Consider the following 57541-nt stretch of genomic DNA (forward strand, 5'->3'; position numbering starts at 1 on the left):
TTTCCAGTCGGCACCGCAAGGCGACCATCTGTTGCCCGTATACGCAATCCCCTATAATCAAGGAATTGATGGATTATTCATCGAACGGTGCCTTACGTTTGCTGCATAAGGTCGTAAGCCACGCTTCTCTCCTGATCCAGGCCGCCGTTTTTATCGTGGTGGTGGCCTGCGCCATCGTTTTTCTTGCTACCTGGCAAATCTGGAATGCCCATCAGCGCGATCTGCTCAATGCTGAACAAGATTCCGCAAATCTCTCGCGCTCGCTGTCACAGCACGCGGAAGACACTTTTATGCAGGTGGATATTACGCTGCTCGACCTGATGGAACGTCTGCAAACGGACGGCCTGTCGCAGGCGAGGTTGCCGCGTCTGCAAAAAGTCATGAATGAGCAAATTAAACTGCTGCCGCAGCTGCATGGCGAGTTTATCTATGATGCCCAGGGTAATTGGCTGGTCACGGCCGCGGGTATAATACCGCCCAATGCCAATAATGCGGACCGCGAATATTTTCAATATCATAAGACCCATGATGACGATCGTTTGTATATCGGCAAGGTTATCCGCAGCCGCTCGACCGGGGATCTGGTTATTCCCGTGTCGCACCGGATAACCAACCAGGACGGCAGTTTCGGCGGCGTAGCGCTGGCGACGGTCTATGTCAGCTCTTTCCAGCAGTATTACAATCATTTTTCCATTGGGAAAGATACCGCCCTGGTTTTAATGCTGGCGGATGGCACGATTTTATATCGCCGGCCATTTGAAGAAGGCGCCATTGGCCGCAGCATGGCGAAAAGCCAGCTGTTTACCGAGGTGTTGCCACGGGCCAGGTCCGGCAACGCGACGCTGGTTTCTTATTACGATAAGGTGGAACGCGTTTTTGGCTATGCCATGCTGGAACAGTATCCACTGGTGATTGCGGCGGGGTTGTCCAAACGGGAAGTGTTGCGCGGCTGGCGTACCGACAGCATGGTTTTCGCCGCCGGCGGGGTGGGCGTGCTGGCTATTTTAACCCTGCTGGCCTGGGCGCTGCTGCGGCAAATCAGTTTCAGCCTGCGCTCGGAAAAAGACTTGCTGGCGGCGCGGGATTTATTGACCGTATTAAATCAAAAGCTGGCGGTCCAGGCGCTGCATGACGGCCTGACCGGGCTGGCGAACCGGCGGCAGTTTGACATCGTGCTGCAAAACGAAATGCAACGATCCTATCGTGACGCCATGCCGCTGGGGTTAATCCTGCTGGATATCGATTTTTTCAAGAAATATAACGATGTTTACGGTCATGTTTCCGGGGATGAATGTTTACAACGGGTAGGGCAAGCGCTGCTGGCGCTGCCGCATCGGGCAAACGATTTATTGGCGCGCTATGGCGGCGAGGAGTTCGCCGTTATCCTGCCGGGGACGGACCGCCTGGGAGCGCTGGCATTTGCCCGGATGGTCGTCGACAGGGTGCGCGCATTACATATCCCTCATGAAGCCAACCCCTTGGGCGTGGTGACGATCAGCGCGGGGGTCCATGCCGCGGTGCCGCGGATGCCGGAGGAGACCGCCGCCGCGTTTATCCGCAGCGCCGATGCCGCCCTGTACGAGGCCAAAAGCCAGGGCAAAAACCGCGTATGCGGCTTTGGCGCGCAGGCATAGCGGGGGACGCCGGCATCATCTGCCGCGGCCGCTGTTTTTTATTCTTCTTTATATCTTCCCGTTTGACGCTAGACTTGACGGCAGGTTGTGTCGAAAAAGGAAAAAATGTTGGAAGTCATAGATCGCGAAGCCTTGCATATCAATGGGGTAGTCTATGCCGGACAGTTGGACGGCCAGGGCGGCATCACCCCGATCGAAGCCTCTGATATTGCCCAGTGCATCCATCCCTGCTGGCTGCATCTGGATACCGAGCATCAGGCCAGCATGGAGTGGCTGGCCACGTCGCCGCTGATCCCCGATCCGGTGCGCGAATCGCTGGCCGGCATAAGCACGCGGCCGCGGGTTAACCGTATCCCCGAAGGGGCGCTGATCATTTTGCGCAGCATTAACTTTAATACCGAGGAATATCCGGAAGAGTTGATAGTCCTGCGTATCTATATCACGGAAAAACTGATCGTCACCACCCGTAACCAGCCGATTCAGGCGGTCGAGGAGATGCTGGATGAATTGCAGAAAAAGCAGGGTCCGGTGGACAGCGGTAACTGGCTGGTGGACATGTGCGATACCCTGACCGATCACACCAGCGAATTTATTGAAGACATGCACGACCGGATAATCGTACTGGAAAACGATCTGCTGGATCAGCAGATCCCGCCGCGCGGCCAGCTGTCGAAACTGCGTAAGCAGCTTATCGTCCTGCGGCGCTATATGGCCCCCCAGCGGGATGTCTTTGCCCGCCTGGCCAGCGAGCATTTGCCGTGGATGGGAGACGACGACCGCCGGCGCATGCAGGATATCGCCGATCGCTTGGGACGCGGCATCGATGATATCGACGGCGGCATTGCCCGCACGGCGGTGATTGCCGATGAAATCAACTGGCTGACCGCCGAGTCGATTAACCGTCGGGGTTATACCATGTCGCTGATGGCGATGATTTTCTTGCCGACCACGTTCCTGACCGGCCTGTTTGGCGTTAACCTGGGCGGGATCCCGGGCGGGAATATGCGTTACGGCTTCAGTATTTTTTGCCTGGCGTTAATTGTGTTGGTTACCGGTGTTGCCATTTGGTTAAAACGGCGTAAGTGGTTATAGCGTCGCCTGTTCATTCAGGCGCAGCCATCTCACAGATTGCCGAATTATCGTAAAAAAGCCGCGTTAAATTGAGCAATATCAAAAAGCAGGGGGGTGGGATGGGGCATTATCGATCCCGCAGGTGAATGCAACGTCAAGCGATGGGCGTTGCGCTCCATATTGTCTTACTTCCTTTTTTTGAATTATTGCATAGCATATTTAATTCATATAATGCCAGGTTATTGAACCTGGCATTTTTTTTTGCCTTTGTCCGTCAGGACATCAGCCGTGGACAGGGCGGGGATTTGTCCTTAGCACGATTGCCCACTATCCTTAACATGAGTCGGCAGCACATCTGCTGCTTCGCCAAGACCCATTAATGAGGTGGCCAGTATGGATATGACGATGACACCCCCGGGGCGCCTCGCGCCGATGCCGTATAGAATGAGCATACCCGGCGATCCGATACCGAATGAACCCATTCCCACCGATCCCCCGCCAATCCCCAATCCGCTGCCGGATCCGCCGCTGGAGCCGCCCTACAATCCGGACCCGAAGCCTATCCAGGATCCGCCGCCGCATATGTGGTAGCCGCGCTATTTAATCTCCATCACATCGAGTCGCGCGCTGACCGGCGGCAACGCAACGCCATCCTCCGCCAGCCAGCCCGCGGGCTGGTCAGGCAACTGCTGCGGGTCAAACGCCAGGTCGCCGCCGTCAACGACGTCGTCGCCCATCTGTAAGTGCCGGAAATCAAACAGCCCGCCGTCGGCCAAATGAGACGGCACCACATTTTGCATGGCGCGGAACATGGTTTCCAGGCGCCCCGGGTAGAGCTTGTCCCAGTCCCGCAGCATATTGCCTATTACCTGCCGCTGCAGGTTGGGCTGCGATCCGCACAGATTGCAGGGGATAATGGGAAACGCGCGCGCCTGGGCGAAGCGCTCGATATCTTTTTCACGGCAATAGGCCAGCGGGCGTATCACGATGTGCTTGCCGTCGTCGCTCATCAGCTTGGGCGGCATGGCCTTCAGTTTGCCGCCGTAAAACATATTGAGGAACAACGTTTGCAGGATATCGTCGCGATGATGGCCGAGGGCGATCTTGTTGGCGCCAAGCTCGGTGGCGGTGCGGTATAAAATGCCGCGCCGCAGGCGTGAGCAGAGGGAGCAGGTGGTTTTCCCCTCCGGGATCTTATCCTTGACGATGGCGTAGGTATTTTCCGTGACAATTTTATACTCGGCGCCCAATGACTCGAGATAAGCCGGCAGGATATGGGCGGGAAATCCCGGCTGCTTTTGATCGAGGTTGACCGCCACCAGCGAAAAGCTGACCGGCGCGCTTTGCTGGAGATTGCGCAGGATTTCCAGCATGGTGTAGCTGTCCTTGCCGCCGGACAGGCATACCATGATGCGATCGCCGTCCTCAATCATATTAAAATCGGCAATCGCCTGGCCGACGTTGCGGCGCAGGCGCTTTTGTAATTTATTCAGGTTGTACTGTTCTTTTTGGTCGACCACGGTGGTTATGCCTTAAACGTTAACCGGCGCGCCGCCTAGCCCGCGGCGGCGCAGTGTTGGGACTGATGTCGGGGATTGTACGCGATTATGGCGATGACGTTGAACACTTTAAGTCGGGGCTATCCTGCATCAGCCTGAGGTTGATGACCGCCACCGCCTGGTTGCCGCGCTTGATATGGGCTACCAGGATCTCATCGGATTGAGTGAAACGATGGCTGACCCGGACGCGGTAAGACTTGGTCAGCCAGCTGAAAAACCCGCTGTCGTACGCGGCGTCGGCGATATCGCGCCAATTGACGCCGTCGGTGCCTTTGTTCCACGGCAACAGGCCGCGAAACACCCAAACGCCATCATCGTCATAATAAAGCACAAAACGTCTGCGCCAGGCAAAATCGTATATCACCTTGATGATGGCCGCAAACAGGATGCCGTAGCCCACCAGGATAAAATTGGCGTCCCGTGCGGACTGCGACACGATAAGCCCGATGGCGCCCATCGCCATGAACAGTACCACCGGGCGGATATAGGCTACCCATGAGAGATAAAAAATGTCCTGCGCCGGCTGCCGCACTGCCTCGGGATACAGGCTATTCATCCGCGTCGGTTTTACCCGCCATGCGGGCCAGGAAGTCATACTTTACCTTCAGGTCTTTTTCCGCCGCCTGATAAAGGGCGGCGGCCACCTCCGGCTGCTGGGTATTCAGCCGCCGGAAGCGCTGTTCGTTAAGCAGGGTGGCGCTCAAATCGCTGGCGGGCGGACGCGAGTCCAGCGCCAGCGGCAGCTTGCCTTCGTCGACGCGCCGGGGATCAAAACGGTACAGCGGCCAGAAACCGGTGGCGGTCAGCTGGCGCATCTGGTCATGGCTTAACGCCAGGTCATAACCGTGTTCCTCGCACGGGCTATAGGCGATAACCAGCGACGGGCCGGGGTAGGCCTCCGCTTCCTGTATCGCTTTCACCGTCTGGTTCAGCTGCGCGCCCAGTGAAATTTGCGCCACATAGACATGGCCGTACATCATCATGCTGACGCCCAGATCCTTGCGGCTCTTGCGTTTGCCCTGTTCGCCGAATTTGGTCACCGCCCCGAGCGGGGTGGCCTTCGACTGCTGGCCGCCGGTATTGGAATAACATTGGGTATCGAGCACCAGGATATTCACGTTTTCCGTCAGGCTCATCACGTGGTCCAGCCCGCCGAAACCGATATCGTACGCCCAGCCGTCGCCGCCGATAAGCCAGATGGATTTATCCACCAGATAGTCGGCATCCTGCGCCAGCTGGCGCAGGCCGGGGTCGACCTTTTCCCCGCGCAGCAGCGGGCGCAGTTCGTCGCGCAGCCGCGTTATCTGCCCGCGCCGCGCCTCCACCGCCGCGCCGTCGGCGCGCAGCTCCGCCACCAGGGCCGCCGGCAGCAGGGCCGCGTGTTCATCAAGCAAACGCAGCACCCGCCGGCGGTGGTGATCCACCGTCAGGCGAAACCCCAGGCCGAATTCGGCGTTATCCTCGAATAACGAATTGGCCCACGCCGGACCGCGGCCCTCCGCATTGGTGGTATAGGGGGTCGAGGGCAGGTTGCCGCCGTAAATGGACGAACAGCCGGTGGCGTTGGCGATAAGCAACCGATCGCCATACAGCTGGGTGAGCAGCTTGATATAGGGCGTTTCGCCGCAGCCTGAACAGGCGCCGGAGTATTCAAACAGCGGGGTGATCAACTGCGAGGTGCGGATATCGATGCGTTCAAGCTGCGATACGGCCATCTCGGGCAGGTCCAGGAAAAAGTCATAATGGATTTTTTCTTCTTCCACATGCTCGAGACGCGAGGCCATGTTAATGGCCTTGATCGAGGGATCCTGGCGGTCCTTCGCCGGGCAGACTTCGACGCAGAGATTACAGCCGGTACAGTCTTCCGGGGCGACCTGCAGCACATATTTCTGGCCGCGCATATCGCGCGACTTCACGTCCAGCGACGCCAGGCCGGCGGGCGCGGCGTCCATGGCGTCGGGCGCCACGACCTTGGCGCGGATGGCGGCGTGGGGACAGGCGGCGACGCAATGATTGCATTGGGTACATAACGCCGGTTTCCACAGCGGAATCTGTTCGGCGATATTACGCTTTTCCCAGCGGGTGGTGCCGACCGGCCAGGTACCGTCCGGCGGCAGGGCGGATACCGGCAGCGCGTCGCCCAAACCCGCCAGCATGGCGGCGGTCACGGTTTTGACAAAATCCGGCGCGGCGTCGGACACCACCGGCGGGCGCATCGGACTGCGATCGTTGACCTCTTCCAGCGGCACGGCAAACAAGGCCTCGCGCGTGGCGGCCAGCGCCTGCCAGTTGCGCTGGACCAGTTCCTGGCCTTTGCTGCTGTAGCTGCGGGCAATGGCCGACTGCAGCTGCGCCAGGGCGCTGTCCGCGGGCAAAATCGCCGCCAGCTGGAAAAACGCCATTTGCATCACGGTATTGATGCGCGCGCCAAGCTGGCATTCGCGGGCAATCTGCGCCGCGTTAATGATATAGAACCGCGCCTGGCGCGCGTTAAGCAGCGCCTGCACTTCCTGCGGCAGACGCGCCCAAATTTCCGCGACGCCGTAGGGCGTGTTCAGCAAAAAGATGCCGCCGGGACGCAGCCGTTCAACCATTTGGTATTTATCGATAAACTGCGACTGGTGGCAGCCGATAAAATCGGCGTGGCTGATGAGGTAGGCGGAATTAATCGGTTTTTCGCTGACCCGCAGATGGGAAACCGTCAGGCCGCCCGCTTTTTTAGAGTCGTAGACAAAGTAGCCCTGGGCGAACAGCGGCGTGCCGTTGCCGATAATTTTTATATTGTTTTTCGTGGCGGATACCGTACCGTCGCTGCCAAGTCCGTAAAACAAGGCTTCAAGCTTGGCCAGGCGCGGCAAATCCGCCCGCGGCAGCGGCAGGGACAGGTTGGTGACATCGTCGTAGATGCCAACGGTAAAGCGCGGCCTGGGCCTGGGGAGGGACAACTCGTTGAAAATCGCCAGTACGCAGGCCGGATCGAATTCCTTGGACGACAGTCCGTAGCGTCCGCCGATGGTGCGCGGCAGGCTATCCCGTTGTCCCAGGCCGTAGGCTTCCGCCAGCGCGGTCATCACATCCAGGTAAAGCGGTTCGGCCAGCGCACCCGGTTCCTTGGTGCGATCGAGCACCGCGACGGACTTGACGCTCAAGGGGATTTCAGCCAGCAGATGTTCGGCGCGAAACGGCCGGTAAAGACGCACCTTGACGATACCGACCTTTTCGCCCCGGGTCAGCAGGCTGTCAATCACCTCCTCACAGGTGCCGATGGCCGATCCCATCAGGATAATCACGCGCTCGGCCCGGGGATGGCCGTAATACTCAAAGGGGCGATATTGGCGGCCGGTGGCGCCGGCAAAGGCGTCCATGGCCTGCCGCACATGTTCATACGCCTGGTCGTACCAGGGATTGGTGGCCTCGCGCGACTGGAAATAGGTATCCGGATTGGCCGACGTGCCGCGGATAACCGGCCGATCCGGCGTCAGCGCGCGGGCGCGATGGGCGTCAATGGCCGCCTGGGGCAGCAGGCTTTTCAACGTATCGTCGGACAGCGGCGCGATTTTATTGATTTCGTGCGAGGTGCGGAACCCATCAAAAAAATGGATAAACGGCAGCCGGCTGTTGAGACTGGCAATTTGCGCAATCAGCGCGAAATCGCCGGCCTCCTGCACATTGCTGGCGCACAGCATGGCGCAACCGGTCTGGCGCACCGCCATAACGTCCGAATGATCGCCGAAAATGGACAGGGCATGGGTAGCCACGGTACGCGCCGCCACGTGCAGGACAAAGGGGGTGAGCTGTCCCGCCAGTTTGTACAGGGTCGGGATCATCAGCAGCAGACCCTGCGACGACGTAAATGACGTAGACAATGCGCCGGTTTGCAACGCGCCGTGCACCGTGGCGATGGCGCCGCCCTCGGACTGCATTTCCACAACGCGGGGAACATCGCCCCAAATATTGCGGGTACCCACCTCGGACCAGGCGTCCGCCTGTTCGGCCATGGTGGAGCTGGGCGTAATCGGATAAATGGCGATAACTTCATTGATGCGGTAGGCCACCGAAGCGACTGCGTTATTCCCGTCTGTGGTGATCATGCTGTACCTTTTCTGTTTCACGGTTGATAACCCATAAATCATCGGGTTACCCCTAATGGCCGCCAGTATACCAGCAGCAACCATAGGGGATTTTTGCTTTTGTGCGATGATCCGCGCGGATAATTGTAAAACATGGCTTGCCAGGCTCGACGCCGGGACGCGCCGCGACTAGAATGCAAGCTTCAGACTATTCCTAGTAAAATAATTACGGAGCTGATAAATGACGTTTTCACCGTGGTTGATGGCGACATCCGCGCTATTTTTAGTCGCCTGCGCCGGTTCGAACAACGAAGAGCCTGAGCAGATTGCCCAGCAGGCTAACACCGCCAGCCTGCCGCAACGGGTGGAGGTGCCCAATACTCCCCGCTGCATGAACGCGGGCGGCACCATGACCCTGGCGCGCCAGCTCGACGGCACCACGGTGGGCATGTGTCAACTGGCCAACGGCAAGCGTTTTTAACCCGAGGGATAAATGACGGGCATCCCGGCCCGGATAACCCGGTGTCTTGTCGCGCGGCTTATGTCCCCATGGGCAAGAGGTTATTTCCTTAACGATCGGCCAATACCTTCCCGATAGCATTACCGCGCGCGTCTTGATGGCATAACATCACCCTCCTGCTGGCTTCCGCCGTTGACCGGGGGGCTGGGTCTTTGTCTGTCCACCAAGGATGTAACGCTATCATGAACCCTTTTAAAAATTCCTTACCCGCCTGCGCCGGGTATCCTCACGCGCAGCCCGACTTTGCACCACAGGTTACACCCCAAGCGCAAAACCCGCCGACCAGCCGCTGTGCGCCGCGGGTTTTAAGCCGCGCGCCGTACAACGCCAGCCAGCTGTCCATGAAACGAAAAGCCGACACGGCCGGGGAGAACGGCGGCCATGGCGTACCGTCAAAAATCAGGGGCGTTGAAATGCCCGGCGCGCCTATTCCCGCCGCCGACGCCTCACGCGGATCACTCCCCCGCGGCGCTCTGGATGAGCACTTTATTCCGTTTTGCGAAACGATTACGGCGTTGCGCCGGGACGTCGACGCCTTGCAGCGGGAAATGCGGGATGTGGGTTTGGCGGAAATGGCGGCGGCGCAGTTGAATACCCTGCCGCATTTCGACCGGCTGATGGACGTTTTGCACCGGTATATTGAATGGATGCGGAAATGTAATGCGGTATCCCAATCCCTCTCGGCGCAGCAGATTGATAATCTTTATGAAAACCTGTCCACGCTGGGCCTGGATATCAATGCGATGATTCAGGTAATAACTCGAATCGACGCGATCTATACCGGCAATATTAAACCATGATTTTGCCCTGACCCCGGCCGTTCCGGCCCCGAAGCCTGGCCGGAGCCGGAACATCAGCCGATCAGGCGGTCACCAGATTCGGGCAATGCCCGCCCTCGCTCAACAGGCGCAGGTTTTCAAGCGTAACCTCGCCGATGCTGGTCAGCGCTTCCTCGGTCAGGAACGCCTGGTGGCCGGTAAACAGCACGTTGTGACAGGCGGAAAGACGGCGGAACACGTCATCCTGGATCACGTCGTTGGAATTGTCCTCAAAAAACAGGTCGCGCTCATTTTCATACACGTCCATGCCCAGCGCGCCGATTTTTTGTTGTTTCAGCGCCTCGATGGCCGCCTGAGAATCAATCAGGCCGCCGCGACTGGTGTTGATAATCATCACGCCGTCCCTCATCTGCGCGAAGGCTTCCCGGTCGAGCAGATGGTGATTTTCCGGCGTCAGCGGACAGTGCAGGGTAATGACGTCCGCTTGGGCAAACAGGGTTTTCAAATCCACATATTCGGCGCCAAGCTCCAGGGCCTGGGCGCTGGGATAGGGATCAAACGCCAACAGGCGCATACCGAAACCCTTCAGGATGCGCATGGTGGCCACGCCGATTTTCCCGGTGCCAATCACGCCCGCGGTGCGGTTGTGCATATTAAAGCCGATTAATCCTTCAAGTGAGAAATTGGCGTCGCGGGTACGCTGGTACGCGCGGTGAATGCGCCGGTTCAGGCACATCATCAGGCCGATGGCATGTTCCGCCACCGCCTCGGGCGAATAGGCGGGCACGCGCACCACCTGAATGCCAAGCTCCCTGGCCGCCGCCAGATCAACATTGTCAAAGCCGGCGCAGCGCAGCGCCAGCAGTTTTACGCCCAACCCCGCCAAGGCTTCCAGCACGTCGCGGCCGCCGTCGTCATTGACAAAGATACATACCGCATCGCAACCCTCGGCGGTTTTCGCGGTACGCGGGGTCAGTTGAAATTCGAAATACTCCATTTCAAAGCCAAAGTGTTCATTTACTTGGGATAAATATTTATGATCGTAATTTTTAGTACTATAGACAGCTAATTTCATCAGTCCTTCCCCATAAGATCGGTCCACGGCAGCAGGCGGCTGGTTATTACTCAATGTATCCCTTACCCAAGGATAAAAGTACGCGATTGTGCCGTATCGCCTAAAATGATGCCTGGATTATAAGTATGGTATCTTGCAGGCTCCGGGACAATAAAGGAATGTCATGACCGATAAATCTGGCGCAAACAGGCGCAAAGGCCGTTTTTTACGCCGTTCCGGCCTGGTTGCCCTGTTCCTGCCGGCGCTTATAGTGCTGCCGCTGGTCGCCGGGTGGTATTTTGTACCGCTCTGGCTGCCGGTGGCGGCACGGATGATCCTGCCCGCCGACGTGAGCATCAGCCTCGGAGGCCGTCCCGGCTGGCATCAGGGCGCGGTTTTCCTGCCCGGCTTCGTTTTGCAACGTCCGTCCTGCGCGTGGATAACCGGCCAGGATATCAGCGTACGACGCCAGGGCGGGGCATGGCGCATCCTCGCCGGACAGATCGGGGTGGACAGCGCCTGCGGCGCGGCCCGCGCGCGGGAGGAGGAACGCGGCGAACCGCTGACCTGGGCAACCATCGAACAGGCCCTGCCGCGCTTTACGCTGGATATCGGCCGCCTGGTGGTGGCGCCCTGGCAGGCCTATGCCGGCGGACTGGAACTGGAGCATCTTGCCGGCGGCACCCGGGCATATTATCACAATGAACATCTGCGCCTGTCCTTGTCGTTGCGCGACCGCCAACTGTCGATAAACGAATTAACGTTTACCGGCGCGGACGCACCGGCAGCATCGACCTTGCCGGCGCTGCCGGTCTTTAACGCTCCCTTCGGCTTACAGAACCCCGCCCCGGCGGCGTTAACCACCGCGCCGCCCCATACCGCCGCCGGCGCCATGCCCGGCGAGGACCGGGGTCACAGCGGCCGGGACGCCGGGGCCGCAACCGGCGCTCAGGCGCCGGCGGCCATCGTCCCCGCGCAGCCCGCGTTATTCTCGGGGGCGCTACGCATCGGGTTAACCGGCGGCATGACGCTGTCGCCCCAGGTGATGATGCCGCCGGAACAGGGTGAACTGACCGCCGGCCTGGTGTTGCCCGACGGCACGCCGCTGAGCGCCGCCATCAGTTGGCGGCAGCGGCAGGGGATATTATTGCTGACGGATGGACGAACCGATATCAGGCTGGCGCGGTTGCCCTGGCGGATAGCCGGCGACGACCTGCTGATTACCGAGGGGGAATGGCGCTGGCCCTATGCCACCCAGCCGTTGTCGGGCAATATCGCCATCACCCTGGCGCATTGGCTTGACGGTCCCGATGCGCTGGGATTAACGGCGCGCATGAATATGCTGACCCAGGGGCTGCGCGGCAAAGCCAATGCCGTGCTGACCGTCGGGCCAGGCCCGCTGCGCCTGATGAATAATGCGCTGGATTTTCGTTTTACCGGCACGGCGAACCTGGGTGGGCTGTCGATAAGCGCGTCGATTCCAGGCCAGATGCGGGAAACACTGGCCGACCCAACGCTTGCGATGCTGCCCGGGGCGTTATTGCGGGTCACGGGACCGATTTCCCAGGTATTGAGCATTAACAGCGCCCGTTTGCCGCTGGCCGGGGTGCGGGTCTCGTCGCGGGGCCTGAGCGGGCGCTTGCAGGCCATTTTACAGGCCGATGCGCCCGGCTACGGGCGATTCACCCTGCATATGGACGGACGCGCATTGGATTTTCTGCCCGATACCGGCGAATGGCGCTGGCGTTATTGGGGCGGCGGCAACCTGACGCCGTTCGGGGCGCGGTGGGATATCAAGGGGCGTGGTTCCTGGCTGGCGGATACGATTGAATTGACGGAATTATCCAGCGGTCTCAATCATATCAGCTACGGCCTGGCGGAGGTCGCCGTTCCGCGCCTTACGCTTACCGCGCCGCTGCGCTGGCGCCGCAATGAGCATAATCCGGCGTTTAGCGGCGCGCTGCGGATCAATGCCCGCCGGATAGACATCGCGCATGGCGGCTATTTGCCCCAACCGGATCTGACGCTGAATTTATCCGGCGCCACGCCGCAGGATTTTCTGTGGCGGGGCCAGCTCCAGGCCGGCGCTATCGGGCCGGTGCGCCTGAACGGCCGCTGGGACGGCAATCGTCTGCGCGGCCAGGCCTGGTGGCCGAAACAACCCCTGCGGGTGTTTCAAACTCTCTTGGCGCCGGATTTGCGCATTACCCTGCGCGACGGGCAGTTCAACGCGCAAAGCGCGTTTTCCGCCGCTATCGGACAAGGCTTCCTTGCCGGCGGGCATGCCACCGTCAGCCAGGGGGAGGCATGGTCCGGTGAAAATCATCTGCTGGGGGTGGCGCTCGGCCTCTCTTATCGTTTACAGGACAACCGCTGGCAGTTGGGGGTAAAACAGCCCGTCAGCCTGCGTATTGACTCAATTATCACGCCTGTGGTGCTGAAGAACCTGGCGATAGGGCTGCAGGGATATTACCCTTATGACAAGCGCCGTCCGCTGACGCTCACCGGCGTGGACGTGGACGCGCTGGGCGGCAGGATACATCTTACGCCGCTCAGCCTGCCGCAGCGCGACGCCGCGGTGCTCAGCGTCAAATCCATCGAGATGAGCGAGCTGATTACCGCGCTTAAGCCTAAGCAGTTTGCCGTTTCCGGCCGGGTCAGCGGCGAACTGCCGCTGCATTTTAACGATCCGGCGGGGTACGTCCGCCGCGGTTGGGTCGCGGGCGACGGCACGATGGCGTTAAGGCTGGATAAACAATTCGCCGATGCCATCGGCAGCCGCAACCTGGCGACCGGCGCGGCCATCAATTGGCTGCGTTACATGGAAATCAGCCGCTTGCGGGCGGATGTCAACGTTAGCCGTGACGGCGAACTGGATTTACTGGCGCATTTTATCGGCACCAATCCGCAAATCAATGCCCGACGCGAGGTCAGGCTGAATTATCACCATCAGGAAAATATTTTTATGCTGTGGCGCAGCCTGCGCTTTGGTCCCAATGTGGAACAGGCCCTGGAAAAACAGGCCACCGCCGCACCCGCCGGAACAGCAAGGAGAGAAAAATGAAAACAGGATACAGGCTGGCCGGACTCCTGCTGGCGCTCGGCACCGGCGCCTGCGTGCCGCGCATCGAGCTGGCGATGCCCAGCGAGCCGATTACCATTAATATGAACGTGAAAATCGAACACGCCATTACCATCGAGGCGGATAAGCAAAGCGTGGCGCTGCTGCAACCGACGCTGTGCCAGGCAGGGCGGCAGTGCCCGCCGGCGAAATAAAAAAACGCCGCCGGCGCAACCTTCTGTGCGGCGACACCAAGCCTGCCGCCGGTGAAACCCTTGCCGAGGCGACATTAAGCCTGCCGCCGGCAAGCGCCCTCTCAGGCGGCGATAAACTGGCTGATGGCGATTTTGGCCTCTTCCTGCGCCTTGCCGGCCACTTCCGGACCGTAGGCCACGCCTTCGGCAAACACGAATTGCACGTCGGTGATACCCAGGAAACCCAGCATCAGGCGCAGGTAAGACGTCACCAGATCGCTCGGGGTGTCTTTATGGATGCCGCCGCGGGTGGTCAGGATCACCGCTTTTTTGTTTTTCACCAGACCTTCAGGGCCTTGCTCGCTATAGCGGAAGGTTACGCCGGCGCGGGCGATAAGGTCGATATAGTTCTTCAACTGGGTAGAGATGTTAAAGTTATACATCGGCGCGGCAATCACGATCACATCGTTGGCCTGCAGTTCATTAATCAATTCATCGGATAAATCCAGCGCTTCCTGCTGACGCGGCGTCAGGGTCGCGTCAGCCGGGCGCAAGGCTCCGACCAGTTCGCCGTCCAGTACCGGCACCGGCTGGGCGGCCAGATCGCGCAGCGTAATCTGGTCGCCGCCATGGGTTTCACGCCACTGTTCGATAAAAAAATCGGCCAATTGATTGGATTGGGAAAACGTGGCCAGAATACTTGATTTAAGAATTAACACTTTGCTCATTAGATGTTCCTTATAATTCAACAGGTCGATAACCCTCAGGCGTTGAGAAACACTGTATTGATTAACCCCGCTCAGTGATAGCGCAATAATTCGAGTTGTTTGTTCGAATTTCCTGAACGATGGGAAAGGCGGCTAAACCGGCGGCGCGGATATGGTAAACTAATGCCATAAGCACATTCCCTTCGGGCCGGAACAGCGCCAGTATCCGGCCGTGGTATAAGGCGCAGTATAAGGAAAGGTATCGTGAAGTCATCGCTGGCGGCACTGTCCGCTTCGCTGGAATCGGTTATGATCCGCGATAAAACAGTTTTACAAAGACGCCTGCAGGGGGCGCGGAAAGAGGCCCGTCCGGAGGCGCAAACCGCCATCGCCGAGCAAATCGCCGCCGATATCCGGGCGTCGGCGCAACGGGCCGCGAACCGCCTGGCCGCCCGTCCGGCCATTACGTATCCGGAAAACCTGCCGGTCAGCCAGAAACGTCAGGATATTCTCCAGGCGATCCGCGATAACCAGGTGGTGATCGTCGCCGGCGAAACCGGCTCCGGCAAGACCACCCAGATACCGAAAATCTGCCTGGAGCTGGGGCGCGGCATTACCGGTCTTATCGGCCATACCCAGCCCCGGCGCCTGGCGGCGCGCAGCGTGGCCGATCGTATCGCGCAGGAACTGGCGGTGCCTTTGGGCGGGGCGGTGGGCTATAAGGTCCGTTTTAACGATCAGATAAGCGACAATACCCTGGTCAAGCTGATGACCGACGGTATCCTGCTGGCGGAAATCCAGCAGGATCGGCAATTATTGCAGTATGACACCCTGATTATCGACGAAGCGCACGAACGCAGCCTGAATATTGATTTTATCCTCGGTTACCTGCATCAGTTATTGCCGCGCCGCCCGGATTTAAAAGTGATTATCACTTCGGCGACCATCGATCCGCAGCGTTTTTCCCGCCATTTCAATAACGCGCCGATTATCGAAGTCTCCGGGCGCACCTATCCGGTTGAGGTACGCTATCGGCCGGTGGTGGAAACGGAAGACGACGGCGATCGCGATGTATCCCAGGCCATTTTTGACGCGGTGGACGAGTTAAGCCGCGAGAAGCCGGGGGATATCCTGATCTTTATGAGCGGCGAGCGGGAAATACGCGACACCGCCGACGGCCTGAACAAGCTGAACCTGCCCCATACCGAGGTGCTTCCGCTTTACGCCCGCTTATCCAATAGCGAACAGAACCGGGTGTTCCAGTCGCACAGCGGCCGGCGTATCGTGCTGGCGACCAACGTGGCGGAAACCTCGTTAACCGTGCCGGGCATAAAATATGTCATCGATCCCGGCACCGCGCGCATCAGCCGCTACAGTTTCCGCACCAAAGTGCAGCGGCTGCCCATCGAGGCGATATCCCAGGCGTCCGCCAATCAACGCAAAGGGCGCTGCGGCCGTACCTCCGACGGTATATGCATTCGGCTGTATTCCGAGCAGGACTTTCTGTCGCGGCCGGAATTCACCGATCCCGAAATTCTGCGCACCCATCTGGCCTCGGTCATTTTGCAGATGACCGCGCTTGGCCTGGGAGATATCGCCGCCTTCCCGTTTGTGGAGGCGCCGGACAAACGGCAGATCCAGGACGGCGTGCGCTTACTGGAGGAACTGGGCGCGCTGGCGGAGGGATCCGAGCGCGGCTATCGCCTCAGTCCGTTGGGCCGCCAACTGGCGCAACTGCCGCTTGACCCGAGGCTGGCCAGAATGGTGCTCGAGGCGCGAAACAACGCCTGCGTGCGCGAAGTGATGGTTATCGCCGCGGCGCTGTCCATCCAGGATCCGCGCGAGCGGCCGATGGATAAAAAGCAAGCCTCCGACGAAAAACATCGCCGCTTTGCCGATAAGGAATCGGATTTCATCGCCTTCGTCAATCTGTGGGATTATATGCAGGAGCAGCAGAAGACGCTGACCTCCAGCCAGTTCCGCCGCCAGTGCCGGGTTGATTTTCTCAGCTACCTGCGGGTACGCGAATGGCAGGACGTCTACACCCAGCTGCGCCAGACGGTAAAAACCCTTGGCCTGCCGGTCAATACCCAGCCCGCGGACTATCGCGGCCTGCACTGCGCCCTGTTATCGGGACTGCTTTCCCATATCGGGCAAAAAGATGCTGAAAAGCAGGAGTACACCGGCGCGCGCAACGCCCGGTTCGCTATCTATCCCGGTTCGGGCCTGTTTAAAAAACCGCCAAAATGGACCATGGTGGCCGAACTGGTGGAAACCACCCGTCTGTGGGGACGGATTGCCGCGCGCATCGACCCGGAATGGATTGAGCCGCTGGCCCCGCACCTGGTCAAAAGCAGCTACAGCGAGCCGCATTGGGAAAAGGCGGCCGGCGCGGTCATGGCGGTGGAAAAAGTCACCTTGCTGGGGCTGCCCATCGTGGCGGGCCGCAAGGTCAATTACAGCGCCATTGACCCGGCGCTGTGCCGCGAGCTGTTTATCCGCTTTGCGCTGGTGGAAGGCGAGTGGCAGACCCGCCATGCGTTTTTCCATGCCAACCGCAAGCTGCTGACGGAAGTGGAGGAACTGGAGCATAAATCACGCCGCCGCGATATCCTGGTGGATGACGAGACGCTGTTTGCCTTTTACGACCGGCGCATCGGCGCGGACGTGGTGTCGGCCCGGCATTTTGACACCTGGTGGCGCGACGCGGCCAAACAGGACCCCGATCGGCTTAACTTTGAAAAAAGCATGCTGATTAATCCGGGCGCGGATGCGATAAGCGCCCTGGATTATCCTAACGTCTGGCACCAGGGCAATTTGAAATTAAAGCTTAGCTACCAGTTCGAACCGGGCGCCGACGCCGACGGCGTCACGGTACATATTCCGCTGCCGGTGCTTAACCAGGTGACCGCCGCCGGGTTTGACTGGCAGATCCCGGGCGTACGCCGGGAGCTGATCATTGCGCTGATTAAATCACTACCGAAACCGTTACGCCGTAACTTTGTCCCGGCGCCCAATTATGCCGACGCCTTCCTCGGCCGGGTCACGCCCGCCGACGGCCCGCTGCTGGATACGCTGGAACGCGAGTTCAAGCGCATGGCCGGCGTGGCCATCGATCGCGACGCCTGGCAATGGGACCAGGTGCCCGATCACCTGAAGGTCTCGTTCCGGGTGGTGGATGATAAACGCAAGACGCTGGGGGAAAGCCGCGATCTCGACGCGCTTAAGCTACAGCTCAAGGATAATGTGCAGCAAACTTTATCCGCCGTGGCCGACGACGGCCTTGAGCAGCGTGATTTGCACCTGTGGAGCTTCGGCGATTTGCCCGAACGCTATGAGCAAAAAAGAGGCGGTTATTCGCTCAAGGCCTATCCGGCGCTGGTGGATGAAAAAGACAGCGTGGCTATCCGCCTGTTTGAAACCGAGCACGACCAGCGCCGGGCGATGTGGCAGGGCATCCGGCGCCTGCTGCTGATCAACATCCCCTCGCCGATAAAATATCTGCATGAAAAATTACCGAACAAAGCCAAGCTGGGGCTATATTTCAACCCGTTCGGCAAAGTGATGGAACTGATTGACGACTGCATCATCTGCGGCGTCGACAAGCTCATCGAGCAGCGCGGAGGATTGATATGGCGGGAAGAGGAGTATGCCGGACTGCAGGAATACGTTCGCGCCAACCTGAACCCGACGGTGGTGGAAATTGCCGGGCAGGTGGAGCAGATCCTGACGGCGGTGTTCGCCATTAACAAGCGGCTTAAAGGACGGGTGGATATCAGCCTGGCCCTGGCGTTGTCGGATATCAAGGCGCAGCTGGGCGGCCTGGTGTATCGCGGTTTCGTCAGCGGCAACGGCTGGAAACGGTTGCCGGACACACTGCGTTATCTGCAGGCGCTGGAAAGGCGGCTGGAAAAACTGGCCAACGACGTGCATCGCGATCGCGCCCAGATGTTAAAGGTCGAACAGGTGCAGCAAACCTGGCGGCAGTGGCTGGATAAGCTGCCGCCGCTGCGGCGCGAGGATGAGGATGTCCGGGAAATCCGCTGGATGATAGAGGAGCTGCGGGTCAGCTATTTTGCCCAGCAGCTCGGCACGCCTTATCCCGTATCGGAAAAACGCATTCTGCAGGCCATGGAGCAAATACAGCCCTAATGCGCGAACCGGGCGTCTTGCGGTCCATGGCCCGGGACCGCTTGTGCGGCCGGGGTGGTCGCGCCGCCATCGCGTTTGCCGCGACGGGTCGATTCGGCAAGCGCCGACAGTTTGTCCTGGATGGCGGTAACCGCCAGCGCGCGGTTATCCGCCCGATAACGGTCCTTGCCCTGCGGGGCGGAACTCTGAATGGCGATCAAGCGCCAGCCGGTAAGGGTATACAGCATTAACGGCGAACCGCTGTCGCCCGGCAGGGTATTGCAGCGATGGGATAAAACCTCCGCCTGCGCCCAGCCTGTCACCTGGCAATCCTGATGGCGATATAGCGTATCCAGGTGATCCTCGGGATACCCGGCCTGGGTTACCTGGCGATTGACCTGCTTGAGCTGTAGGGTCAGTTCCTGGTGGTCGCCCTGCCATAGAGGCATCGGTTTGATTTTCTTGAAGGTTTTAGCCAGACGAATCAGGGCGAAATCGTACGCGGCCGCGTCCGGCGGCACTATCCAGCCGTCGCCGGACGGTTTCAGGCGTTGCCCCAGTTGTTTATCCACCAGGGTTTCAATGGCGCTGGTCTGATAACGCCAGAGCTGGTTTTCCGCCACGAAACGCAGCATCACCGCTTTATCGATAACGCCGCCCGCGGTCAGCACGCAATGACCGGCGGTCAACGCCAAATGCGGGGAAATCAGGGTGGCGGTGCACAGGTTGCCGCTGGCGGTCTCCACCTGGCCGATAGCCTGCCATGGCCACTCGTCCGGTTGGCTCACCTCTTGGCGATGATCGTGACCGAAAAACAGCGCTTTTTGCTCTTTGCTTAGCGCGGCCGACGCGGCGTTCAGGGTAGAAAGGGGCAACAGGCACCACAGCAACAGCGGAACAATACGCATAAACAAGCTTGCCTTATGATAAGTGCTGATATCATCCATGAAAAATATTCTCTCAATATAGCTTAAAACCCGGGATATATAGAGAAAAATCGTTGTGTTTCAGCACGCTAAAACGAATCGCCGTAGATGGGAAAAGTACGGTGACGACCGGCAAGGGAGGGGGATTAAATAAAAAAGAAGGCGCTGACCACCGCGCAAATAATCAGGCAACCAAGAATGATTTCATACATATAGCGGCGCAGCATAGACGAAACCTTAAGAAACCGACACCCGGCGAACCGGGTGTCGGTGAGTCAATAACAATGCGCTAAAATGACTATTTCATCAGCTCTGACAGCCGGCTTTCCAACTCCGGCCTGAATGGCGATACCGCCGGTTCAGGCGCGGCGCATCTTAAGATGCTGGAGTGGTGGTGGCAGCGGCAGCGGCCGGAGCGGCTTTCTTATGCTGCACTTTTTTCACGTGTTTTTTAGCGGCTTGGGCAGTCTGCGCCGGGGCGGCTTTCTTGACTTTCTTCACGTGTTTTTTAGCGGCCTGGGCAGTTTGCGCAGGGGCGGCTTTCTTCACTTTCTTCACGTGTTTCTTGTGAGTAGTCGTGGTGGTTTTAGCCGGTGCGGCGGTGGTGGTGGTAGTGGTGGTCGCTGCAGGAGCGGTAGTGGTGGACGTCGTGTCAGCGGCAAACGCAGCGGTGGACAATCCCATGGCGGCAGCAATAACCAGTGCAAGTACTTTTTTCATTGTCAAATCCTCAGAATTGCGGTTTCTATTTACAACCCCGATTCGGGGCCGGTGAAGCTACAATAGGGATTAACCGCCGCGTTGTCCGTGAGTGTTTGGTTTCGGCGTGTAACCTAATGTACGGCGGAGCGGAACGCCGGTGTACCAGGGTGATCTCGCTATTTTAGTTACAACATCCAATACGGGTGGTTATCACGCCCACATCGGCAACCGAGACCGCCTGTCATCACGCAGGCCGGGCAGGCTACAATGGGCTTTTAAGCGCCGGCGGGCCGGATGTGCCCAGCTTTATCGGCCAGCGGTATAAAAAGCTGGCTCCGCCTAATGGACTTTCGTTCACCGTGACCTGGCCTTCGTGCGCCAGGGCGATGGAGCGCACGATCGCCAGCCCCAGCCCACAGCCGCCGGTGGTGCGGTCCCTGCTGGGATCGAGCCGGACAAAAGGCTCGAAAACCCGCTGGCGCTCTTCCTCGGGGATACCCGGGCCATCGTCGTCAACCTGCAGGAAACCAAAGCCCTTTTCGATGCCGAGCCTGACTATCACCGCCTCACGGCAATAACGCAGGGCGTTGTTCACCAGGTTATCCAGGACCCGTTCCATTAAACGCGCATCGACCTGGCCGAAATTGCCGGGGGCGGCGATCTCCTGGCCGATTATTCGTTCAGGGTGCAATAACCTGATATCCTTGAGTTTTTCCGTCAGCCAGCCCGGCAAGTCCATCGGGGCCAGGTTCAGCGTGACCTGCGGCCGGTCCAGCCGGGCGAAGGTTAACAATTCGTCTATCAAGCCTTCCAACTGGCTGACGTCATGATTAAGACGTTCCTGCTCCGAGGTGGACAGGCCTTCACTCATGGCCAGCCGATAGCGGAGCCGCACCAAGGGCGTGCGCAGTTCATGGGCGATATTATCGATAAGCAGTTTTTTACTGGCAATCAAGGTATTCACATTGTCCGCCATCTGGTTAAACGCCACCCCGAGACGCAGCAGGCTCGATGCGCTGTCAAAATGAATGCGCTCATCCAGGAACCCCGCCCCCAGCCGCTGGGCCGCCGTTTCCAGCCTCAGCATGTCTTGCCAGTGCGGCCGCATCCAGATAAATACCGGAAACGCCAGTGACAGCCCGATAAAGACCAGCAGCGCCAGATCCAATAACCGCATTTCATGGATAAAAAACAAATAGGGAATAGGGCCGACGGCCAGCACATAATTGCTGCGCGGTATGCGCTGGATAAAGGTGTATTCATCGTCCAGGGCGACAATTTCGCCGCGTTTGAGGCGCAGATCGTCATGCGCATTCAACTGGTATTTTTTCAGCGGTTCAATGTGCAGTTTGAACGACAGGTTCAGGTCCAGCTTGTTGATGGTTTTATTCCAATCGCGCGGCGGGGTGGCCCGCAGTTCGTTGCGCATCAAATAAATCGAGCTTTTCATCAGGTCGTCCATCGACTTCCTGCCGGCGCGTTCGGCCGTCACCTTATATACCAGTCCGACCAGTAAGGTCATGACCAGGAAGCAGACGAACAGCAGCAGGTAGAATTGAATGAACAGTTTCCTCATGACCCGGTCTTCTCCCAGGCATTCGGCGCGAACAGGTAGCCTTTGTTGCGCACGGTTTTGATGCGGAACGGTTCCAGCGCGTTATCATAAAGTTTTTTACGCAAACGGGAAATGGCCACGTCGATACTGCGGTCCAGTCCATCATAACTTACGCCGCGCAGCGTCTTCAGCAGAGCCTCGCGATCCATAATATGGCCGGCATGGGTGGCAAGTTCCCATAACAGCTCAAAATCCGAGGTCGACAGCAGGATGGTCTCCGCGCCCAAAATGACCTCGCGATTAATCAGGTCGATGCTCAGCAGGCCGAAGTGCAAAACGCTGCCGGACGCGGCCGGCGTCTGGGCGGCGGGGCGCGGGATCAGTGGGTTCTGTCGCAGGTGCAGGCGCAGGCGCGCCAACAGAACCGCCGGCGGCGTCGTTTTTAGAATATAGTCGTTCGCCCCCATCTCCAGGGCCAGGATATGATTCATATCGCTGTCCAGGGAGGTCAACAGCACGATCGGACCGTTGTATACCGGGCGTAGATCGCGGCAAATGGTCATGCCGTCCTTGCCGGGCAAAAGGATATCCAGCAGCACCAGATCGGGATTAAGGCGGGTTATCACCTCCTGCGCCCGGTCGCCGCGGGGTTCTATGGTCACCTCGAAGTCGTGTTTACTTAACCACGCTGCTATCAGGTTGCCGACCTCGGTATCATCTTCAACAAAAACGATCGTGTTCATAACGCCAATAATCTGCTTGAAAAAAGGGAAGGGTCATCGGTTGCCGCCATGAGCATACCGCCTGTATCGATGTTGCGCTATCGGATAAGCGTTAATGGTTTTTACCGGCGCTCATTCGCCTATTATTGATCCCGATATGCTATAGTTATCGCCACTTTTTCGATCATGGGCATCCAACTTCGGTTGGTCACGAGAGGAACAGGCTAGATGGCTAATCATCTGCTTGCCACTGCCGGTCAAGGCGAAAAACTCTGCTTTGATTATACGAATTACCTGTCGGCAAGTTGCAAAAAACGCTGGAGTTTCATCGACGCGATTTATGGCGTAATGCCTATTTTCGGCATCGTCACCAAAACCCCGCAGCGGTCTGTCAATACGCGGCAGGAGTTGCTGAAAGCCCTGGCGCTGCAGGTACTCTCCACCCAGGTCAATGATGAAACCAATGTCATCAGGCTGATTGCCCTGGCGCAACAGCAGGGTATCGGGCAGTTTGATATCACCTTGCCGTATTCGCTCGATAGCGCGCAGCTCGGCGTAATCCAGCGGGAGTTCGGCGAGCGGCTGCTGCTCAATCAGCATGACGAGCGCCTGTCCGTGGAGCTGCCGCTGTCAAGTGAAAACCCCGCCGCCTATTGCCCTCAATAAAAATGGGCAAGTTTCCTTGCCCACCTTGTCGCGCTTCATTTTCCCCGCCCATCGCCCCGCCCAACGTCTGCGATCGGATGAGCCGGTGTGCTATTTGAACAAATCGGCGCTGACGGTCAGGTTGCCGCCGCTCTGGTTCTGTTCCCATTGGCGGGTGATGTGATAGTACTTGGCGCCTTTTTTCGCGCCGAGGCGGGCGACTTCATGCGCCACGTCGGTGGAGCTGTTGTAGTGCCCGGTGAAGGTCACCGAGTCGAAAGGCACCATTTGCGCGGCGGTGATCTTGTTGACTTCCTGCACCTTGGTGCCGTCGGGCAGCGTTACGGTGTAACGGCCGCCGGTGGTGGACTGGGTTTCATAGAAACGGCCTACGGTACGGCTTGGCGACTCGGAAGAGGCCACCCCCGGGATTTCCACCTTGGCGGCGGCGGCGCCGCCGGCGGCCAGGGCGGCTTTACCCGCCTGCGAATCGGCCGGGATGGCGTCCGGGCTTTGCACTACGCGTTTGGCGGCGTCGGCTTTATAGACATAGGCGGTAACATACTGATTGCCGCCTTCGTTGGCGTCGATCTGGCGAACGATATAAAAGGATGCCGCTCCCTTGGCCTGGGCGGCTTTGGAAATTGCATCGTTGATATCGGGCTGGCTATGGAAAAAACCTTTGACGCTGACCGTATCATAAGGCTCCAGCAGGTTGGCCTCCTGGCGCGGCAGCTCTTTCACCCCATTGAAATAACGGTATTTTGTTTCCTGCGAGGCGGCAGGGGCGTCCTTATGGTACAGGTCCGCGGTGACGCGCCAGTTGCCGCTGTTATTGGCGTCGTTAATGCCCTGGATATAATAGGCATAGGCACCCTTGGCGTCGGCGCGGCGTGAAATTTCGTCGGCGGCGTCGCCGATGGCGTTAAACCGTCCGGTAATGGTAATCCTGTCAAACGGCTGCAGACTGGCGGCTTTTTCCGGCGTCAGCTCTTGGGCTGCCTGCGCGGATAAGGCGGTCAATGTGAGTAATGCAGAGACCAAAAATGTGTTCTTCAGCTTCATAAACAATCCTTTCGACAAACGCTTTCAGGCTAAACATGCTGAACTGTTGATGTATAACAGATTAGCTGGCGATTATGGCATGTAATAATGGTGAGTGTCTCAGCAATTTATGTCACTGTGCATAACAATTACTTGAGCAGGGGCAAACAGTACGTCATTTTTATGCGAAAATGCTGTTTGCCAGCACAAAATATAGACCAGTGAAACTATTTTAAGTAGGTTGTTGTGTGGCTATTGTAGGGTGATCCCAGGGTCTACCGTATGACAGATTTGACTTTTGGGTCAGGATGACGGTTATCTTTAAAAAAACAGTTTAAAAAGGGAAAGCTATGCGTATTGGTGTACCAAAAGAACGCCTGGCCAATGAGGCCCGCGTTGCCGCAACGCCTAAAACGGTTGAGCAACTGCTCAAGCTGGGTTTTACCGTGGCGATTGAAAGCGGCGCCGGCAAACTGGCCAGTTTCGAAGACGCGGCCTTTCTGGCGGTCGGCGCCTCTGTTACGGATACCGCCGATGTCTGGCAGTCCGATATCATCCTCAAGGTAAATGCGCCGTTGGATGACGAAATCCCGTTGATCAAACAGGGCGGTACGCTGGTCAGTTTTATCTGGCCGGCACAGAACCCGACGCTGCTGGAAAAACTCAGCAGCCGCAATATCACCGCGATGGCGATGGATTCGGTGCCGCGTATTTCGCGTGCGCAGTCTCTTGATGCCCTGAGCTCCATGGCCAATATCGCCGGCTATCGCGCGATAGTGGAGGCCGCGCATGAATTTGGCCGCTTCTTCACCGGCCAGATTACGGCGGCGGGTAAGGTACCCCCGGCCAAGGTGATGATTATCGGCGCGGGCGTCGCCGGGCTTGCCGCCATCGGCGCGGCGGGCAGCATGGGCGCCATCGTGCGCGCCTTCGATACCCGGCCCGAAGTCAAGGAGCAGGTCCAGAGCATGGGCGCGGAATTCCTTGAACTGGATTTTGAGGAAGTGGCGGGCAGCGGCGATGGTTATGCCAAGGTGATGTCCGAGGCGTTTATCAAAGCCGAAATGGCGCTGTTCGCCGCCCAGGCGCAGGATGTTGATATTATCGTCACTACCGCGCTGATCCCCGGCCGGCCGGCGCCGAAGCTTATCACCAGGGAGATGGTGGCTTCGATGAAGCCGGGCAGCGTGATTGTCGATCTGGCCGCGCAAACCGGCGGCAACTGCGAACTGACCGTGGCTGATACCATCACCGTCACCGACAACGGCGTGCGGATAATCGGTTATACCGATCTGCCGAGCCGTTTGCCGACCCAGTCCTCCCAGCTCTACGGCACTAACCTTGTCAACCTGCTGAAACTGTTGTGTAAAGAAAAAAACGGCGAGATCCTGGTGGACTTCGACGATACGGTGATTCGTGGCGTGACGGTCGTCAAGGACGGCGAACTGACCTGGCCGGCTCCGCCTATTCAGGTGTCCGCCCAGCCGCAGCAGGCCGCCGCCGCGCCGCTGCCGAAACCGGCCGCCAAACCCGGTTCGCCGGCCCTGAAATACGCACTGATCGCGCTGGCGATTATTTTGTTCGGCTGGCTGGCCAATGTGGCGCCGCGTGATTTCCTGTCGCATTTCACCGTGTTTGCCCTGGCCTGTATTGTGGGTTATTACGTCGTCTGGAACGTGAGTCACGCGTTGCATACCCCGCTGATGTCGGTAACCAACGCCATCTCGGGGATTATCGTTGTTGGTGCGCTGCTGCAAATCGGCCATGGCGGATGGGTTTCTTTTCTTTCCTTTATTGCCGTGCTGATTGCCAGTATCAATATTTTCGGTGGTTTCACCGTGACTCAGCGCATGCTGAAAATGTTCCGTAAAAATTAAGGGGTAAACCCATGTCTGAAGGATTAGTGACGGCGGCGTATATAGTTGCCGCTATTTTATTTATTTTCAGCCTGGCGGGGTTGTCCAAACACGAAAGCTCAAGGCAGGGCAATCTGTTTGGGGTATGCGGAATGGCGATTGCGCTTATCGCCACCATTTTTGGCCCCCATGCCGGCAATATCGGCTGGATCATCGTCGCCATGGTGATAGGCGGCAGCATCGGCGTTTATCTGGCGCGCAAGGTCGAAATGACCGAAATGCCCGAACTGGTGGCAATCCTGCACAGCTTCGTCGGCCTGGCCGCGGTGCTGGTGGGTTTTAACAGCTATCTCGACCATGGCGACATCATCAACCCGGTAATGGAAAATATCCATTTGACCGAAGTGTTTTTAGGCGTCTTTATCGGTGCCGTGACCTTTACCGGTTCAATCGTGGCGTTTGGTAAACTGCGCGGCAAAATTTCCTCGCGTCCGCTGATGTTGCCGTATCGTCATCATATGAACCTGGCCGCCCTGGTGGTGTCGTTTCTGTTGCTGGTGATGTTCGTCAAGACCGGCAGCGTCGCCCTGCAATCCATCGCGCTGCTGTTGATGGTCATTATCGCACTGGTGTTCGGCTGGCACCTGGTGTCTTCCATCGGCGGCGCCGATATGCCGGTGGTGGTGTCGATGCTCAATTCCTACTCGGGATGGGCGGCGGCGGCGGCGGGTTTTATGCTCAGCAACGATTTGCTGATCGTGACCGGCGCGCTGGTGGGCTCCTCGGGGGCGATTCTGTCTTATATCATGTGTAAAGCCATGAACCGTTCATTCCTCAGCGTGATTGCCGGCGGTTTCGGCACCGACGGCGCAGGCTCCGGCGAAGAAACCGAGATGGGGGAATATCGCGAGACCACGGCGGAAGACGTGGCCGAACTGTTAAAGAATTCCAGTACCGTTATCATCACCCCTGGCTACGGCATGGCGGTGGCTCAGGCGCAGTATCCGGTGGAAGACATTACGGCCAAACTGATTGCCCGCGGCGTCAAGGTGCGTTTCGGCATTCATCCGGTGGCGGGACGTTTGCCCGGTCATATGAATGTGCTGCTGGCCGAGGCCAAGGTGCCTTACGACGTGGTGCTGGAAATGGATGAGATCAACGATGATTTCGCCAGCACCGACACCGTGCTGGTCATCGGCGCCAACGATACCGTTAACCCGGCGGCGCAGGAAGATCCGCACAGTCCGATTGCCGGCATGCCGGTGCTGGAAGTGTGGAAAGCGCAGAACGTTATCGTGTTCAAACGGTCCATGAACACCGGCTACGCCGGCGTGCAAAACCCGCTTTTCTTCAAGGAAAACACCCAGATGCTGTTTGGCGACGCCAAAGCCAGCGTCGAGGCGATTTTGCGCGCGTTATAAGGTGATTGGTCACGTGCGGTGAGTTCAGAAGGGGCGCATGTGCGCCCCTTCTGGCCGCTTGCCGGCACCCGGCGCTACCTACAACCACCGAACGCACGGCAAACGAAAACCACGCCGAGCCGGCATAAGCCGACAAGGCCTCTATTATTCGTACTTATCGCCGCCCTCAAGCGTCACCGGCGAGACATAATCATCCGGTTTAATCGCCAGCAAATCGCATTTCAGATGGTCGATCACCAATTCGGTGGTATTGCCGATAAACGCGGCGGAAAACCCGGTGCGGCCGATGCTGCCCAGCACCACCACTCCGGCGTCCAGATGCTCGGCCAAATCGGGGATAACTTCCTCCGGCAGGCCTTTTTCCACATGGGTGAATTTTTCATCCAGCTGGAATTTCTGGCGCAGGCTTTTCATTGCGATCAGATGTTGGCCGCGAATGGCGTCGTTATAAACGCTGGGATCAAAATCCGGCAGTTCTATGGCGATATTGATGGGCGTAACCGGGTAGGCGCCCACCAAATGGACCTCGGTCTGGTTAACCTGCTTCGCCAGCGCCAGGGTCTCGGTGACCAGCTTGATATTCAATGGGTCGTGATAGGGTTCTTCGCCGGAAAGATTGACCGCCACCAGCGCTTTGCCGCCTTCCGGCCAGGGTTGATCCTTGACCATCCACACCGGGCAGGGACATTTGCGCAGCAGATGCCAGTCGGTGGGGGTAAATATCACGGATTCAAAACGATCGTGCTGGTGGGCCATTTTCAGCACCAGGTCGTGTTTGTGGGCGATGACTTCCTGGATGATGGCTTCAAACGGACGGTTATGCCACACCACCTTGATATCGATGGGCACGCCGCTGCTCAGGTAATGCTGGCACTGTTCCTCTATCCAGGCGGTACGCTGGCTGATAACGCCCTGGCGCATTGCGGTGCGCTCGTCAGGCGAGAGCAGGGTGGTCATTTCGTAGGAAAAATCGTAGATGGGCAGGAAGGCTTTAATGGACCCCCCCAACTGATGCACCAGATACACGGCCCGGCGAAGGGCGGGCTGATCATCCTGGTTAGGATCGATTGCGACTAACAGGTTGCGATACTTGGCCATTTGAAGACTCCTCTTTTCTGCAATGCCACAGAATAGGAGAAGAGTAACTCATTGCAACAAACACGGACAGAAGAGAAGTGAAGCCGGATCGATAAAATGAGAATTATGTCCCCGGCCGGGGGTTATCCGTCTTGTATCAACTCACTTTTTGCGGCGTGCCGGCCAGCTCCGACAAGGCTTCGCCGTCTTCGATGGTTATGTATTTGCCTTTTACCGCCAGCATGCCGCTTTTCTGGAAACGGCCCAACAGTCGGCTGATGGTCTCGACGGTCAGTCCAAGATAGTTGCCGATGTCGCCCCGGGTCATGGTCAGGCGAAACTCACGGGGTGAAAAACCGCGCTGGGCAAAACGGCGCGACAGATTGTAGACAAAAGCCGCCAGGCGTTCCTCGGCGTTCTTTTTGGACAGCAGCAGGATCATGTCCTGATCGCCCTTAATCTCACCGCTCATCAGGCGCATCATCTGCTGGCGCAGGTTGGGCATTTTGCCGGATAAATCGTCAAGGGTTTCGAAGGGGATTTCACACACCATGGAGGTTTCAAGCGCCTGGGCAAAGCTTGGATGCTGGCCGGCGCCGATGGCGTCAAAGCCCACCAGGTCGCCCGCCAGGTGGAAGCCGGTAATCTGCTCGTCGCCCTGTTCGGTGATGGTATAGCTTTTGATGGTACCGGAGCGGATGGCGTAAAGCGACTTCAATTCATCGCCGGCCTTGAACAGCGCCTGGCCTTTCTGGATGGGTTTCTTGCGCTCAATGATATTGTCCAACTGGTCAAGCTCGTGTTCATTGAGCGTAAAAGGAATACATAATTGGCTGATACTACAATCCTGACAGTGGATCGCACAACCGCCAGACTGGATTCGTCTGATAATACGCTTTTCCTGAATGATCATATCTCGCCGCTCATGCATTACTTGATTTGGGTCAATTTTACCACCAATTGGTGTCGATGATAAAGTGTCCAGCGACACTGGTGCACATTTAGCTAAAATATCTCTTGGGCACGGGGCATTTTGCCGGTGGGTTTTGCATTTTAAAAGGTGTAAGGTAAAAAAATATGCGGGTGAAACACCTTTAACATCAGGGGATAACAGTATGGGACGGACGGTGGGCATTATCGGCGCGGGCCATGTGGGCGCCGATACGGCATTTTCCCTGGTGACCCAGGGGCTGTGCGACGAAATTGTGTTAATCGACAATAATGAGGCCAAGGCGCGCAGCCAGGGCCTGGAACTGCGTGATATGGCGTCACTGGTGCCCTCCAGGGTAAATATCCTCGTTAATGATTATGCCGCGCTGCGGCGGGCGCGGATAGTGGTGATGGCGATCGGGCCGACGACGCTGCTGCGCGAGGATCGGATGGAGGAACTGCTTGAAACCAGCGCCACGGTCAAGCAGGTGGTGCCGCTGATTATGGCGAGCGGGTTTAACGGGGTCATCATCAGCATCACCAACCCCTGCGATGTCATCGCCGCCGTCATCCAGCGGGAAAGCGGCCTGCCGGCGTCCAGGGTGTTCGGCACCGGCACGTCGCTCGACACCGCGCGCATGAAACGGGTGGTCGGCGAGTTTTTCGGGGTGGACCCCAAAAGCGTCAGCGGCTACGTGATGGGCGAACACGGTGAATCCCAATTTGTCGCCTGGAGCACCGTGCGTATCGGCGGACGGCTGGTCAGCGAATGGGACGGCGATAAACAACCCGATCTGCCGGCAATGAAAGACCAGGTGCGCGCGGGCGGCTGGGACATACTGCTGGGCAAGGGCTGGACCAGTTTCGGCATCGGCACCGCCACGGCGCGGCTGGTCGACGCGGTATTGTCCGGCGCCGACACCGTCTTCCCGGTGTCGGCGTGGGATGAACGGGAAGGGGTGTATATCGGTCAACCCGCCATCGTCGGCGTCGGGGGCATCGGGCGCGCGTTGCCGGTGGCGCTGACCCAGGATGAGCAACGGGCGTACGCCGCGTCGGCCAGGGTGATCGGCCGCGCCTTCGCGGCCCTCTGATCCATGGCTGGTTAACACAAGGGCGATAGCGGCATCGCCCCGACAAGCGCGAGTGACAACAATGACCTGTAATGATGAAGAGTTGTTTAAAGAGGCCATGGACGATGTCAAACCGCTAAAGGATCCGGCCGGGGTGGTTTTTTTGCGGCATAAGCCCGCGGCGACGAACCGTCGGCCCGACGAGGACGTCGCCGAAAATTTTCTCATCACCGCCCTGCATGAGGTGATCCCCCTCGATTTTCCCCTGAGTTACAAGCGGGACGGCATACAGCAAGGCGTGCTGGATAAGCTGAGCGCCGGCCATTACGCCATCGAGGCCAGCCTGAACCTGACGCGCTCGCCGGTGGAAAGCTGCCGCAGGGAACTGTTTGACTTTATACTGCGCATGCGCCGCCAGGGTGCGCGCACGCTGTTGATTATTCACGGGAAAGGGCGCAATAACCACAGCCACGCCAATATTGTGCGCAGCTTCGTGGCGCGTTGGCTGGCGCAGTTCGATCAGGTGCAGGCGTTTTGCTGCGCGCAGGCTTATCACGGCGGCACGGGCGCCTGCTACGTGGCGCTGAAAAAATCCGACATTGCCCGCGGCGAGAATCGCGAGCGCTTTGCCCGCCGGGGGCGTTAATTAAAGAGGACAAAGACATGCCAGATTGGAATCCCACGCTTTACCGCCAATTTGAAGCGGAACGCACCCGCCCGGCGCTGGAGCTGCTGTCACGTATTCCGCTGACGGCGCCTGCGCGCATCACGGATCTCGGCTGCGGCCCGGGCAATTCCACCCAGGGGCTGCATGAGCGCTTCGCGCAGGCGGCGGTAACCGGTATCGACAGCTCGGCCGCCATGCTCGACGACGCGCGGGCGCGCCTGCCGCACTGCCGGTTCAGCCAGGAGGATATCACCGCCTGGCGGCCGGCCGCGGCCCAGGATATTATTTATGCCAACGCGTCGCTGCAATGGGTTGCGGATCATGAAACCCTGTTTCCCCGGCTGTTTTCCCTCACGGCGCCGGGCGGCTGCCTGGCGGTGCAGATGCCGGATAACCGCGACGAGCCGAGCCACGGCGAAATGCGGCGCATCGCCCAGGAAATGCCCTGGCGCCAGTATATCGGCGAGGCGGCGGGCATAAGAGTGAGGATATTACGCGCGCAGCAGTATTATGATTTACTGGCGCCCGAAGCCGTGGCCGTGGATATCTGGCGCACCACCTATTTTCATGTCATGCCGTCGGTGGGGGCAATTGTGGAATGGCTGCGCGCCACCGGCCTGCGTCCCTTCCTTGAACGGCTGGACGCCACGCTGCAGTCCTCGTTTATCGAGCGCTATCGCCAGGCGCTGGTTAGCGCTTATCCGGCGCGCGCCGATGGCACGGTATTGCTGGCGTTCCCGCGCCTGTTTATCGTCGCCACCCGGCCAGGTTAAGTCCCCAATAGCGGGTGTGCGGTATATATCGCGCCACCAGCGGCGTCACTCAAGGCCGCTGTTTTTGCGCGCGTAAATACCGCTACGCCTTTATCACCTTTTCACTGACTCTACCGGAGCTTATTTGCCGCCGGGAGTTCGCCATGCCGGCGCTGAAGGCAAAATTTAACTAAAGAGTGAGACACTGATCAATTTTTTTCATTAGCCCATTAAAATCTAAACGTCGATAATTACCCGCACAAACGCTAATGCGGTCAATATAATTTTTCCTTGCAGGAATAATATAGTCGACTAATAATAATATTTAACATGGGGAGGTTTATGAAATTTGCAGAAGAAAAGTATCCTTGTTATACCAACACTGCTGAAAATATATCCGATTCATTCGCCATCAAGTTTTGCTTATCCAAAAATTCGATATTACGACGTAATTTTCAAAACGCCAGGAACAGCGGTGAAAAATTATCATTACGGTACGCATCGGTTCCCGACGCCCTTAATACCCTAGACGACAGAAAGGAAACAGCGCCAGCCCTGTCGACATTCATGCTGCGCCGCACTCAAGCGTTATCCGATGTAGGCGATGAGCCTGAAATCGTGCAAATAAAAAGCAAACTGGACTATCATCTTGTCGGCGCGGATTATGCGTTTAATGCCTCTGAGTATGTTTATAGCGGTTCACTGCGCGATGGTTTTTTTTTGCAGCAGGGCATAACCCTTGATCGGGAAGACCGGTTGTTGCTGGTAAAGGGAAAACAAAAAGACTTTATCAAGAGCTACTGGCAGAAGGTTCAGGGCACAAAAAAATTTTATATTGCCAGGATCGATTTCGGTGAGTACGGCGATCTTCGATTTGATCGATTAACCATCAATGATAAAGGTCACCTGATTGCGAAAAAAAAAGACAAAGATGATTATTATAAAATAAGATTGGGCACGGACGGAACGGCGACCACGCTGGACGGCGATACGGGTTGCGACACTGCTTTTAGCATAACCGTTTCATTGGTGAAACTGCCGCAACAGTCGTGGATGCCGGAGGACCTGCGTTTTAACATCCATGAGCAGGCTACGGTTGAATTGGCATTTAAACAAGGCACGCTTTATCTTGTGACATCCACCGGGCCGGGTGAGGGTCAGGAACCGGAAAAGCATGAAACAAAACTCAGTTTACCCTTATCCCGTTCGGCAAAAATCTTATCCGTTGCAAAAATACTCAATATGGCCAAGCTCACCGTCGAACACAACGGCCTGATAAATATTTATTATGTGAATCCCAAGCATGTGGATACCGTAAATGCCCGTATCAGGCATTTAAGCCAGAAACCGCCGCAAAATTTTTATTCAGGTTCGGGAACCGATTCTTATGAACGAGTTTATTCAGGCCAGCCTTTTGCCGGCAGGCGCTGGGACAAATTCAGCAGCCGATGGATCCCATTACTGTCAAAAACCATTGATAATTACAGGGTAAATATACAGCGCGCCCGAACATTCCAATACCTCGGAGATAGGCGCCGTGCCGTCATTGCGGCGGTGCAAGCGGTCGATCCCTGTATACAGATCCTGGCGCGCCCGATCGCCAGAAAACTAAAGCCTACCCAGCGCACGGAAGCGCCACAAACACCGCCTCATGAATTGACCGGGGAGTTTGGCGAAATAAGTAGATTTGTAAACAATGACAGAATGAATCAATTATATGCTTCAGCCTCAGCTTACCTTAACCTCAAGCCCCAGATCATCGCCAAGATAAAACACACGTTATCACTGCTGGAAGAAAACGATTCCATATCACTGAATAAATCGTTTGATGCTTCGTTTTTTATAGGGTTAGCCGTGGCCGGCCCGCCCTTTATGCCAGGTTTTTTTGCCGGCTTTATGGCCCGCTTCAGTCGGGGAAAAGCCTTAACGCTGACTAAAAACGCCCAAGGAAACATAAGATTCAATTATAATAAAATTAATTATAAGACATTTATTTCAATTTTTGGTACAGGTCAAGGCCTGGAGGATAATTGTAAACTGATACGTTACAATAACATTGATTTTGCAACATTTCTGCCCTTCGAGGCCAATGCCATTCTGGTAACCAATAAAGACACCGAAATAAATGTCAGCGTCGATGTTCCTTGGCAGTATATGGACGTGATGCTCGACGCCTTATTCAATCCAGGAAACGCAGGTGAGGATATCGGTATATTAACCCGGCAGGCGGTAAAAAAATCCGGCGCCAGCATGGGGGCCACCTTGTTGTTGGAAGCCAAAAGCGAGCTGCGTGCCCAGGTAGGCTTCATGGCCAATCCCGAGACCTTTCTGGTGTTGCCGCGCACCGGTTCCGGAATAGGCGGCTCGGTGAATTTTTTTGATATCAATAAGCAAACTGATGAGGTAGTCACTTATTCATCCACTACCCCCGACCATAACAGGCAGGTTAACCTGCAGCAAAATTATTTTTCCCTCTCCCTGTATTGCTACCAGGAGAGTAAAATCATGCCTATTGCCATGGTCAGCACCCCGAACAATACTCTGCTGTGTTTTCCGTTACCCTTAACCGAGGAGTTAAAGCAAACGCTGCCCGCCACCCGCAATGTCCTGGCGAGATATTTCCGCTTGGACGGCACCACGTTGAAAATCGAGTCAGACCCGCTGGTGTCATTGCAGACAGGCGAGGTTGCAAAGGGAGGGCAGCAGGAAACGGAACCGGCATTTAACCTGATAGCCAACGAGCTGAAATACGTGATTTCCGGGTTTTCGAAAATGTTGCCCCAACCTGTTGGCGAAAAAATAGAGGCGCTCAGCAAAGACATCAAAAATGCCGTAGATCGCTTCCACGGTTACCAGACGGTGAAGCAGGGAAAACAAATCAGTACCTTTATTTTATCCCAGGGAGATTACCAGCGGAATTTGCGGCTATTAAAACAACAAAAAAACGCCAAAATCGCTCTTTTTCCCCAACCGGTCAAGCCCCAGAGGCGGGGGTTGAAACAATCACTCCGGTTCTGGACCAGAAATACCACCCTCGGCGAATATTACAAAAAAAAATCGATTGCCACGTCTGGCGCTGATCGGGGACAGCGCTATCATACCGTCGATTTTATCCGCGCCGTGGAGAATTATTCAGGCCGGAGCAGTAGGGATAGCATGGGCAAGCGCTCCGAGGTGCTGGCTATCGCCACCTATAAAATCCAGAAACAGGTGATAAGACAAATATACGACGAATTTATCGCCATGCTTAACATGATTATGTTGGCGCTCGCGGCCGGTAAAAATTATGATGCGGCCATCAAACGGCTGGAATATCTTTCCACAATCTGCAGTCTGAAGTACGCGGGGACAAGCCCGGTGTTCCAGCTCGATCATATCCGGCTGGTGAGACAAAATACCCTGGCATCGCATATCAGCACGGTGCCCTGCACCATTTTGAATGTGGCCTCGAAGAACGAAATAACCTATACCGCCTCGCTCGGCACCCTCAGGTTTATGTACCGCAATAAAGAGGTGTTCCCTTATGACCTGACCTCATCGCTGAAGATCATGCCCGATCTGTTTTTTTAAACCGCCCAATTGTCTTTAAGTAGACTAATTGTATTAATTAGTCCATACTGATACCAAGATGATAACGGAGGACACCGCCATGTCTTTGCCGCAAAAACTACCGCTTCACGAAGACAAAAGACACGCCGCCGCCGTCGGGCTTAAAACGGTCATGGCCATTCTTGATAAATGGGGAGCCAGCCCTGAACAGGCGCAGTCCATTTTGCAGATATCAAAAGCGTCCTATTATAAATTCAGGAAGGATCCGGCCGCCGCACTGCTGACCAACGATCAGTTGGAACGGCTGAGCTACCTGCTGAATATCCATGCCTCGCTGCGCACGCTATTTGAGAACCCCGAAAATGTGTATGGTTTTATGTCGCTGAACAACCATAATCCTTACTTTAACGGGCGCAGACCGCTGGATATGTTAAGCACCGGCCACTTCGGCACCTTATACGAAGTCCATAAACAGCTGGACGCGCTGCGGGGGGGTCAATGGTAATCATGGACACGCCCGGCTTGCCCGCCTTGGAGATCGCGCAACAGCGCGGCTACCGGCTGATCAATTCCAAATATCCGCCGATTGCGTTATTTGAGGACGTGGCCGACGAGTCAGAATTCGACATCCTTTATACGCTGCAGGCATTAACCAACCCCAGGCTGAAAAATGAAACCGGCGACCTGGCGTATTTGGCCGCGGGGGAAATCCCTTTCGGCATTGCGGGATGTTCCTACGCGGTAGCGCCGTTTACCCATGTCAATCCGCAGGGCAGCCGTTTTTCCGACGGCACGTTCGGCATGATGTATCTTGCCGATGAGATGGCCACCGCCCTGGCTGAGGTGACCTATCACCAGGAACGCTACTGGCAGTTTATCGAAGGACTTAAATATGATCGCCTGGTGATGCGCAGCCTGGTGTTTATCTTCGACCCCGCGCCCGCCCTTGACGCATTGGCCTTGCCGTTTTCCGACCCGGTTTACGATCCGCTCAGCTATAGCGCTGCCCGGGGGTTGGGCCGATCTATAAAGGCCACTGGCTGTAGCGCGCTGCGCTATCGTTCGGTTCGCCGGCCGGGCGCGGTCTGCTGGGGTCTTTTTACCCCGAAAGGGGTGAAAAGCGTGCAACAGAGCGCGCATTATGAATTTATCTGGGACGGCGAAAGGATTGCAAAAATAGATCGCATCATGTCCACCCAGGCACTGAGGTAATGGCCACCCAGCCTTGGCCTGACAATCAGGAAATCTTATCCTCGGCGGGTGCGTCGGGCGGCCATGAATAAACTTCTTCTGGTGTGATACAGTTTATAGGTTCCGACGCCAGGCTGTATATTTCATCGAAGCCTACCGCGAAAATATAAAAATCATGGCGGCTATTCGGCGATAACGATTTGATAGACATAAACGTCTCGTTACCGCGTGACGCCGCGACCCAGCCACCGGGTAAACCCGTGTGCAATGCGCGATAATAGGCAACAGGTGCGCCGCCCGGTCCGGCGTTCCAGGTTATAACGGCGGTGGTAGCGGTGAGAATGGCTAAATTAAGGTTTTCGGGTGCAGCCGGCCGGGCCAAAACGGGGGAAGTGTCGCAAGCAGAAATGGGATTTGTCATTATGAAACCCTCTAATTTTACTATTTGAAATTCTGGTCGTCATTATAGTCAATGCCAAAAAGTCGGATTGTAGCATGTGTATAGCGAATGCTTGTTAAAAAATATTGCCATCATTCCGGACGGTCGTCGCTATAGACTTGATGAAGCCGGACGATTGTTGAATGGAGAGAAAATTCGCGCCTTATTGTGACAGGTTTGCTGCCCGTTAAACAGGCAGCAGAAAGTGACATGGTTATCGGCGAGTTAATACTTGGGGCGCTCGTCATACGGCCGCGGTGGATAATAGGGTGGACGCGGCGGCTCGCAATGCTGATGCGGCGGATAATACGGCGGACGCGGTGGGTAATAGGGCGGACGCGGCGGCTCGCAGTGCTGATGCGGCGGATAATGCGGCGGACGCGGTGGGTAATAGGGCGGACGCGGCGGCTCGCACTGCTGATGCGGCGGATAATACGGCGGACGCGGTGGGTAATAGGGTGGACGCGGCGGCTCGCAGTGCTGATGCGGTGGATAATACGGCGGACGCGGTGGGTAATAGGGCGGACGCGGCGGCTCGCAGTGCTGATGCGGCGGATAATACGGCGGACGCGGTGGATAATAGGGTGGGCGCGGCGGCTCACAATGCTGATGCGGCGGATAATACGGCGGACGCGGCGGCTCGCAGTGCTGATGCGGTGGATAATACGGCGGGGGCGGGTAATTTCCCGAACACGACGAATTGTTTACAAATGAATTGGTCATTTTAAATTCCTCGTAATAATTATATATACAGTTTTACGCAAGCGGAAATATAGGCTAAAGTAATATGTCAATCGTTACTAACAAGTAAATTAATAATCAAGCAATAAGAAAAAATAAATTTTACGTTGAATAAAAACAGAAATATGATTAATTTTTATAAGCGCCACGTTCAAAGATGATCCAAAGGTGTGAAATGACCTCGTTACCATTAAACAATGCCAATGATATTATCATCCTGTATTTAAAACCATCTAACTCTTTAAAGTTCCCGAATATTGACTGTATTTTTCTGTTTTCAGATCACTGTATTTTTAATTTATACCATAATGAATGGAAGCCCGATCCGTTGCTAATAAAATATTCAATTAATAAGGTTAACCAAATAATATATCAAGACACTAAATAAATGTACTATTTAATCTGGTAATGTCAATTGCATAATATGACATGGGGTTTTTTGCATTGCCAGCAATGCCTTGCTATGTCTAACAGACTGAGGGCATGAGCAAAGAGTAAATTTTTTTGCAAAAAATAGAGTAGACAATTTTTTCAAGAAAAAATTGAAGTTGGCTACCGAGTAATAGTAAGTATATTACCAGCCTCAGCGTAGTCAATTGCTTAATAGGGCATATTGTTTTTTGCCATGACTATCGCACGCCGCCCGCTACCACGCGCGTAATATGCTGGCGGGTGTAGTGGCGCAACAGGCCGGTTTCCGCCAGGGCGGCCATCAGCCGGTCTGTGTCATGTCGGCTCGCGTCGAGCAGCAGGCCGACCACGGTGCCGCTGTGGGCGACGTTCAGGCCGTAGATATCCTGCTGTTCCACAATGCGCAGCAGCTTGTCGAACCCCGGTTTAGGCAGCAGCGAATTGCGCGCCCTGGCGCTGAGCGTGGCCGCCTCTCCCAGCAGGCGGGGCGAGTGTTGCGCGCAACTTTGCCTGAACAGCATCCAGGCGCCGTTGAGCTGTTCCTCCTGGGCGCGCAGATCGTTATCGCCGATGCGCCGGTGACAGGCGCAGGTGGTCAGCGTTTGCGGACTTTCCAAAATAAGAATATCGAGCTTAGGCAGCCATTGCTGGGAAACATGGCAGGCGCCATGGCGATGGTCAAACAGCGTCAGCGCCCTGAATACCGTGCTGTCGGTGGGTTCCAGCCGCAGGCACAGCCGCGCCAGGGTGATTTCATCCAGTTCCCGCCCGAACCAGCGGGCGGTGGCCACCGCCGTGGCGGCAATGTCGGCGGTGCTGCTTGCCAATCCCTTGGCGATGGGAATGGTGGAACGGCAATCAATGCGCAGCGGCGGTACGTCGGCGGGATCAAAGCCAAAATGATCGATAACCTGATCGAGCATGCGCCGGCTGAGCGGGCGCTCCTCCGCCATGGGCCGCCCCGCGCGCACCTCCACCTCGCTGTACCAGTCGATGGGGCAGGACACCAATTTTTCTCCGCCGAGAATCCAGCCCTGCAGTAGCTCGCCGCAGGAGGCGGGGCAGCGTGCCTCAGCCATAGGCGCTCCACGGCGGGTAAGCCGCCGTAGCGGGGCGGCAACGCATGCCTATGGGCAAACGGCTCGCCTTGGCTGCCCGGCAGCGTTCTTTATCCATGGGCAAGCACGCTGCCCATGGCGTCGAGCAAGCGGCGGTTATCCGCCGCTCCCTTGATGGCCACGCGGTAATAATCGGCGGACAGTCCGGGGTAATTGGCGCAACTGCGGATAAGCAAGCCCCGCGGCAACAGTAACGCCTGCAAATCAAGGCCGGGGCGTAGGCAGCGGAAAAAAATATAATTGGCCGCCGGCCGCCAGACCTTGAGCGCGGGCAGGGCGTTAAGGCCCGTGAACAGGTATGCCTGCTGCCGTCGCAGCCAGTGCCATGAATCCCGCTGATAACCCACATCATCCAGGACCACTTCACCGGCCAGCGCGGCAAAGGCGTTCAGGGTCCAGGGGGGGCGCCGTTCGCGCAGCCGCGCCACCGCCTGACCATCGCTGCTGACCATATAGCCCAGACGCAGGCCGGGTATGGCATAAAATTTGGTCAGCGAACGCAGGACAAACACGTTAGGAAAATTGGCAAGGCTGTCAACCATACTGACGCCGTCGGCGATGAAATCCATAAACGCCTCATCCACCACCAGCGTGATCGCCATTTCGCGGCAGCGTAGGGCGATGTCCTGCATCAGATCGGGTTCAATCAGCTGGCCGGTGGGATTATTGGGCGAGCAAAGAAACAGGCAGTCGATGCCGGGGCGCAGTGCCGCCAGCAGACGCCGGTCGGGGCGAAAATCGTCTTGCTCCGCCAGGGGGTACTCTCTGATGCGGCAATCCATACCCTCCAGGGCGAGACGGTATTCGGCAAACCCCGGCGTCAGCAGCAGCACGGTTTTGCCGCGCAGCAGGAACGCCAGATCGTAAATCAGCTCGGTGGCGCCGTTGCCCGCCAGAACCCAGGACGCCGGGCAACCATGCTGCGCGGCAAGCCTGGCGTGCAGCCGGCGATAGAGCGGGTCGGGATAACGTTCCGCCAGCGACCACTGAGCGTTAAGCGCCCGCTTGAGGCTGGCGGGCATGCCGAGCGGGTTGATATTGGCGCTGAAATCGACAATCGAGGTTTCATCCATGCCGAAGGCTAACGCCATGTCCAGTACGTTGCCGCCATGCTGATTGGCTTGCGCCATAGTCGACTCCCGGCAGATTGATCAAGGTAGCGTCAGGGCCAGCGCGGCCACGCCGCCGGTATCACAACGATTGCAGCAGGGCCAGCGCGGCCACCTCGCCGATGACAATCAGCGAGGGCGCCGCCATGCCCGCCCGCGCGCTTTCCTGGGCAAGCGTGCCGAGGGTGGCCAGCACGGTGCGCTGCTCCGGATGACTGGCGTTCATCACCACCGCCGCCGGCGTGTCCGCGTCCCGGCCGTGGCTGATAAGCTGTTGGCAGATATCCGCCAGCCGCGACATGCCCATCAGGATAACCAGGGTACCCTCAAGCTGCGCCAGCACCCGCCAGTTGTGCGGATCTTTGCCGTCGCGCAGATGGCCGGTAATCACATGGAACGATGAGGCGAAATCGCGATGGGTTACCGGTATGCCCGCGCGCGCCAGCCCGCCGATGGCCGAGGTGATGCCCGGCACCACTTCGCAGGCGACGCCGGCGCGCACCAGGGCCTCGGCCTCTTCGCCGCCGCGGCCGAAGACAAACGGATCGCCGCCCTTCAGGCGCACCACCTCGCGGCCCATAGTAGCCTGTTCAATCAAGATGGCGTTAATCTGATCCTGCGGGATGGGGTGGTGATCGGCGCGTTTGCCCACATCGATAAGCACACAGTGCGCGGCGGCTTCTTTCAGCAGCAGCGGATTCACCAGGCGATCGTAGACTATCGCGTCGGCGCGCTTCAGACAGTGTAGTCCCATGACCGTAATCAGTCCCGGGTCGCCCGGACCGGCGCCCACCAGCCATACCTTACCCGACATGTTGCACCTCTTTTGGTAGCCTGAGACCGACACGCATGACGTCGCGGGCGATCATCAGTTCTTCATTGGTGGGGATCACCGCGACGATAACCGGCGCGCCGTCCTGTTGGATAAATGTGAGGTGGCGCTCATTTTTATTATCGTCCAGCCTAATGCCCAGGAACCCGAGGTTCCGGCACACCTGCCGGCGGATGCCGGCGGCGTTCTCGCCGATGCCGGCGGTAAAAATCACCACGTCCACACCGTCCATTTCAGTGGCGTAAGCGCCGATAACGCTGCGAATGCGATCGGTAAACATGGTCAGCGCCAGCGCCGCGCGGTGATTACCCGATTCGGCGGCGCTTACGATATCACGACAGTCATTGGAGATCCCAGAGACGCCCAGCAGGCCGGAGGCGTTATTCATGATCTCAAGCAATTGTTGTGCAGATTTATTTTCGCGTTCGGCGATAAACGCCGGGATCGACGGATCGATATCGCCGCAGCGCGTGCCCATCATCAGCCCGGCCAGCGGCGTGAACCCCATGGAAGTGGCGACGGAGCGGCCGCCGTCAATGGCGCAGACGCTGGCGCCGTTGCCCAAATGACAGGAGATGATCCTGAGGTCCCGGCGGCCCAGCAGGCCGGCGCAGGTTTCGGCCACGTATTTATGGCTGGTGCCGTGAAACCCGTAGCGGCGGATGCCGTAATCCTGGTAGTAACGATAGGGCAGCGGGTAAAGGTATCCGGCTTCGCTGATGGTCTGGTGATAGGCGGTGTCGAATACCCCGACGGTGACCGCGTGCGGCAAGCGGCGCAGGAATGCCCGGATGCCGCGGGCATTGACCGGATTATGGATGGGCGCCAGGGCGCTGAGTTTTTCAATCTCCACGAGTGCGGCGTCGTCGATGGGCGCGGAATCCCTGAACGTTTCGCCGCCGTGGGCCACCCGATGGCCGACGCCGTCGATACGTTCCAGGGAATCGACCACGCCCTGTTGCAACAGGGTGTCCAGCAGGTAATCCGCCGCCTGCTGGTGATCGTTAAGCGCGACCTCGGCCTGCTGCCTGCGCTCGCCCGCGCGCAGGGTGAAAACGGCGCTGCCGCTGCCCAGCCGTTCGAACAGTCCCTTGGCCAGGGTGCGTTCCGCCGGCATGGAAAACAATTCGAACTTAAGCGACGAACTGCCGGAATTAACCGCCATGATAAGGTGTGTCATCTGTTACTCCGAAAAAGTTTATTCCAGATACGTCAGCAGTGGCGTAATACCTTCCCGCCGGGTGGCCGAAACGATAAACAGCGGATCCGCGCCGGCCTGCTTTAATTGATTTATCACGAACGCCCGTTGTTTTTCTCCCACCGGAATATCGCTTTTGGTGACAATGCCAATAACCGGTTTATTAAACAACATGGCGAACATGGGTGAAAAATAACTGTTCTCACTGTCGAGGCCCTGCACCAAGGCGACGATATCCGCCTCGTAGGAACTGGAGAGCAGCGCGCTGTAAAAGTGGCGGTTCTCGATATATTCCCCCGGGCTGTCTATGGCGTCGGCCAGGTAGACCATCGACTGCGTTTTGCGGTAAACCAGCGGATCGCCGCGCAGGCATTGCAGCAGCGTGGTCTTCCCCGACTGGCTGGGCCCGAGCAGCATCAAGCGTTTCACCGCTCAGGTCCGGGTCAGCGCGCAGGGGGTGAATTTCATCATCTCGCCCAGGGTATACAGCACCTGTTTCAGGGCATATTCCACCGAGGACACATCGCCGCAAATAATCACCGCGCCGGTAAAACGATCGATAAAACCAATCTTTATCGCGCCGGATTTGGTGGCGATATCGCTGGCGATAATTGAGGCTTCGCTCGGCGTGATGGTGAGGATGCCGATGGCATTGTCATCTTCATTCAGCCCCAGTTTTTTATAAATATCCTTATTGGGATTGGCGATTAAATGCGCCAGCGTAATTTGTTTGCCGGGAACATATTCCTGGATCACGCGCTCGGTCTTTATTTCGCTATTCATGGTGTCCTGTTTATCGCTATATCACGGCGCTGATGATCGCCCCGATATCGTTATCCGACGCCGGGCGCGGATTGGTGGCTAACGTGGCGTCGCTTAACGCCGCGCGGACCATATCGGGCGCGGCGAGGCGTATTTTTTCCGCGCCGAGCGCCAGCGCGCCAAGGCCGGCGGGGATGCCGATCCGTCGCTTTAGCTGGCTGATATGGTTAAGCAACTGGTTTAATCCGGCGCGATCGTCGCTTTGCCGGGCCGCCAGGCCGCATATCCTGGCCAGGCGGGCATATTTTTTCGCCGCCCGCGCGTCCTGGCTGTTAAACCGTATGACCTCGGTCAGCAGCAGCGCGTTGGCCAGGCCGTGCGCCACGTGCAGTTGTCCGCCGAACTGATGGGCGATGGCATGGTTCAACCCAAGCCCGGCCTGGCTGAAGGCCATGCCGGCCAGGGTCGAGGCGTTGTGCATTTTTTCCCGGGTGCGCAGGCAGTCTCCCTGAGCATAGGCCGCGGGCAGGTGGCGAAACACCAGTTGCGCGGCTTTTTCCGCCAGCGCGTCGCTGAAATCGCTGGCGCCGGTGGACACATAAGCCTCAACGGCATGGGTCAGCACGTCCATGCCGGTATTGGCCGTCACCGCCGGCGGCACCGATACCACCAACTGCGGATCGAGCAGGGCGATATCGGGATAAATGGCATCGTCGAACAGGGGATACTTGATGCCCCGCGCCGGATCGCTTATCACGCTGGCGCTGGTCACTTCCGAGCCGGTGCCGCTGGTGGTGGGAATGGCGATAAAGGTGTCGATGGCAATGCCCAGGCGGCGGCCGAAAAACACCATGGCCTTGGCGGCGTCGATAGCGGACCCGCCGCCGAAACCGATCACTACGTCGGGCCTGATCGACTGCAGCCGTTCGATACCGGCCACCACGGTGGCGATGGGCGGATCCGGCATGATTTCGCTGAACAGGCTGACCCGATCGGCGTCCAGATGCGCCAGCAGGCGCGCGATGGCGCCGCCCTTGGCCAGGAAGCTATCGCAGACCAGCCAGATTTTCTTGCCCCGGTAGCGCTCCAGGCGCTCCAGGCTGTCGGTGCCGCTATAGACGCGGGTCGGGATGACAAAACGTTTCATCGTTTTTCCTTTACCTCAACGCACGGTGTTTAACGGATGGAAAACGCATTGCTCAGCACGCAACGGCGGTGGCGGGCAAAGGTGCGCGCCGATGTGGTGCCTTCGCCGGTGGGGGTGGCGATGGTAAAGGTGGCGAACCCTTCGGCGCCCACGCCGATGCCGGCATAGGACGGGCCGTTTTTGACAAAAATCGAGGTTTGCAGCAGCCTGGCCGCCTTATTGAGCCGCGAGACGTTTTGCGAATGCATGGTGGCGGTATGGTGCAGCCCGCCTTCCACCTTGAGCGCCAGCCGCAGGCCGCTGTCGAAATCAGGCACCCGCACCACCGGCAGGATCGGCATCAGCTGTTCCACCGAGACCAGCAGGTCGTCGGCGCCGACCTCGACCAGCAGCAGGCGCGGCGCCTTGTCTGGCGCCGGCAGGCCGGCGGCTTGCAGCAGCGCCAGCGGACTTTTGCCCACCAGCGCCTTATTGGCGTGGCCGTCGATAATGGCGACGTTGCGCAGCTTGTCGATATTGCCGTCGCCGCTGACGATCAGCGCGCCGCATTTTTGCATTTCCGCCAGCAGGGCGTCGGCCACGCTTTCCACCACGATCAGGCTTTTTTCGGCGGTGCAGGGCAGGTTGTAGTCAAAGGACGCGCCGCTGACGATATCCTGCGCCGCTTTATCCAGCACCGCGGTTTCATCCACCAGACTCGGCGGGTTGCCGGCGCCGGCGCCGATGGTTTTTTTACCGCTTTTCAGCGCCATGTTGACAATGCCGGGACCGCCGGTGATGGCCAGCAGGGCGATGAGGGGATGTTTCATCATGTGTTGCGTGGACTCGAAGCTTGGCTCGCGCAGGCAGGTCACCAGGTTATGGATGCCGCAGGCGGTGAAAACAATCGCTTCGATCTGCTCGATAAGCCACAACGACACATTTTTGGCGCCGGGATGCGGGCTGAAGAATATGGTGTTGCCGGCGGCCAGCATGCTGATGCAGTTATTGATGATGGTCTCGGTGGGATTGGTGCTGGGCGCCACCGATCCTATTACGCCGAACGGCGAATACTCGAACAATACCATGCCTTCGTCGCCGGTAATGGCCTCGGTGACCAGGTCTTCCACGCCGGGGGTTTTTTCCAGCGCCACGCGGTTTTTCAGCAGCTTATCCTCTACCCGGCCCATGCCGGTCTCCTGGGCGCCGCGCTCGGCCAGCACCTGCAGATGCGGCACCAGTTCATGGCGGATGGCGGCGATCACCGCGTTGCGTGTTTTCAGCGGGCACTGCTGATAGGCCAGGAACGCCGTATGGGCCGCGGTAATCGCCCGTTCGACATCATCGAACAGGGCCGCGGTGGCGTTTTCCCGCCGCGCCGGTTCGAGTTTTTCGCGTACGATGCTGCGGATAAGCGTTTCCAGTTCATTATTGTTCATGATTCTTTCCCTACATTGCATTGTGAGATGGCCCATTGGGCGATGTGCCGGTCCTGGTCGACGGTGCCGCCGCTGATGCCCAGCCCGCCTATCAGCAGGCCCGCGCGATAGAGTGGATACCCGCCGCCGAAGGTGACAATCCTGCCGCCCGATGAGGCTTCCAATTGATACAGCGCGGCGCCGGGTTGAACCTGTGCGCCAAGATGATGAGTGGCGGTTTTCAGCGCCACGGCGGACCAGGCCTTTTTCGGCGCCAGATCGAGGGCAGCCAGCAGCGCGTCGTGCATACGATAGGTCATCACCGGATTGCCGTGACGATCGACGATGGCCATCACCACCGCCACCGCCAGGTTTCCGGCCGCGTCCATCGCCGCCCGCAGCAGGCGATGCGCCAGTATGAAATTCAGTTCATCCGCCGCCTGCGGGACGCCTGAAACCAAGCCATGGGATCCGTCGGCGTCATTGCCGCGCGGCGCGCGGCGTTCAGGGATAGCGGTCCCATCGCCGTCGGCGCCAGGGGCTTCGCTTGCCCGATAGCGCCGCATCACCTCGCCGACCACGGCGTCGGTTTCGGCGCGGCGATCTTCAAAACGGGCCAGCGCATACAAACAGTCCGACAGCCGGTTGATATAACCGAGCACCTCGCCGCGCAGGGGCGTCTCGTCCGCCAGCCGCGCCAGCAGCCGTTCGGCGCGCCGCGCCACGGTGCGGGCGAGATGCAATTGGCTGCCGGCCGGGCTGTCGCCGGGCAGTACAAAGCCGGTAACCGGCGGCAGGGCCGCCATGCAGCGATCGATGGCCTGCTCCAACTGCGTAATCTGTTCCGCGCCCAGTCGCTGGACGCCTTCGGCCCGCAGATCGGGCCGATCGTCGGCCAGTTCCGCGCCCAGCCAGAATAATTGCCGCTGGATGGCGCGCAGCAGCAGACGGTTTTGCGCGTCGCCCACCAGGTGGGTGGCCACCGCCAGGCAGGCGTTCAGCTCATCCACCGTGCCGTAGGCATCGACGCGCGGATGATATTTTTTGATGCGTTGCCCGCCGATAAGCGACGTGGTGCCGCTATCGCCGGTTTTGGTATAGATGCTCATTACCCGCTCCTTATCCGGCCGCCGTTAGGGAACAATGGTGTCGACTATGCCGACGATCGCCAGGTCGATGGCCTGGTTAGGTTCGGCAAAAACCCAGCGCGCCGACGCCCCTCGCGCCAGCAGCACGATTTCGCCTTCGCCCGCGCCGACCGAATCGACCGCCACTTCCTGCTGCGTGAAGCCGTTGGGCGCGGAGCCATCGACGTTGACCGGTTCCACCACCATTAATTTTTTACCCAGCAGCGAAGGCGCCTTCTGCGTCGACACCACCGAACCGATTACGCGAGCCAGTTGCATGTTCTAGTCCTGCCTGTAAAGTTGAAGACGACGTTTAACGATTTCATCCCTGGCCAAGGCGGTGAGCAGCACATGGCGCGCCACCACGAGATAACCCGGCTGCAGCGGACGGATATCGGCATAGCCGGCCACCGGGCCAGCCAGCAGGTGAACCGGCCTGCCGTCCGGCGTGCAAAACCGCAGCGGCAGCCGCAGCAGACCGGCCACCGGCAGCAGGCCGAATCCGGCGCTGTCGATTTCAAGCCGCACCCGCATGCCGTCGCGCCAGGCCTGGCGGAGCGCGTCCTGCGCCGCATCCTCCCGCCGGCCGTCGGCCAGCCGGGATAAAAAAGCCGGCGTGGTGTGCGTAATCCGCAGGCGGGCATGGCGCAGGGCGGCGTCCGCCGGCCAGCCGCGCAACAGCTGCGCAAGCGATAACACCAGCTCGGCCCGCTGGCGCTGTTGCAGCCGCAGTAAAACCTGCGCCAGACATTGCGCCAGCCATTGTTCCCCCGTCTGCCCCTGGCTCATGGTCAACGCCCCAGTAAAACCGCGGTGGCGCCTTTGTCACCGGCGTCGGCCGCATTGGCTTCGTCGGTATCAATATGCATTTCCAGGCGCATATGCTCGCCCACCCGGATTATCACGTCGTCGAAGGTGAGCCGGCGGCCGGTGCCCCGCAGGGCCACGCGCACCGCATCGCCCGGTTTCACGCCGAACAGCAGCGCATCCAGCGGCGACATATGGATATGCCGTTGCGCCACGATCACGCCATGGGGTAATTCCAGCTCGCCGCTGGCGCTGACCAGCCTGATACCCGGCGTATCGTCCAGGTTGCCCGACAGGCGCAGCGGCGCGGCGACGCCCAGCAGCCGGGCGTCGGTGCGGGAAATTTCCACCTGCGACTGGCCGCGCAGCGGGCCGAGGATGCGCACGTTTTTCAAGGTGCCTTTCGGGCCGACCAGGCTGACCACCTGCTCGGAGGCAAACTGCCCGGGCTGATACAGATCTTTTTTAAAGACCAGCGGCCGGCCGGGAAACAAATGTTCATAATCCTCGAGGGACAGATGCAAATGCCGGTTCGATACGCCAAGCGGCACGGGCCGCCGCCGCATATCGAGCAGTACGTTTTCCACCAGGGACTGCAACTCCAATGTTTCCATCTGACTTAGCCTCTTTCTCCGTCATGAATGCATGTCGCGCGGGGGTCGCCCTTGCGGCGCGGGCAGGCCGGGTCGTGACATAAATTACATAGGCCCGATTGCGCCGGCGTCATCTCCGGCGCAACATCCCGCTCGGGCTCGTCAGTGGCGACCCCGGCCGCAACATCCCGCGCGGGTTCACCGGTGGCGACCTCGTCCGCCGGCGCGCCGGTGACGTCGACGGCGGGAGGGTCTTGTTCGTTCACGGCGTCTTTGCCGTGGCTAACGTCCGGCAAGGGGTCGACGGTTGGGCGGATTTTTATCGCGCTGTCCGCCGCGCCGTGAAACCAGCCGTCAAGGCCGTCGGCGGGGCGGGCGATAACCCGGTCCGCCACCCAGCCGTGTTCCCGGTGCGCCAGCGCCGCGCCGTTGGTTATCGCCGAATTGACCGCCGCCACATCACCGGTAATGGTGATAAGCATCCAGCCCGAACCGTTGGTCCGTTCGATGCCGGTCAGGGCAACGTTCGCCGCCTTGACCATGGTGTCGGCCGCCTTGACGGCCAATGCCAGACCGGCGACTTCAAGCAAGCCCAATGAGGTTTTCACGCGGTCACCTTCAGGTTACTCACCCAGGACCGGGGTGGCGGTGGGCAAGAAGCCCTCGACGTCCGAATGCGGACGGGGAATAACGTGGGTGGAGACCACGTTGCCGATGCCCTGGGCCGCCGCGGCGCCGGCGTCGACCGCGGCCTTGACCGCGCCGACGTCGCCGCGCACCATAACCGTCACCAGCCCGGATCCTATTTTTTCATAACCCACCAGTTGGACATTGGCCGATTTGACCATGGCGTCCGCGGCGATAATGGCGCCCACCAATCCTTTGGTTTCAATTAATCCCAATGCGTTGTTCATCTTGACTCTCCTGTTGCGGGCGACTTTTCAGGGTCGATTGCCCGGCATTATTTAAACGGTAACCCTTTGACCAGCCGTGCCGCGTTGCAGCCCAGCCGGCGGATTTCTTGCGCCGGCAGCCGCGCATGGTCCTTAAGGACAAACAGCGGCCGTTCGACGGGTAAATGGGGATCGTGCACCACCATATCCTGCGCATTCACCGCCACGCCCACCGCCAGCGGCGAGGCGTTCGACGCCTGGTGCGCCAGGCTTGCCAGCGGGCCGGCGTCGTCGCCGGCGTCATGCAGCGCGAACGGGATGCCTTCTTCTTCCATGCCCAGCAGCAACTGACGCCAGCCGGGCGGTACGCCGCCGCACAGGACGACGATAATGGCCGGATGGCTTAACTCAGGCAGGCTCATGGTTCGCCTCCGCGGCCCATGACAGCACCAGTCCGGTGGCGACGGCGTTGCGCGGGCCTTCACCGCCGCGCACGTTGCCCTGGCCGGCCACCAGATGGAAATGTGCCAGGGCGTCCGTCACCAACTGCGGTATTTCAAAGTCCAGCGCCGAGCCGCCCACCAGTACCACGAAGGGAATATCGCGGATGCTGCCGGTCGGGCTGACCTGGGCCAGCGCGCGCAGGGCGTTGGCGACGAATACCCGCTGTTTGGCGCTGCGCCGCACCACGCGCACTTTTTCCAGCGCCAGGTCGCCGGGCAGGGGCGCCAGGCCGTCTTCCCTGACCACCACCACCCGGGCAAACACCTCGGCCGGCAAGGGCTTATCAAAGAACTGCACGCTGCCGTCCTCATGGCGGATATGGAACAGGCTTTCCACCTTGGCCAGGGGATATTTTTTGATATCCTCCGCCAGTTGGCGCTGCTCCAGCCCCAGCTCGGAGTTGATAAGCAGCGTCACCATATCGCCGGCGCCCGCCAAATGGGTGGCGACGATACGGCCGTTGGCGTCGATGATCGAGGCGTCGGTGGATCCGGCGCCCAGATCGAGGATCGCCAGCGGCCGCTGCGTGCCCGGCGTGGTCAGCGCGCCGAGGATGGCCGCCTCGGCCTCCGCGCCGCCGATGGTGACCCTGACCCCGGTTTGCTGGTGCAACGCGTCGGCGATGTCCAGCATCTGCAGGCGATCGGATTTCACCATCGCGGCGATGCCCACCGCCTGCTCCATAAAGAATTCCCCGGCCAGACCGCCCTTGACGTTCACCGGCACGAAGGTATCCACCGCCAGCAGATCCTGGATGGCGATGGCGGCGGGATCCTTATTGGTCAGCTCCGCCATGGTCTGGCGCACCTGCTCCAGCATGCCGCCGATATGGGTGCCGGATTCGCCGCCGGCGTTGTCGAGCCGGCCGAGGGCGGACACCGCCGCCATAATCTTCTCCGCGCCCTGGTGCACGTCGATGCGGGTCACCCGGTTGCCGGCATACAGCTCCAGATGCCCGGCCGGGATGGTGCGCGCCTTGACATCGCCCTTGGGGGTTTTCACCACCACGGCCGAGCGGGTGCCGATAAGCGAACGGGCCACCGGCACGATGGCGCGCGTTTCCTCGGCGTTGAGTTTAAACACGGTGGCGATGCCGTAAGGATTGGCCAACTGGGTAATGACCTTGCCTTTAGCAGCCACTTCCACCGCCGCCGGCATGCCGAGCGGGATGCGCTCGATATGACGCACCTCGTCGACGATGGGGATGGGCTGGTCCAGCCGGTTGCTGACCAGCACGCCGTCGTCGCGCTGTAAAATCGCCGCGGTAATGCGAAAGCCGGCTTTGACCGCCGCGTTTATCATCGCGGCGATATCGGCAAAATCGAGCGCGGCCGGGGCTATGACGATATAAGGCTCCTCCACGGAGCGCGTCAAAAGCTCGTCGAAACCGATGGTGATACCGGCCCCCAGCCCCAGCCCGCCCGGCGTTTTGGGGTTATGGCCAATCATGGTGGACTCGGTTATCACCGTTTCGGTGATGGTTTCCATCGCCACGTCGCCGATAACCGGCGTCGCTTCGTTGAGCCGGATAAGCGTCAGGTCGGCAATGGTGATGCCGGCCCGCGCCACTACGGTATTCAGGGCCTGCATTATCCCGAACACGTTGCGTTTGGTGCCTTTGATTCCGGTGGTTTCCGCCAGCGAACTGGCGACAAACGTCAATGCCCCGCTGGAGGAGACCTGCGCCAGCGCCGCCTCGGTGGAGGAATTACCGATATCCACCCCTACGATATAACCCATCTGCCGCTCCCGCCCGCCGGTTCCCCGGTGTTAATCATCGCCCTTGAGCTTTTTACGCTGCAGGTAATAACCCGCGGCCTCGCGGACAAAGCCGGCGCAAATGGTCGCCTGATAGCGCGACTCAAGCTCCCCGGCGATGGCCAGCAGCTCCTCCTGGCTTGAACGGAACGGACGCAGGGCGTTGTAGATTTCCAATACCCGCTCATCCGGCACCGCCGTCAGCTCGGCGGCGCGCTCAAAGTTCATCGCCAGCAGGGAACGCCCGGCCGCGCGGGCGATATCCGCCTGAATACGCAGGATTTCCGGGGTGATGCGCACGTCCTGGGCGGTAACGCTGCCGTTCAGCACGTTGGCGAGCGTCAGGTCATCAAGGGTTTTGCCGGTGGCGGTTTTCACCCAGTCAGGGTGTTTATTGGTCAGCGGGTAATCCGCCACCCCGGCCTTGACGGCCTGGGGCGCGCTGGACGCCGGGCTTGCCGGGCGCAGCGCGTCCGGATTGTTCATGCGTTCCAGCACGTCACGCACCATGGTTTCAATTGCTTGAGCATTCATCGTCGTTACCTTAATTCGCGCGGCGCCGCGGCGCGCGCGTAGAGGTTAAAGTCCTGGCGTTCAGAAGGCGACGCTCAGTTCCTGCGGTTGCTTGCCGGTCACCACATATTTGGTTTCCTTGATATGCAGCACCGCGGATTTAGCCTGGTATTTCGGCCGGGCCATTTGATCGTTAAGCGTCGGCACCGGATCCGGCGATTCGCCCTTGGCGTAGCGCGCGGCGTTTTTACCGATGTGCCGGTAGGTTTCAAGCGTCAGCAGCGGCGCCTGGGGGAACAGCTCCAGGTTGGACAGCGGCGGCAGGCCGCGCTGGTGGATTACCGTTGTCCCCTTGGACTGGATGCCGATGGAGATGCCCGACCCGCTGAGCCGGTTGCCTTCCACCGCCACAAACGCCACGTCGGATGATTTAAAGCAGCGGATCACCCGGGCGCGCACGCCTTCTTCCTCGATACCGGCAATCAGCTCGCGCAGGATCTGCTTATGGGGCAGTCCGGTGATATTGGTGGTCTGCGACAGGCCGAACGCCGGGCCGACCGCGATAATCACCTCGTCTTTATGGGTGCCCGGCCGGGCCTCGCCCGTCGCCCTGAGAAAATCGCAGGCGGCGCCGTCGCCGGCGGGAAGCGCGTTCGCCGCGGGTTTGGCCGCGGGCTGGGGGGCAAACGAGACCTGATTATCCAGGGGCTGCATCTGGCTAAGCACGTCGCCGATGATTTGCCGTAATAGTGTTTCGTTAATTTCCATCATGGCCGCCTTGGTTAACCCAGCTCACTGGGATCAAGCGCGTTGGGGATGTTTTTGATCTCTTCCCAGCGTGCGCCCTGCAAACGGTATCCGGTGGCCGGACCCGCGTAATCATTGATGTCGTTCACCGCCGACAGTACCTGGCCGTTGCCGACGATAATGGCCGAGGTATGCAGATAATCGCCGGCTATCTTGGCTTTCTGGATATCCAGCACATTTTGCGCCACGTCCGCGAAACCGCCTTCGGCCAGCGCCTTGACCACTTCCAGTCCGGTACGGTTCTTCTCGATAATCTCCTGGGCGAACTTCATGTCCTCCACCTTGTTGCGCGCCGGCATGTCCTTTGAGCCGTGGGCATAGGTGGCGGCGGTCACTTCCTCGTCGGTAATGGGCGGCAGGCCCATGCCGGCGAACGTGGCCTGCAGCGCGCGCGCCGCTTTGTTGCGAATGGCCACCACGTCTTGTTCGCGCACCGGCCGCAGGCCGCCGTCGACTTTCAGATCGCGCTGCAGGACGTTGTAGTCGTCAAAGTCTTCGGCGTCTTCATTGGAGCCGGCGAACATATTGTCGTAGTTGGGCACCGCCGAATAACCGGAGGAAATAAAGTCGGTGCCGGGCAGGAACTGCATCAGCAAACGCGCGGTACGGCGCATATCGGAATGGGTAAAGGTCTGGTCGTTGCTGGAGGCGCATTCCAGATCCAGCGATGAACAGATCAGGTTTTCCGCCAGCACCGCGCGAATGCCCGACGGCACCGCCGACGGGATGCCGATACAGCTGACCGACCCGTTTTGCAGTCCCTGCACGCCGGCGGCGCGGGTGATGAAAATACAGCGCGCTTCCAGGTACAGCATGGATTTGCCTTCGGCGTAGCCCATCTGCACTTCCGACCCGGAGCCGGAGGTAAAGCGCATCTTCAGGCCGCGCGAGGCGTAGGAGGAGGCGAGAAATCCCTTTGACCAGGGCGTGTCGTCGCCGTCGGTAAATACCGGTTCGGTGCCGTACACCGAGATGGTTTCCGCATAACAGGTATGACCCAGCATGCCGAGCTTCAGCTCGGTGGCTTCCTCCAGCGAGCATTGCGTCAGCACGCCCGGACGGCCAACCTGCGAGCCGATAAGCAGCGCGATGGCGTTAAACGGCGCATAGCGCGCCACGGCCACCGTGGTTTCCTGTTCGTCGAAGCCGCGGAAGGCGCCTTCGGCGGCGTCGGCGGCAATCTGCACCGGGTTGTCCTGAATATTGGTGACGTGCGCCTGCTGCGAAGGCGTGCGCCGGGCGCGCATCTTCTGCATCGACATCATCATTTCCACCACGTTCATCTGCGACATCACTTCGACGATTTTCGCCGGCGTCATGGCGGTGGTCAGCGGGATGATATCGGCGCGCGACACGTTGGGGTCGCACAGCATTTTCGCCAGCAGCACCGAGTCCATCGCCATCACTTCCTGCGAGCGCGGCAGGTTGATGCCGTAATTGGCGATAAAGTGGTCGATCAGATCGAAATCGGCGCGGGCCTTGCCGTCGAGTTCGGTAACCTTGCCGTCGACGATCTTTATCGACGGTTTGGGGTCGTTGGGACTTTCCATGGCTATAAAGCCTTCCTCGACCCACTCTTTGACGAAACCGTCCTGGTTAACCGGCCGTTTCGCCAGCGCTTCAAATCGCTTGGATTTCATGCCATCCCCCATAAGGAGTTAAATATAAGACGGACGATCGTTATGCGGCACCGCGCCCAGCGTACCGAGCAGGATTTTGCCGATGTCGCGGGCGGAGGTCACCGCCTGGCGCACCGCGCCGGAATCGCCCGAGACCACCAGGATCACTTCATTGCTGAAGCTGGTGCCGTTGGACGGGGAACTGTAGGAGACCACATCGACATTGGCGGATTTCACCGCCGTATCGGCCATCACCACGCCGATGGCGGCGGGGGCGCCGACAATCACGCCGCAGGCCTTGCCGATGGGGGCGCCGAACGCTTTTTCCAGCGCGTAGCTGGCGCGGGCGCTGTATTGCAGTTCAATATGGCCGGCCTCGTTGCTGTAGACATCGCCGAACGTCCGGTCCAGCTCCTTGAGCGCCACTTCCACCGCGCGTTTCACATCGGACACGTCCTCGCCGCCGAAAATGATAAGCGAGCCGTGTCCCGCGCCGCCTTTGGTGTCGCGCGGTAGTTCGATGCTGACCACTTCGGTATTGGTCGCCTTGACCGCCTCGTCCGCCGCCATGATGTGCGGGCCGGCGCCGATGCGCGTGCCGAGAATACCGATGGAGCGGTAGCGTTTTTCCAGCTTCATCGCCGTCAATACTGCGCTGTCGACGTTGGCGATCACCAAACCGATGGTGTCGCCCATGGCTGTGCCGACGAATTCCGTCAGGTTACAGGTGTTTTCCGACATATCCGGACCTCGTTCCAATGGGGTGAGAGAAGGGGGCGCCGCGGGGACGCCGTCACCGATTTTCGCCATCACCTGGGCCAGGATCGCCTCGATGACCTTATCGGTGTTCATTCGCGGGTTCCTTTAGGCAAAAATTTCTCCACATCCGCGTGGGGACGCGGGATGACGTGGGTGGCTATCACTTCACCGACGTTGGCCGCCGCCATGGCGCCGGCGTCGGTGGCGGCTTTAACCGCGCCGACGTCGCCGCGCACTATCACCGTCACCAGACCGGAACCGATTTTTTCATAACCGACCAACAACACATTGGCCGATTTCACCATGGTATCGGCCGCTTCAATCGCGGCGGTCAGACCTTTGGTTTCCACCATGCCCAGGGCTTCTTGTTGCATTTTTATTACCTCGACCAATCATTAAAATTCTGAGAATGTCCCAGATGAAATATACGCAGATGCGATAAAAAATAATGGCTTGTTTAGTATTAAAATATAAGAAATGATTGGCGACGGCATAACAAAATATTGTCATTTTGATTTGACGGCACAGCGTCCCGTCTGGCCTCGGGGTTATTTTTCAATAACACTGATTAATTTTATGGACTCCACAATAAAAAAATTACCCTTGAATTTGACGAAAAATTATGATTTTAACCACCGCGCATCTGACCGGGAAAAAATCATCGTTTTGCTAAAATGTATTATTGCAATAAATAAATAAAGCCATATAAAACAGCGAGTAATAAGATGTTGTACGGAAAAAATATCAGCCGGGGCGATTATTTATTACTAAATAAAACGAAATTTTATCTTTAAACTCTTTTGCATAAAAAGATAATTGCAGGTGAGATCTCATTTGGTTGATAAAGTGCTTTGCTAAATAATAGCCATGCATATAGCGTATAGCCATACACGTGTTCCGCTCATTAATAATTTCGTTAAAAATAGACCAAAAGCCAGTCGGCAGCCATGCGGATTCACGTTGATAAATATTTCATATCGACGACATACAGGAAAATTACGATGAGCGACACTCTACGATCGGTGAAAGGGCAATGTGTTGCCGAGTTGCTGGGTACCGGGCTGTTTATGTTCTTCGGCACCAGCGTGCTGTGCGCCGCCAAGCTCGCCGGCGCCAGCTTCGGCCTGTGGGAAATTTGCGTGGTATGGGGGTTGGGCATTGCGCTGGCGGTATATCTTACCGCGGGCATTTCCGGCGCCCATCTTAATCCGGCGGTGACGATCGCCCTGTGGCTGCTGGCCAATTTCGAGGGCAGGAAAGTGCTGCCCTACATTCTGGCCCAACTGGCGGGGGCCTTTTGCGGCGCGGCGCTGACCTACCTGCTGTACCACAATATGTTCGACATCTACGAGCAGGCCCATCAGATGGTGCGCGGCAGCCAGGACAGCCTGTTTTTGGCCAGCATCTTCTCCACCTATCCGGCAAGCGCCATCAGCGTCGGCCTGGCCGCGCTGGTGGAGCTCGTCATTACCTCCATACTGATGGGGCTTATCATGGCGCTGACCGACGACGGCAACGGCGTGCCAAAAGGCCCGCTGGCGCCTTTGCTGATCGGGGTTCTGGTGGCGGTGATCGGCGCTTCCACCGCGCCGCTGACCGGGTTCGCCATGAATCCGGCGCGTGATTTCGGTCCCAAGCTGTTCACCTTTTTCGCCGGCTGGGGTAACGTGGCGATGACCGGGGGCAGGGATATCCCTTATTTTATCGTGCCGATCCTGGCGCCCATCGCCGGAGCCATCATGGGCGCGGCGGTGTACCGCTTCCTGATTGCGCGTCATTTGCCCGGCAATATCAAACAGGATGCCGCGGCACAACCGCCGCAATAATCCTGTACGGCCGGGATCCGCGTCTGCGGGCCGGGTTCCGGTACAATCCTATATTTGTGTCATAGAGCACGGTTTTGAATAAGCGATAAATGATTTAATCCCAAACAGCTTTAAAATATAGCGTTGTAATCGCGGCATCTCCCATTCCGACGTCACGGCCAGTCGAAATATCTCTTTTTTGTTACTGGTTTATTAAAAATAAGTAAAGCGCGAGAGGGGAAATTATGAATTCCGGTAGTTTCATGGATTCAGAACTGATAAATAAAATCGCGCATGATTTCGCTAATGCCA

Annotated in this window: 55 protein-coding genes (1 of these 55 cut by a window edge); 20 read left to right on the forward strand and 35 right to left on the reverse strand. The window is 58.3% G+C overall.

Translation table 11 applies throughout. The features are described 5' to 3' along the window. Positions 1-68 precede the first annotated feature (68 nt). The 3 genes from VGC33_RS03510 (at position 69) to VGC33_RS03520 (ending at position 3296) form a co-directional block, all read left to right on the forward strand. On the forward strand, positions 69-1634 hold the full coding sequence (locus VGC33_RS03510; RefSeq protein WP_331119091.1) for a sensor domain-containing diguanylate cyclase: 1566 nt from the start codon (positions 69-71) through the stop codon (positions 1632-1634). Between the two features lie 108 nt (positions 1635-1742). Further along, positions 1743-2726, forward strand: coding sequence for a zinc transporter ZntB (gene zntB / locus VGC33_RS03515; protein WP_331119248.1), 984 nt, complete (start codon positions 1743-1745; stop codon positions 2724-2726). A 378-nt stretch (positions 2727-3104) separates the two neighbouring features. Further along, positions 3105-3296 carry a hypothetical protein gene (locus tag VGC33_RS03520; protein ID WP_331119093.1) on the forward strand — a complete coding sequence of 64 codons (192 nt, stop codon included), beginning with the start codon at positions 3105-3107 and terminating at the stop codon, positions 3294-3296. A gap of 5 nt (positions 3297-3301) precedes the next feature. Here the strand turns inward: VGC33_RS03520 and ttcA are convergent, their stop codons facing one another. The 3 genes from ttcA to nifJ form a co-directional block, all read right to left on the reverse strand. Continuing rightward, positions 3302-4225, reverse strand: coding sequence for a tRNA 2-thiocytidine(32) synthetase TtcA (ttcA, locus tag VGC33_RS03525; RefSeq protein ID WP_331119095.1), 924 nt, complete (start codon positions 4223-4225; stop codon positions 3302-3304). A gap of 85 nt (positions 4226-4310) precedes the next feature. Continuing rightward, the gene (locus VGC33_RS03530; RefSeq protein WP_331119097.1) at positions 4311-4859 is read right to left on the reverse strand and encodes a hypothetical protein; all 549 of its coding nucleotides are present in this window, start codon (positions 4857-4859) and stop codon (positions 4311-4313) included. Beyond that, entirely contained in the window at positions 4813-8355 is a 3543-nt protein-coding gene (gene nifJ / locus VGC33_RS03535; RefSeq protein WP_331119099.1) for a pyruvate:ferredoxin (flavodoxin) oxidoreductase, read from the reverse strand. The genes VGC33_RS03530 and nifJ overlap by 47 nt, the downstream gene beginning before the upstream one ends. A gap of 220 nt (positions 8356-8575) precedes the next feature. Here nifJ and VGC33_RS03540 point away from each other — a divergent pair, with 220 nt between their 5' ends. Together VGC33_RS03540 and VGC33_RS03545 are read left to right on the forward strand one after the other, a co-directional pair. Continuing rightward, complete coding sequence (locus tag VGC33_RS03540) at positions 8576-8815, forward strand: putative hemolysin (RefSeq protein ID WP_331119101.1); 240 nt, start codon at positions 8576-8578, stop codon at positions 8813-8815. A gap of 221 nt (positions 8816-9036) precedes the next feature. Further along, positions 9037-9654 (forward strand): hypothetical protein, encoded by a 618-nt coding sequence (locus VGC33_RS03545; protein WP_331119103.1) that lies wholly within the window; start codon positions 9037-9039, stop codon positions 9652-9654. A gap of 61 nt (positions 9655-9715) precedes the next feature. Here VGC33_RS03545 and VGC33_RS03550 read toward each other — a convergent pair whose 3' ends face one another. Then, entirely contained in the window at positions 9716-10708 is a 993-nt protein-coding gene (locus VGC33_RS03550) for a 2-hydroxyacid dehydrogenase (RefSeq protein ID WP_331119105.1), read from the reverse strand. A 163-nt stretch (positions 10709-10871) separates the two neighbouring features. Between VGC33_RS03550 and VGC33_RS03555 the strand changes: the two genes are divergently transcribed. Beyond that, entirely contained in the window at positions 10872-13751 is a 2880-nt protein-coding gene (locus VGC33_RS03555; RefSeq protein WP_331119107.1) for a YdbH family protein, read from the forward strand. Beyond that, positions 13748-13963, forward strand: coding sequence for a YnbE family lipoprotein (locus VGC33_RS03560; protein ID WP_331119109.1), 216 nt, complete (start codon positions 13748-13750; stop codon positions 13961-13963). The genes VGC33_RS03555 and VGC33_RS03560 overlap by 4 nt, the downstream gene beginning before the upstream one ends. A gap of 101 nt (positions 13964-14064) precedes the next feature. Here the strand turns inward: VGC33_RS03560 and VGC33_RS03565 are convergent, their stop codons facing one another. Then, positions 14065-14670 carry an FMN-dependent NADH-azoreductase gene (locus VGC33_RS03565; RefSeq protein ID WP_331119111.1) on the reverse strand — a complete coding sequence of 202 codons (606 nt, stop codon included), beginning with the start codon at positions 14668-14670 and terminating at the stop codon, positions 14065-14067. Between the two features lie 243 nt (positions 14671-14913). Here VGC33_RS03565 and hrpA point away from each other — a divergent pair, with 243 nt between their 5' ends. After that, complete coding sequence (gene hrpA / locus VGC33_RS03570) at positions 14914-18801, forward strand: ATP-dependent RNA helicase HrpA (RefSeq protein WP_331119113.1); 3888 nt, start codon at positions 14914-14916, stop codon at positions 18799-18801. Here the strand turns inward: hrpA and VGC33_RS03575 are convergent. From VGC33_RS03575 to rstA, 5 genes are all read right to left on the reverse strand, one after another. Further along, positions 18798-19688, reverse strand: a complete 891-nt coding sequence (locus VGC33_RS03575) for a trypsin-like serine peptidase (RefSeq protein ID WP_331119115.1) — start codon at positions 19686-19688, stop codon at positions 18798-18800. The genes hrpA and VGC33_RS03575 overlap by 4 nt on opposite strands. Before the next feature lie 164 nt (positions 19689-19852). Beyond that, entirely contained in the window at positions 19853-19933 is an 81-nt protein-coding gene (locus tag VGC33_RS23320) for a small membrane protein YdgU (protein WP_524535651.1), read from the reverse strand. Between the two features lie 148 nt (positions 19934-20081). Beyond that, complete coding sequence (asr, locus tag VGC33_RS03580; RefSeq protein ID WP_331119117.1) at positions 20082-20426, reverse strand: acid resistance repetitive basic protein Asr; 345 nt, start codon at positions 20424-20426, stop codon at positions 20082-20084. 244 nt (positions 20427-20670) lie between these two features. Then, positions 20671-21984, reverse strand: a complete 1314-nt coding sequence (gene rstB / locus VGC33_RS03585) for a two-component system sensor histidine kinase RstB (protein WP_331119119.1) — start codon at positions 21982-21984, stop codon at positions 20671-20673. After that, a complete protein-coding gene (rstA, locus tag VGC33_RS03590; RefSeq protein ID WP_331119121.1) occupies positions 21981-22706 on the reverse strand; it encodes a two-component system response regulator RstA in 726 nt (241 codons plus the stop codon). Before rstA ends, rstB begins: the two co-directional genes overlap by 4 nt. Positions 22707-22913: 207 nt before the next feature. Between rstA and VGC33_RS03595 the strand changes: the two genes are divergently transcribed. Further along, positions 22914-23351: a hypothetical protein gene (locus VGC33_RS03595; RefSeq protein WP_331119123.1), complete on the forward strand. Its 438-nt coding sequence runs from the start codon at positions 22914-22916 to the stop codon at positions 23349-23351. Positions 23352-23441: 90 nt separating this feature from the next. On the opposite strand, the gene ydgH is transcribed toward VGC33_RS03595, so the two are convergent. Beyond that, complete coding sequence (gene ydgH / locus VGC33_RS03600) at positions 23442-24395, reverse strand: DUF1471 family protein YdgH (protein ID WP_331119125.1); 954 nt, start codon at positions 24393-24395, stop codon at positions 23442-23444. A gap of 329 nt (positions 24396-24724) precedes the next feature. Between ydgH and pntA the strand changes: the two genes are divergently transcribed. Further along, positions 24725-26251, forward strand: coding sequence for a Re/Si-specific NAD(P)(+) transhydrogenase subunit alpha (gene pntA / locus VGC33_RS03605; protein WP_331119127.1), 1527 nt, complete (start codon positions 24725-24727; stop codon positions 26249-26251). 11 nt (positions 26252-26262) lie between these two features. Beyond that, positions 26263-27651, forward strand: a complete 1389-nt coding sequence (gene pntB / locus VGC33_RS03610) for a Re/Si-specific NAD(P)(+) transhydrogenase subunit beta (protein ID WP_331119129.1) — start codon at positions 26263-26265, stop codon at positions 27649-27651. Positions 27652-27795: 144 nt separating this feature from the next. Here pntB and uspE read toward each other — a convergent pair whose 3' ends face one another. Both uspE and fnr read right to left on the reverse strand, forming a co-directional pair. Continuing rightward, on the reverse strand, positions 27796-28749 hold the full coding sequence (uspE, locus tag VGC33_RS03615) for a universal stress protein UspE (RefSeq protein WP_331119131.1): 954 nt from the start codon (positions 28747-28749) through the stop codon (positions 27796-27798). Positions 28750-28885: 136 nt separating this feature from the next. Further along, complete coding sequence (gene fnr, locus VGC33_RS03620; protein WP_331119250.1) at positions 28886-29638, reverse strand: fumarate/nitrate reduction transcriptional regulator Fnr; 753 nt, start codon at positions 29636-29638, stop codon at positions 28886-28888. A 205-nt stretch (positions 29639-29843) separates the two neighbouring features. On the opposite strand from fnr, the gene VGC33_RS03625 reads away from it, so the two are divergent. From VGC33_RS03625 to VGC33_RS03650, 6 genes are all read left to right on the forward strand, one after another. After that, positions 29844-30752, forward strand: coding sequence for an L-lactate dehydrogenase (locus tag VGC33_RS03625; protein ID WP_331119133.1), 909 nt, complete (start codon positions 29844-29846; stop codon positions 30750-30752). A 61-nt stretch (positions 30753-30813) separates the two neighbouring features. Continuing rightward, a complete protein-coding gene (smrA, locus tag VGC33_RS03630; protein ID WP_331119135.1) occupies positions 30814-31377 on the forward strand; it encodes a DNA endonuclease SmrA in 564 nt (187 codons plus the stop codon). Positions 31378-31394: 17 nt separating this feature from the next. Next, complete coding sequence (gene tam / locus VGC33_RS03635; protein WP_331119137.1) at positions 31395-32171, forward strand: trans-aconitate 2-methyltransferase; 777 nt, start codon at positions 31395-31397, stop codon at positions 32169-32171. Positions 32172-32492: 321 nt separating this feature from the next. After that, a complete protein-coding gene (locus tag VGC33_RS03640; RefSeq protein ID WP_331119139.1) occupies positions 32493-35720 on the forward strand; it encodes a hypothetical protein in 3228 nt (1075 codons plus the stop codon). A 79-nt stretch (positions 35721-35799) separates the two neighbouring features. Then, positions 35800-36204, forward strand: coding sequence for an antitoxin Xre-like helix-turn-helix domain-containing protein (locus VGC33_RS03645; protein ID WP_331119141.1), 405 nt, complete (start codon positions 35800-35802; stop codon positions 36202-36204). Then, a complete protein-coding gene (locus tag VGC33_RS03650) occupies positions 36198-36911 on the forward strand; it encodes an RES family NAD+ phosphorylase (protein ID WP_331119143.1) in 714 nt (237 codons plus the stop codon). Before VGC33_RS03645 ends, VGC33_RS03650 begins: the two co-directional genes overlap by 7 nt. A gap of 25 nt (positions 36912-36936) precedes the next feature. On the opposite strand, the gene VGC33_RS03655 is transcribed toward VGC33_RS03650, so the two are convergent. After that, positions 36937-37311 carry a fibronectin type III domain-containing protein gene (locus tag VGC33_RS03655; protein ID WP_331119145.1) on the reverse strand — a complete coding sequence of 125 codons (375 nt, stop codon included), beginning with the start codon at positions 37309-37311 and terminating at the stop codon, positions 36937-36939. 228 nt (positions 37312-37539) lie between these two features. Here VGC33_RS03655 and VGC33_RS03660 point away from each other — a divergent pair, with 228 nt between their 5' ends. After that, positions 37540-38043 (forward strand): hypothetical protein, encoded by a 504-nt coding sequence (locus tag VGC33_RS03660; RefSeq protein WP_331119147.1) that lies wholly within the window; start codon positions 37540-37542, stop codon positions 38041-38043. Between the two features lie 656 nt (positions 38044-38699). Here VGC33_RS03660 and VGC33_RS03665 read toward each other — a convergent pair. The 21 genes from VGC33_RS03665 to pduA all read right to left on the reverse strand — a co-directional run bounded on the left by VGC33_RS03665 (position 38700) and on the right by pduA (position 55798). Beyond that, positions 38700-39560: a GHMP family kinase ATP-binding protein gene (locus VGC33_RS03665; protein WP_331119149.1), complete on the reverse strand. Its 861-nt coding sequence runs from the start codon at positions 39558-39560 to the stop codon at positions 38700-38702. Between the two features lie 89 nt (positions 39561-39649). Beyond that, entirely contained in the window at positions 39650-40729 is a 1080-nt protein-coding gene (cobD, locus tag VGC33_RS03670; protein WP_331119151.1) for a threonine-phosphate decarboxylase CobD, read from the reverse strand. Positions 40730-40790: 61 nt separating this feature from the next. Continuing rightward, on the reverse strand, positions 40791-41522 hold the full coding sequence (gene cobA / locus VGC33_RS03675; RefSeq protein ID WP_331119153.1) for a uroporphyrinogen-III C-methyltransferase: 732 nt from the start codon (positions 41520-41522) through the stop codon (positions 40791-40793). Beyond that, on the reverse strand, positions 41512-42720 hold the full coding sequence (locus VGC33_RS03680) for an acetate/propionate family kinase (protein WP_331119155.1): 1209 nt from the start codon (positions 42718-42720) through the stop codon (positions 41512-41514). Before VGC33_RS03680 ends, cobA begins: the two co-directional genes overlap by 11 nt. An 18-nt stretch (positions 42721-42738) precedes the next feature. Further along, a complete protein-coding gene (locus VGC33_RS03685; RefSeq protein ID WP_331119157.1) occupies positions 42739-43167 on the reverse strand; it encodes a EutP/PduV family microcompartment system protein in 429 nt (142 codons plus the stop codon). 3 nt (positions 43168-43170) lie between these two features. After that, complete coding sequence (gene eutS, locus VGC33_RS03690) at positions 43171-43521, reverse strand: ethanolamine utilization microcompartment protein EutS (RefSeq protein ID WP_331119159.1); 351 nt, start codon at positions 43519-43521, stop codon at positions 43171-43173. A 16-nt stretch (positions 43522-43537) separates the two neighbouring features. Beyond that, positions 43538-44647: a 1-propanol dehydrogenase PduQ gene (locus VGC33_RS03695; RefSeq protein WP_331119161.1), complete on the reverse strand. Its 1110-nt coding sequence runs from the start codon at positions 44645-44647 to the stop codon at positions 43538-43540. Positions 44648-44676: 29 nt separating this feature from the next. Then, complete coding sequence (locus tag VGC33_RS03700; RefSeq protein WP_331119163.1) at positions 44677-46065, reverse strand: aldehyde dehydrogenase family protein; 1389 nt, start codon at positions 46063-46065, stop codon at positions 44677-44679. After that, positions 46062-47153, reverse strand: coding sequence for a cob(I)yrinic acid a,c-diamide adenosyltransferase (locus tag VGC33_RS03705; RefSeq protein WP_331119165.1), 1092 nt, complete (start codon positions 47151-47153; stop codon positions 46062-46064). Before VGC33_RS03705 ends, VGC33_RS03700 begins: the two co-directional genes overlap by 4 nt. A gap of 24 nt (positions 47154-47177) precedes the next feature. Next, positions 47178-47450 (reverse strand): EutN/CcmL family microcompartment protein, encoded by a 273-nt coding sequence (locus VGC33_RS03710; RefSeq protein WP_331119167.1) that lies wholly within the window; start codon positions 47448-47450, stop codon positions 47178-47180. Between the two features lie 3 nt (positions 47451-47453). Then, positions 47454-47960, reverse strand: coding sequence for a PduM family microcompartment protein (gene pduM / locus VGC33_RS03715; RefSeq protein WP_331119169.1), 507 nt, complete (start codon positions 47958-47960; stop codon positions 47454-47456). Between the two features lie 2 nt (positions 47961-47962). Next, positions 47963-48592, reverse strand: a complete 630-nt coding sequence (gene pduL, locus VGC33_RS03720; protein WP_331119171.1) for a phosphate propanoyltransferase — start codon at positions 48590-48592, stop codon at positions 47963-47965. 5 nt (positions 48593-48597) lie between these two features. Then, a complete protein-coding gene (locus VGC33_RS03725; protein ID WP_331119173.1) occupies positions 48598-49179 on the reverse strand; it encodes a BMC domain-containing protein in 582 nt (193 codons plus the stop codon). A gap of 15 nt (positions 49180-49194) precedes the next feature. Further along, positions 49195-49485 carry a BMC domain-containing protein gene (locus tag VGC33_RS03730; RefSeq protein ID WP_331119175.1) on the reverse strand — a complete coding sequence of 97 codons (291 nt, stop codon included), beginning with the start codon at positions 49483-49485 and terminating at the stop codon, positions 49195-49197. 47 nt (positions 49486-49532) lie between these two features. Then, complete coding sequence (locus VGC33_RS03735) at positions 49533-49886, reverse strand: glycerol dehydratase reactivase beta/small subunit family protein (protein WP_331119177.1); 354 nt, start codon at positions 49884-49886, stop codon at positions 49533-49535. Beyond that, positions 49873-51708 (reverse strand): diol dehydratase reactivase subunit alpha, encoded by a 1836-nt coding sequence (locus VGC33_RS03740; protein ID WP_331119179.1) that lies wholly within the window; start codon positions 51706-51708, stop codon positions 49873-49875. The genes VGC33_RS03735 and VGC33_RS03740 overlap by 14 nt, the downstream gene beginning before the upstream one ends. Positions 51709-51738: 30 nt before the next feature. Then, complete coding sequence (gene pduE, locus VGC33_RS03745; RefSeq protein ID WP_331119181.1) at positions 51739-52260, reverse strand: propanediol dehydratase small subunit PduE; 522 nt, start codon at positions 52258-52260, stop codon at positions 51739-51741. Positions 52261-52320: 60 nt separating this feature from the next. Continuing rightward, the gene (locus tag VGC33_RS03750) at positions 52321-53007 is read right to left on the reverse strand and encodes a propanediol/glycerol family dehydratase medium subunit (RefSeq protein WP_331119253.1); all 687 of its coding nucleotides are present in this window, start codon (positions 53005-53007) and stop codon (positions 52321-52323) included. A 14-nt stretch (positions 53008-53021) separates the two neighbouring features. Then, positions 53022-54686 carry a propanediol dehydratase large subunit PduC gene (gene pduC / locus VGC33_RS03755; protein ID WP_331119183.1) on the reverse strand — a complete coding sequence of 555 codons (1665 nt, stop codon included), beginning with the start codon at positions 54684-54686 and terminating at the stop codon, positions 53022-53024. Positions 54687-54704: 18 nt separating this feature from the next. Further along, positions 54705-55517, reverse strand: coding sequence for a propanediol utilization microcompartment protein PduB (gene pduB, locus VGC33_RS03760; protein ID WP_331119185.1), 813 nt, complete (start codon positions 55515-55517; stop codon positions 54705-54707). Beyond that, positions 55514-55798 (reverse strand): propanediol utilization microcompartment protein PduA, encoded by a 285-nt coding sequence (pduA, locus tag VGC33_RS03765; RefSeq protein ID WP_331119187.1) that lies wholly within the window; start codon positions 55796-55798, stop codon positions 55514-55516. The genes pduB and pduA overlap by 4 nt, the downstream gene beginning before the upstream one ends. A 627-nt stretch (positions 55799-56425) precedes the next feature. Between pduA and VGC33_RS03770 the strand changes: the two genes are divergently transcribed. Both VGC33_RS03770 and pocR read left to right on the forward strand, forming a co-directional pair. Continuing rightward, complete coding sequence (locus tag VGC33_RS03770; RefSeq protein WP_331119189.1) at positions 56426-57250, forward strand: MIP/aquaporin family protein; 825 nt, start codon at positions 56426-56428, stop codon at positions 57248-57250. A 224-nt stretch (positions 57251-57474) separates the two neighbouring features. After that, positions 57475-57541: the start of a transcriptional regulator PocR gene (gene pocR, locus VGC33_RS03775; protein WP_331119191.1), read on the forward strand. 869 nt of this gene lie beyond the right edge of the window; 67 of the gene's 936 nt are visible here — the first part of the coding sequence; its start codon is at positions 57475-57477; its stop codon lies beyond the right edge, outside the window.

It is taken from the genome of Acerihabitans sp. (assembly GCF_036398755.1).
Taxonomy (GTDB): domain Bacteria; phylum Pseudomonadota; class Gammaproteobacteria; order Enterobacterales; family Enterobacteriaceae; genus Acerihabitans.

Excerpts from the sequence above, each read along its gene's own strand:
- VGC33_RS03510 (WP_331119091.1), top strand. The coding sequence starts at position 69 with ATGGATTATTCATCGAACGGTGCCTTACGTTTGCTGCATAAGGTCGTA.
- VGC33_RS03520 (WP_331119093.1), top strand. The coding sequence starts at position 3,105 with ATGACGATGACACCCCCGGGGCGCCTCGCGCCGATGCCGTATAGAATG.
- VGC33_RS03530 (WP_331119097.1), bottom strand. The coding sequence starts at position 4,859 with ATGACTTCCTGGCCCGCATGGCGGGTAAAACCGACGCGGATGAATAGC.
- nifJ (WP_331119099.1), bottom strand. The coding sequence starts at position 8,355 with ATGATCACCACAGACGGGAATAACGCAGTCGCTTCGGTGGCCTACCGC.
- VGC33_RS03540 (WP_331119101.1), top strand. The coding sequence starts at position 8,576 with ATGACGTTTTCACCGTGGTTGATGGCGACATCCGCGCTATTTTTAGTC.
- VGC33_RS03545 (WP_331119103.1), top strand. The coding sequence starts at position 9,037 with ATGAACCCTTTTAAAAATTCCTTACCCGCCTGCGCCGGGTATCCTCAC.
- VGC33_RS03550 (WP_331119105.1), bottom strand. The coding sequence starts at position 10,708 with ATGAAATTAGCTGTCTATAGTACTAAAAATTACGATCATAAATATTTA.
- VGC33_RS03555 (WP_331119107.1), top strand. The coding sequence starts at position 10,872 with ATGACCGATAAATCTGGCGCAAACAGGCGCAAAGGCCGTTTTTTACGC.
- VGC33_RS03560 (WP_331119109.1), top strand. The coding sequence starts at position 13,748 with ATGAAAACAGGATACAGGCTGGCCGGACTCCTGCTGGCGCTCGGCACC.
- VGC33_RS03565 (WP_331119111.1), bottom strand. The coding sequence starts at position 14,670 with ATGAGCAAAGTGTTAATTCTTAAATCAAGTATTCTGGCCACGTTTTCC.
- VGC33_RS03575 (WP_331119115.1), bottom strand. The coding sequence starts at position 19,688 with ATGCGTATTGTTCCGCTGTTGCTGTGGTGCCTGTTGCCCCTTTCTACC.
- VGC33_RS23320 (WP_524535651.1), bottom strand. The coding sequence starts at position 19,933 with ATGCTGCGCCGCTATATGTATGAAATCATTCTTGGTTGCCTGATTATT.
- asr (WP_331119117.1), bottom strand. The coding sequence starts at position 20,426 with ATGAAAAAAGTACTTGCACTGGTTATTGCTGCCGCCATGGGATTGTCC.
- rstB (WP_331119119.1), bottom strand. The coding sequence starts at position 21,984 with ATGAGGAAACTGTTCATTCAATTCTACCTGCTGCTGTTCGTCTGCTTC.
- rstA (WP_331119121.1), bottom strand. The coding sequence starts at position 22,706 with ATGAACACGATCGTTTTTGTTGAAGATGATACCGAGGTCGGCAACCTG.
- VGC33_RS03595 (WP_331119123.1), top strand. The coding sequence starts at position 22,914 with ATGGCTAATCATCTGCTTGCCACTGCCGGTCAAGGCGAAAAACTCTGC.
- ydgH (WP_331119125.1), bottom strand. The coding sequence starts at position 24,395 with ATGAAGCTGAAGAACACATTTTTGGTCTCTGCATTACTCACATTGACC.
- pntA (WP_331119127.1), top strand. The coding sequence starts at position 24,725 with ATGCGTATTGGTGTACCAAAAGAACGCCTGGCCAATGAGGCCCGCGTT.
- pntB (WP_331119129.1), top strand. The coding sequence starts at position 26,263 with ATGTCTGAAGGATTAGTGACGGCGGCGTATATAGTTGCCGCTATTTTA.
- uspE (WP_331119131.1), bottom strand. The coding sequence starts at position 28,749 with ATGGCCAAGTATCGCAACCTGTTAGTCGCAATCGATCCTAACCAGGAT.
- VGC33_RS03625 (WP_331119133.1), top strand. The coding sequence starts at position 29,844 with ATGGGACGGACGGTGGGCATTATCGGCGCGGGCCATGTGGGCGCCGAT.
- smrA (WP_331119135.1), top strand. The coding sequence starts at position 30,814 with ATGACCTGTAATGATGAAGAGTTGTTTAAAGAGGCCATGGACGATGTC.
- tam (WP_331119137.1), top strand. The coding sequence starts at position 31,395 with ATGCCAGATTGGAATCCCACGCTTTACCGCCAATTTGAAGCGGAACGC.
- VGC33_RS03640 (WP_331119139.1), top strand. The coding sequence starts at position 32,493 with ATGAAATTTGCAGAAGAAAAGTATCCTTGTTATACCAACACTGCTGAA.
- VGC33_RS03645 (WP_331119141.1), top strand. The coding sequence starts at position 35,800 with ATGTCTTTGCCGCAAAAACTACCGCTTCACGAAGACAAAAGACACGCC.
- VGC33_RS03650 (WP_331119143.1), top strand. The coding sequence starts at position 36,198 with ATGGTAATCATGGACACGCCCGGCTTGCCCGCCTTGGAGATCGCGCAA.
- VGC33_RS03655 (WP_331119145.1), bottom strand. The coding sequence starts at position 37,311 with ATGACAAATCCCATTTCTGCTTGCGACACTTCCCCCGTTTTGGCCCGG.
- VGC33_RS03660 (WP_331119147.1), top strand. The coding sequence starts at position 37,540 with ATGGTTATCGGCGAGTTAATACTTGGGGCGCTCGTCATACGGCCGCGG.
- VGC33_RS03665 (WP_331119149.1), bottom strand. The coding sequence starts at position 39,560 with ATGGCTGAGGCACGCTGCCCCGCCTCCTGCGGCGAGCTACTGCAGGGC.
- cobD (WP_331119151.1), bottom strand. The coding sequence starts at position 40,729 with ATGGCGCAAGCCAATCAGCATGGCGGCAACGTACTGGACATGGCGTTA.
- cobA (WP_331119153.1), bottom strand. The coding sequence starts at position 41,522 with ATGTCGGGTAAGGTATGGCTGGTGGGCGCCGGTCCGGGCGACCCGGGA.
- VGC33_RS03680 (WP_331119155.1), bottom strand. The coding sequence starts at position 42,720 with ATGACACACCTTATCATGGCGGTTAATTCCGGCAGTTCGTCGCTTAAG.
- eutS (WP_331119159.1), bottom strand. The coding sequence starts at position 43,521 with ATGAATAGCGAAATAAAGACCGAGCGCGTGATCCAGGAATATGTTCCC.
- VGC33_RS03695 (WP_331119161.1), bottom strand. The coding sequence starts at position 44,647 with ATGAAACGTTTTGTCATCCCGACCCGCGTCTATAGCGGCACCGACAGC.
- VGC33_RS03700 (WP_331119163.1), bottom strand. The coding sequence starts at position 46,065 with ATGAACAATAATGAACTGGAAACGCTTATCCGCAGCATCGTACGCGAA.
- VGC33_RS03705 (WP_331119165.1), bottom strand. The coding sequence starts at position 47,153 with ATGAGCATCTATACCAAAACCGGCGATAGCGGCACCACGTCGCTTATC.
- VGC33_RS03710 (WP_331119167.1), bottom strand. The coding sequence starts at position 47,450 with ATGCAACTGGCTCGCGTAATCGGTTCGGTGGTGTCGACGCAGAAGGCG.
- pduM (WP_331119169.1), bottom strand. The coding sequence starts at position 47,960 with ATGAGCCAGGGGCAGACGGGGGAACAATGGCTGGCGCAATGTCTGGCG.
- pduL (WP_331119171.1), bottom strand. The coding sequence starts at position 48,592 with ATGGAAACATTGGAGTTGCAGTCCCTGGTGGAAAACGTACTGCTCGAT.
- VGC33_RS03730 (WP_331119175.1), bottom strand. The coding sequence starts at position 49,485 with ATGAACAACGCATTGGGATTAATTGAAACCAAAGGATTGGTGGGCGCC.
- VGC33_RS03735 (WP_331119177.1), bottom strand. The coding sequence starts at position 49,886 with ATGAGCCTGCCTGAGTTAAGCCATCCGGCCATTATCGTCGTCCTGTGC.
- VGC33_RS03740 (WP_331119179.1), bottom strand. The coding sequence starts at position 51,708 with ATGGGTTATATCGTAGGGGTGGATATCGGTAATTCCTCCACCGAGGCG.
- pduE (WP_331119181.1), bottom strand. The coding sequence starts at position 52,260 with ATGAATGCTCAAGCAATTGAAACCATGGTGCGTGACGTGCTGGAACGC.
- VGC33_RS03750 (WP_331119253.1), bottom strand. The coding sequence starts at position 53,007 with ATGGAAATTAACGAAACACTATTACGGCAAATCATCGGCGACGTGCTT.
- pduC (WP_331119183.1), bottom strand. The coding sequence starts at position 54,686 with ATGAAATCCAAGCGATTTGAAGCGCTGGCGAAACGGCCGGTTAACCAG.
- pduB (WP_331119185.1), bottom strand. The coding sequence starts at position 55,517 with ATGAACACCGATAAGGTCATCGAGGCGATCCTGGCCCAGGTGATGGCG.
- pduA (WP_331119187.1), bottom strand. The coding sequence starts at position 55,798 with ATGCAACAAGAAGCCCTGGGCATGGTGGAAACCAAAGGTCTGACCGCC.
- VGC33_RS03770 (WP_331119189.1), top strand. The coding sequence starts at position 56,426 with ATGAGCGACACTCTACGATCGGTGAAAGGGCAATGTGTTGCCGAGTTG.